Consider the following 54,392-nt stretch of genomic DNA (forward strand, 5'->3'; position numbering starts at 1 on the left):
CTCCAGCAGTGCCGCACTGGGATCGCGCGCGGCCATGATCGCCGCCGCCTTGGCCGGACTGTCTTCGCGGATCACGCCGACCATGATGTGGCGCAACTGCACCTTTCCTGCGTCCACCCAGGGCCGTGCCGCCTCCCAGAACTTGTGGCAGTAAGGACAGTTGGCATCACTGAAGGTGTACACCACGCGCGGCGCATCGGCCTTGCCATCGCGTACCCAGGCACTGGCCTCCAGCTTGCTCCACATCTTGGCCGACATCGGCGCGGCAACCAGCTTCTCCAGCGTCTCGGCTGCAACTTCGTTGCCCTCGGCGTCGAACAGGCTACCCACCAGCACATGCTTGCCATCGGCGGTCACGTAAGCCGCCGCCGGCTGCTGGCCACCAACCATGCCGGCAAAGCCGCGCAGGCCGCCCGGCGCGTCGAATTCGGAGACCACCTCGAAGCCATGCTTCTCGATGCCCTTCAGGACAGCTGGCAACTCACCCTTCCTGGCGGCTGCCGTTGCCGAAGCCGTTGCCGGTGCAGCGGCACCCTTGCCCGGTGGGGTCTGTGCCTGGCTGCAGGCAGCCAGCGCCAGCATGGCCGGCAGCATCAGCGTATGCGCGATGCGCGGGGAAATCGACAACATGGAAACTCCGTAGTGGGATGCCAGCGCAGGCTACCGCAGCCGGCGCAGTTTGTGTTCAAGACCGGCCTGGGTCAGTTCGCCGAGATGCAGTTCCTGCAACCGCCCCTGCGCGTCGAAGAAGAGCGTGGAGGGGAAAGCCCGGACGTCCAGCGAGGTAGAGGCAGCCGATGACTCATCCAGCAGGACGTTGCCCAGCGAGATGTGTTCAGCGGCTAGAAAGGTCTGGACCTCGGCAAGGGTCTCGCCCTGGTTGAGGAAGACGAACTGGATATCGGCATGCTTCTGCTGGGCCGTCGCCAGTACCGGCATCTCCCGGCGACACGGGCCGCACCAGCTGGCCCACAGGTTCAGCACGAGCGGCCTGCCGTGAAACTGCTGCAGGTCAATCGCCCTGCCCTGCAGGTCGACTACCTGCAGTGTCGGCAGCGGCATCTGCTTTGCCTGCCAGTACGCGAGCCCCTGGCTTGCACCGCCCCACAGCAGCAGTCCGGCCAGCGCACCTGCCAGCACCGGCGCCCTCAACGCGCGATGCCTGCGCAGTCGCCACAGCGCCCAGGCAAATCCAGCGCCGATCACAACGGGCAGGTGATACCCACCATCGGCAATCTGCAGCACGCTCCAGGGAGCTTCACGATAAAGGCTGAAATGCGCGGCAACAAAGGACAGCCGGCCACACAGCAGGCCAACCAGCAGCATGTCCAGCACCATCCCGGCTGCAGGTGGCCGAGCCTGGCCAGGCTCAGCACGCGACCAGAACCGCGCAATGGCCATCGCCAGCAACAGGAAGATCAGGATCAACACCACCGGCATCGGCACCGGCCCAACACTCGACATCAGCTCACCCGCTCTCGCCTGCACAGACCCGCATGGTCAAAGCGTCGTGCCTGCGATGCAAGCACGACGCATCCAACAGCATTCATCAAGCGGCGTTGCGCCCCAGCTGCGTGCCTGGCGAGGCGCGCAGCCCTCGCAGACTGCCGGCCACGGCAGGCGTCAGCGGACGGTCGCGGCGTTTATTGCTGACGTGGCGACGATAGTTGGCGGGCGTCATGCCGACGATGCGCAGGAACAGCCGGCGGAATGCGCTCTGATCAGCGTAGCCCACCCCCCAGGCAACTTCGTCGATGCTGGCGCCCTGCTGCAGCAACGTCTGCGCCTTGGCCACGCGCAGTCGCTGGCAGTACTCGATGGGCCGCAGCCCGGTCGCCTTCAGGAAACGGCGTTGCAGGGTCCGCGGTTCCAGGCCGGAGATCTCACAGATTGCCCCCAGCGTCGCCCCACGTGCAGCCGTGGTATGCAGCCAGCGCTGCGCCTTCAGCACGTCACGGTCACCATGGGCGAAGTTGGCACTGAATCGCTCGAGATCCTGCTGGATCCCCACTGGCACCACTATCCCCAACTGCTGTGCCACCGCGCTGGCCACGCCCTGGCCGTGCAGCCGGTACAGCAGGCGCAGACCGAGGAAGCGCCAGGCCTGGGCCCCGCCCACGGTGAGCAGATCGCCATCATCGACGAGTGCACGCTCACTGGGTGCCCAGCTGCCGACCTGCACCTGCAGCGCCGGATGGCGGTTGAGGTCAGGGCCTGACACCGTGCGCCCCGTCAACAGACCCGCCCGTGCCAGCACACTGACCCCGTCACCTGCGGCGGCCAGCAGGCTGCCGCCGTCGTAGTGGGCCCGCAACCAGTCCAGCAGGACATCCTCGGCGCGCAGCGACGCACCGGAACTGACCTGGCCCGGCAAGGCGATCACTGCGGGAATTGCCGCGTCCAGCATTTCGGCACCGGCAATGCGATGCACGCCGGTATTGCTGGCAGGCACAATCCAGCGGGTGACCAGCACCCGCTTGCAGGGCCGTCGCTGCTGCTGCGCCAGACGATTGGCGACGTGCGCCATTTCGGCAAGCACCGATGCAGCCGACGGGTCGCCTCCGGGGTATTCAACCACCGCAACCTCGACGAATCCTTCGTTGCTGATTCCCTCCACTCCCCACCTCCTCTTCCGGTTCAGGCCGTCGAGCGGCCGGTTCAGGTTGAGGGTAGGAACTGCTTTGCCCCGGGGGCTATGAAGAAAGTTGCAAAGTGTGCTGAATGGGTGACGCAGGCAAAGCCTTGACTCTTGACCAGAGTCCAGGGATGACTATGCACGGCAGGTCCAGAGGAGTCCGCCGTGAACATTGGTCAGTTGGCACGCCAGGCCGGCGTCCCCATCGACACCGTCCGCTACTACGAACGTCAGCAGCTTCTGCCCACCGCGGCACGTACGGCAGGTGGCTATCGCATCTTCGGCGAGCAGGATCTGCGACGCCTGCGCTTCATCCGCCGGGCAAAGACTCTGGGCTTCAGCCTGGACGAGATCGGTGAACTGCTTTCCCTCAGCGATCATCCTCCGCAGGACATGGGCAGCGTGCGTGACACCGCGCGGATTCGACTGCAGGACATCGAACTGCGGATGGCCGAACTGCAGCGCATGCATGGCGCCCTCTCGCAACTGGTCGATGCCTGCCCCGGACATGGCGCGCTCGACCAGTGCCCGATCCTGGCCGCGCTGACCGGGGAAGACCGCTGAGCGCCTGACGTCTGCGTCGACACATGTGCTGCCTGGCAGGCGGAAATCGCCTCCGCGCCATCGCGCGCCATGTGTAGAAAAGTGCAACAAAGCGCTTGCCAACCCCCGGGGGCACAGCTATTATTTCGCTCCTCAGCGACGTGGGGCCATAGCTCAGCTGGGAGAGCGCCTGCATGGCATGCAGGAGGTCAGCGGTTCGATCCCGCTTGGCTCCACCATACTTTCGGCATTAGGCCGTCGAAAGGTCGCAAAGAACATTGATGAGATCTGCGTCCCCATCGTCTAGAGGCCTAGGACATCACCCTTTCACGGTGGCGACCGGGGTTCGAATCCCCGTGGGGACGCCACTCATCATGAACAACGAGGACCCGGCCGATAACCGGGTCTTTTTTGTTCACCGCCCACCGGCATTCAGGTTGTGGCGTCGGAACGCTCCTGCCCTTGTGGCAATGAACGATTCGATGAAAAAGCTTCAAAAAAAGCTTCCACAAATGTGAACAGGCAGGTATGATAGGCGGCTCGGTAACACGGGGCCATAGCTCAGCTGGGAGAGCGCCTGCATGGCATGCAGGAGGTCAGCGGTTCGATCCCGCTTGGCTCCACCACTTTCGACATTAGGCCGTCGAGAGTTCTACAACTTGAAGTTTTTCGTGCGTCCCCATCGTCTAGAGGCCTAGGACATCACCCTTTCACGGTGGCGACCGGGGTTCGAATCCCCGTGGGGACGCCAGTTTCAAAGAGGACCCTGCTCCCAGCAGGAATCCTGGTTTCATGGGGCCATAGCTCAGCTGGGAGAGCGCCTGCATGGCATGCAGGAGGTCAGCGGTTCGATCCCGCTTGGCTCCACCACTTTCGGCATTAGGCCGTCGAGAGTTCTACAACTTGAAGTTTTTCGTGCGTCCCCATCGTCTAGAGGCCTAGGACATCACCCTTTCACGGTGGCGACCGGGGTTCGAATCCCCGTGGGGACGCCAATCTTTGAAACCCCGGCTTCGGCCGGGGTTTTTCTTTGCCTGCGATTCCCTGGTGACCGCGTTTCAGAACCGGCGATACATGCCGATCGAGGCTGGCGCGGTCGCCTCAAAGCCAAACTGCGCATACAGCCGATGTGCCTCGCCATCGGCCAACAGACTCACATACGCCGACGGCGGCAGGTTGCCCTGCATCCAGTCGCTCAGACGCTGCATCACCGCCTTGCCCAGACCCTGCCCCTGCAGGCGCGGCAGCACGGCGATATCGCAGACCTGCAGGTGGCAACCACCATCGCCGATGATCCGGCCCATCGCTACCAGCTCGCTGCCCTGGTAGGCACAGACACCGAAAACGGTATTGGGCAATGCCCGCGTCGCCGCCTCATGGGTCTTTGCACTGAGCCCGGCCAGCGCACGCAGCTGGCAGTAGTCTTCAACCGTCGGCACCGCCTGACGGAACTGGATCGTCTCTGGATCATTCATGCAACGTCTCCTGGAAGGTCGAGCTATCCTGCCGCATCCATGTCGCAGCCGCTGCGACCCATCTTCCGGCAGAGTCCAATGTGCTATTCCGCCCTGATCCGCGCCGACTACGCCAAGCTGGTGCGCGAGTTCGGCGCCGTCCTCTCCCTGGAGGAGTTCGCCGAACTCTATGCGCATGATCCCGGCAAGAAACGACCGAAAACGCCGAAAGCGATGGACGACGGATTTGCCGGTGCGCGCACCGAACTGGGCCGCGACATCGTGGCGAAGATCCAGCAATGGCATGCACAGGAGCGGCAACAGCTGCAGGCTGAGCTGGAGCGGCAGCTTGAGCGTCGCGACATCGCCAATGCAACCCTGGCCACCCGTCCCACGCAGAAAGCGCGCAATGACCTGCGCGTTGCCGGCAACCGCATCGACCGCGCGCAGGCACGGCTGGACGACCTGCATCGGGAACAGCTGCTGCCACGCGACAACCGTATTTTTCCTGGCACCTACGCGCCGGTGATGGTCAGCGAGAATGGCCGGCGCGTGATCAAGCCGATGCGCTATCAATGCCGGCTTCCGGACAAGCCCGCGCGCAACGATGTCCTCTATCCCGGCACCTACAATGCGCGGCGGGACAGCCTGGAAGGCTATTGGCGCGGGGCCTTCGGACTGCGCCACGGCGTGGTGGTGGTACAGGCCTTCTACGAGCACGTTCCTCGCCACACCATTGCCGGCCGCACCCTGCACAACGACGAGAAGGAACAGGACGTGGTGCTGGAGTTCCGCCCTGATCCGCCGCGCGACTTGTTGCTGGCCTGCCTGTGGGCGGAATGGGAGGGCCCGGAAGGACGCCTGTTGTCGTTCGCCACCATCACCGATGGACCGTCAATCGATGTTGCCGCTGCCGGCCATGACCGGGGCGTACTGCCGATCCGCGCCGAGCATCTGGACGCATGGCTCAACCCGGACCCGGACAACCTGCCGGCGCAGTACGCCATCCTCGACGACCGCGAGGAGATCCGTTATGTCTACGAAGAAGCCGCCTGAGCGGTTGGATCAGGCGTTGGCGCTGGAACGTCCCACTGCGCGGACCAATGCCTTGGACAGTTCCGCCGACAGATAGGGCTTGATCAACAGTACCCCCGATCGCATCGCGACCGGCAGTTGTTCGGCGGCCATGCCGGTGGCGAGCACGAACGGCACCCCGCGCGCGGCCAGCGCCGCAGCGACTGGTTCACTGGTCTCGTTGTGGGCCAACCGGTAATCCAGCAGGGCCACGTCAGGGTTGGCCTCTTCCAGCAGGCGCAGTGCCTCGGCAACGGACGCGGCAAGACCAACGACCAGAGCACCGGAATGCACCAGCTGCATCTGCAGCAGCGCCGCACTCATCTCGTCGTTCTCCACTACCAGCACCCGCAGGTCCTGCAACGCTGACATAGGCTATCGCTCCGTGCCTGTTAAGCGTTGCCAGTATAGCCAGCAGTCGGCCGATACCGACAATTTGAAGCCATTTCGGCCCTGTTCGCCCGCACCTCTATGAACGCCCGCCCGGCTCGGGTACACTAGCCCGCTGCTGCCGGTGTGGCGGAATGGTATACGCAGCTGACTCAAAATCAGCCGGGGGCGACCCCATGAAGGTTCGAGTCCTTTCACCGGCACCACAAGCCTTGCAACGCGAGGCTTCCAGAAGGAATGGCGGAATGGAGTCGTGAATCAGCCGACTCCGGCCAATTCTCCTCCCCACTTCCCCTCTCGATCGTCCTGTCACCGCCGCAGTTGCTGCAGCACCGCCCTCCCGTTGGGACGCAGATAGACGTCGCCGGTCTTGGTGTCCAGCAGGATGTTGAAATTCCGAAGAACTTCACTTCCGATCGTGCCATCGCCACTGGAGCCGTCTTCGTCGATGGTGAAAGACACCTTGGGCTGGTCCAGACGAATCCCCTGAATATCCGCCGAGGGAACGCGAACGTCGACCGCGCGGATCTTCCTGCCTGCGCTCCCACTGAACTGTGACGTTCCGATCTTCTTCGTAAGAACATCCTGGAGGTTGTGTCGGGAACTGTAGGAATACCCCAGGTCGATGGTCCCGTTGCTGCCGGTATCCAAAGAGAGCCACGCCTGGAGTGATGCGTTCTCCGCATGCAACGTCACTTCGACAGCGGGAATGTTGTCGATCCATCGCGTGTTCATCCTGGTGTATCCCGCCGTGCTGGGCAAAGTGCCATGCACGAACAGGGTCTTCTTGTCGTAGTCGATCTCGACAACGCTCCCCTCGAAGAATTTCCAGCCGAGAACTGCATCGAAGGGCCGATTCTGGTAGTCGATTACTGCGGCGCCCAACATTCTGCTGGCACCGCCGAGAGCGACCGTGTTGTTCGTACTGTAGTCAACCAACGTCGTGCCGTCCGCGCCGGTGTTTTCGGATTGATCGTCGATTTTCATACCAGCCAGTTCGCTTGTAGCGACCGACACGGCCATACCGTCCGCCCCCGTGTCCACCAGGAAACGGAGGGGGCGCGAATGATTGATCGTGCCTTCGGCATATATTCGATGGTCCTTGCCCAGCTCGAACGGGATCGCGATGGTCTCCGCGGAGACGGCAGGAGCCCCACAAAGGGCAGTCACCGCGAGAAGGGCAAGAAACCGGATACGGCAGATCCTGGACATTGGCAGTTTCCGTTGGGCAAGGCATGAGTCCATGCTCTGCCTTGGATGCGCCACCGGGCCAAATGGCTTAATGCGAAGCCTGGCTTGGCCGCGATCGCGAGCCGGCGTATAACGCAAAACTCCGGCATCAAGGAAGTTGTAGACTTCGGCTCCATGGAAAACGGGCGTTAAGGATTCGAGCATGGCCGACACCGGATTGTTCCTCCTCAGCGATGTTTTCGGGCAGGAAGACGACAGCGGCCGTCTGCTGCAGGTAACCCAGGTGGTGTGTCGTTGTCTGGAATGCTCGTGCCGGTTCACCGGGCGGCCCAACGAAGGCCTGATCGATCTCCCCGGTGGCGCAATTCTCAGTTGCCCCAAGTGCCCCAATCGGCAGGCTATCAGCCTGGCCAGATTCGCAGACTTTCTGCAGAAGAACGTTTGACGCTCGGGCGTCCAGCGCTTTGGCCGGTCCTGGTTGATCAAGCGGCGATTGCACAAGGGTCGACCAGCGTCCTCAGCCTGTCCGTTTAGGCAGAATCCATAGCGCTTCAGCTCCAAAACTCTTGCTGAATCCGCACTCTCGTCACAAGATCAACCCGCTCCACCCTGCAGCATGCATTGACTCTTCGGTACACGGCCATGCCAGACACAGGTCTTTTCTACGTTCTCAACATCGACCCGATGCGCGATCAGCAGGGGAACATCCAAAGCGTCATCGCAATCAGCGTCCGGTGTAACAGTTGCCAGCACGTCACTCACTCGACAGGCCCCGACCTCCAATCCATACCGGGCGGTACGCTGCTCGCTTGTGCCCAATGCGGAGGGCGCCAAGCCGTCAGCAACGCCCGCTTGGTCGAGTGCGATCACACCTTGGCCGCCAGAGCGGACTCATCAATCAGTCCGATGCCTGGGTAGGCCCTTCCCAGCCATCAAGGTACCTGGCTAAATCGTCGAGAACGTCGACCACGCGCTGCCGATAGGGACACGGTGACTGAGCAGTGACGGGCGAGCCCGGAGTTTACTGCCGTTCCAGAGCAAGCCACCGTTGCGTTGGCCGGGGCGGCCCGCGCCGCCTCATAAGCCAGCGCGCGCCGGCGCCCTACACCACCCGCAGCGCCGGGGAATGCACGCCATGACCATGCCCTGCCCCCGCGTGCACACGGAACCCTGCCACCGTCTGCAGCAGCTGCGAAGACTGCTCTTCCATGCTGCGCGCGGCCGCTGAGGCCTCTTCCACCAGCGCTGCATTCTGCTGCGTGCCCTGATCGATCAGATCCACCGCGTGGTTCATCTGCTGGATGTCATCGCTCTGCTGTTGCGCAGCCGCACTGATCTCGGTCATCAGGTCGCTGACACGCCGCACGTCGACCACGATCTCGTCCATGGTCCGGCCGGCGCTCTCGACCTGCGCCGTTCCGGCACCGACGTTGGCAACAGACGCATCGATCAGCTGCTTGATTTCCTTTGCCGCACCCGCCGAGCGATGCGAGAGCTCGCGGATCTCGGTGGCAACCACGGCGAAACCACGACCATGCTCACCGGCACGCGCCGCTTCCACCGCCGCGTTCAATGCCAGGATGTTGGTCTGGAAGGCAATGCCATCGATCACACCGATGATGTCGACGATGCGACGCGAGGAAGCATTGATCACCTCCATCGTCGAGACCACGTCATGCACCACCTGGCCACCCCGTGCGGCCACATCGGCGGCGCCGCCGGCCAGTTGGCTGGCCTGGCGCGCGTTGATCGCGGTGCGCTGCACGGTCTCGGCCAGCCCCTTCATCGACACGGCGGTTTCTTCCAGAGAGGCAGCCTGCTGTTCGGTACGCTGGGAAAGGTCGTTGTTGCCTTCGGCGATCTCGCTCGCACCGACCGCAATGGTGTCTGCGGCGAACTTGATCTGACCGATGATGGCCGCCATCGCCTCGACCAGCGCGTTGACGCCACCGCATAGCTCGGCGATCGGGCCCGTCTTGTCGGCCATGCCGATGCTCCGGGTCAGGTCGCCCTCCTTTGCCGACGCCACCACTTCGCGCGTCTGCGCGACGGCGTGCTGCATTGCCTGGCTCTCATGCACCTGTGCGGTGATGTCGGTGGCGTACTTGACGACCTTGAACGGCCGGCCACCGGCATCGAGGATCGGGTTGTACGACGCCTGGATCCACACTTCACGACCGCCTTTGCCCAGCCGCCGGTACTGGCCTGCGTCGTACTCGCCGGAGCCGAGTTTTTCCCAGAACCGCCGATACTCGACACTGGCCCGGTAGTCGGGCTCGACGAACAGCGAATGATGCTGGCCACGCACCTCTTCCAGCGTATAGCCGGTGGCGGCCAGGAAGTTCGCATTGGCCGCCAGGATGCGGCCATCCATGCTGAACTCGATGACCGCCTGCGATTTGTCGATGGCGGCCAGCTGCCCCGCCGATTCGGCTGCCTGCTGCTTCTGCGCGGTGATGTCGGTGGCGAACTTGACCACCTTGTACGGCCGACCGTGCTGGTCAAGCACCGGGTTGTAGGAGGCCTGGATCCAGATTTCGCGCCCGCCCTTGCCGAAGCGCCGGTACTGACCTGCATCGAACTCACCGCGGCCCAGCCGCGCCCAGAAGTCGCGGTATCCGGTGCTGCGCGCGTCCTCGGGATCGACGAACAGGGAATGATGCCTGCCCTGGATCTCATCCAGGCGATATCCCACTGCCTGCAGGAAGTTGTCATTGGCCTGCAGGATGGTGCCGTCGAGGGCGAACTCGATGACCGCCTGCACCCGGTGCAATGCGGCCACCTGGGCCTCAAGCTCGACGTGCCGCCGATGCTGCTCGGCCACCTCCGTGGCGCGGCGCTGCCTGCCCAACACTCCCTGCAGCGCGCGCAGGGGAGACCAACGGGTGAGCACTTCGACCGGCGCCTGAGCACCTTCCATGGAGCCTGAAATAAGCATCGTCTGATCCTCGGTGTCCGGGTAGCGGTTGCGACCCGCCGGGCGGGATGCCCGGCGGCAACTTCGATTGCCTGGGACTGCAGACGCCGGAAGGCGTCACTCGAGCGACTGGCAGGAACAGTACGGCAGCTGCGATCGTCATCAAACAGCGGCGGAGCACACGGCACGGGCCGCCCATCGGAGGCAGCCTCGGGTCCGGCGGCGGGAGCCTGCAGCGGGCTCCAGAGAAGGTAACGGCGCGACGGCCAGCAACTTTAGGGGGCCAGCCCCTGGTCGGCAGCGCGCCGCAGAACCCAGCGCAGCAGTATCGTTGCCAGCACCGCCGGCAGGTAGCCCAGACTGCCGCAGACGACCAGCAGGGACGGCCCCGCCAGCGGCCCGCCGCCGCCCAGGATCCAGCTGCGGGTAGCGAGGATGTACAGCGCGAACGGCACCAGCAGCAACGGTGCCAGCCGCAACAGCTGCCACCGCCACCTCCCCGGCCCGATCCAGCCGGCCAGTGCACCCAGCACGGCACCTGCAGCTGCGATGGTGGCGATTTCATCCATGACGCGCTTCCGGAAGTCTTCCAGCCACCATTCTGGACCAGCGCCGACGGAAAGGGGATGCGGCAGGCACACAGAAGGTTGCAATGACCATCGGGACATCCCTTGCCTGCGCGCTGCCGGCAGCATGCGCCCACTGAATGGATTTTTCCTGGGAGGCAGCATGCTTCGACGCTTGAACGCCATCATCTTCCTCAGCCTGTGCAGTGCCGGCGCATTGGCCAGCGACGCGGGCTTCCGCCCCAGCTTCCATCCCGACCAGCTGAAGGGGCCACCCGCCGGTCGCCACAACGAAGTACTGGTGCTTGGGACAGCACATCTGTCGGAACTGCCAAAGACCTTCGAGCCGGCCATGCTGGAGCCGTTGTTGCAGCGCTTGGCACGTTGGCGCCCGGAGGCGATTGCCACCGAAAACCTGTCCGGCCTGCAGTGCGACTTCATGCGTCGCAATCCCAGCCGCTATGCCGAAAGCGTCGAAACCTACTGCTTCGACACCGACGCGGCCCGCGTCGCCACCGGCTTCGACGTGCCCAGCGCGAACGCCGAAATGGGACGCCTGCTGTCGGCATGGCCGGCAAGCCCGACAGCCGCGCAGCGTCGGCACTTGGCCGCGGTGTTCCTGGCCGCTGGCGAGCGCGGATCGGCGCAGGTGCAATGGCTGCGCCTGCCTGTGCAGGAGCGCGTCGCCGGCGACGGGCTGGATGCTGCGCTGGTCGAGATTCTCGACAAGAGCCTGACCCGTCGCAATGAAACCAACCTGGTGGCCGCAGTCCTCGCTGCCCGGCTGGGACTGGAGCGCCTGTGGGCAGTGGACGATCACACCGCCGATTCGGCAACCCCGCCCAAGGACCAGAAAGCAGCACGCGAAGCGATCATGTCGGCCTGGGACAATCCGCACGCAAACGCACGGCGGGACGCCGACGAGCCGCTGTATGCCAACATCGGCAAGGTCGATGGCGTGCTGGACCTGTATCGCGCCTACAACCGCCCCGGCGTCGGCCTGCAGGCCTACCAGGCCGATTTCGGTGCTGCGCTGGTCGAACCCTCACCCCAGGGCTTTGGCCGCAACTACGTGGGCTACTGGGAAACCCGCAACCTGCGCATGGTCGCCAACATCCGCGAAGTGCTGGGCCAGCGCCCGGGAACGCGCCTGCTGGCCATCGTTGGCGCCTCGCACAAAGGCTACTACGAGGCCTACCTCAACATGATGCACGACGTGCAGCTGGTGGATGCCGAAGAGGTGCTGCGCTGAGGCCCGCACCTGATCAACGCAGCAGATCCGCTACCCACGTTGCTGCGCATCGCGACGCCCGGCGCGCCAGATCATCACGCTGGCAGCGACGATGCAGCCCAGGGTGACCAGCAGCATCAGCGCCACGCCCCACTGCACCACGGGGACCAGCATCCGGGCCTGCTGGTCGTTGCGCAGCTGCTCCAGCCGGAGCCAGCCGGAGAGAGCCAGGGACCAGCCGACAACGGCCGGCGCATAAGCACGGACTGCACTCAGGTTCCAGGACGTCATGTTGTTTTCCTGCCAAGGTGGGGCGTTGGCGCAGTATTCGCCGCGCCCCTCTCACAGGCTGAGATCAGCCGTCGCTGAGGTCGCCGCCGTCCGCCGGCGAGCTACCGGGCAGTTCGCCGGTTTCGCCCTGCACCTGCACATTGTTGCGCCCCATCGCCTTGGCCCGGTAGCACTGGGCATCGGCGGCGGCGACGGCCTGGTCCACGCTCATGCCGGCGGCAAGCGGTGCGATGCCGATGCTGGCGCCGATCCGCAGCTGGTGCTGGTCCCACGGAATGGACAGGTTGGCCAGGGTATGCAGCAACTCGCCGCCGATGCGCGCCGCTCGCCGCGGGCTGCACCCGGACAGGATCACCGCGAATTCGTCACCGCCCAGGCGCGCCACCACATCCGAGTCGCGCACACCATGGCGCAATGCGCTGGCCACGGCCCACAGCACGGCGTCGCCGGCCAGATGACCAAAGGTATCGTTGACCGGCTTGAACCGGTCCAGATCGATGTACATCAATGACGCCGCCTGCCCGGTCCGCTCGACCCGGGTGATCGCCTGCTGCAGATGCACTTCGAAGCCGCGGCGATTACCCAGTTCGGTCAGTGGGTCCATCTCCGCCAGGTGCCGTGCCTCGCGCTCGCGTGCACGCTGCTGGGTGTCATCGCGCAGGACCCACACCGCACCACGCACCTGGCCCTCGTCGTCGCGAAGCCAGGCCCGGGTCAGGTCAACCGGCACCACGGCGGTACCCAACTGCAGCAGCAGATCGGCATGCAGATCCACGGCGTTGCTTTCCGGATCCAGCAGCACGCTGACGTCGAGCTGCGATTGCGGCGCGTATTCGGTGGTCAACGACAGCACGTCCTGCACGAGATGCCCGGCCAGCGACAGCGCTCCATCGCCGGCAAGCATTCGCACGGCGGCCGCGTTGGCATATTCGATGTGGCCATCCAGGGCCACGCTGAGTACCAGGTCGGCAACCGCATCCAGGGTGATGCGGCTGCGCTGCTCGCTTTCGAACAGGCGCTGCTCGCTGCTGCGCTGGGCGCTGACATCCTGGATCTGCGACACGAAATGCAACGGTTCACCGCGCTCATTGCGTACCAGCGATACCGACAGCCGTGCCCAGATGGTGTTGCCCTCACGGCCCAGGTAGCGCTTTTCAAGGTGATAGTGCGTGCGTCGCCCCGCCAGCAGGTCCTGCACCAGGGCCAGGTCGGTCTGCAGATCGGCCGGATGGGTCAACCGCTGGAAATCGACCTGCAGCAGTTCCTCGCGCGTGTAGCCGAGAATGCGGCACAGCGCATCGTTGACATCCAGCCAGCGCCCTTCCAGCGATACCAGCGCCATGCCCAGTGCCGCCGAAGTGAACGCTCCGGCGAACTTTTCCGCCGCAAGACGAGCCTCGGCGCGCGCCTGCAGGATCTCGGTGATGTCGATGGCCATGCCGACATAGCCGATGCGCTCGCCATTGGCGCCATCCATGCGGCTGATTGACAGGCGTACCTGGCGACGCTGACCGTCCTTGCGCAGCAGTGTCCACTGCCGCGAATACGTCTGGCCCTCGGCACGTGCACTGAGTGCCTCGAACACACCCGGAACCTGTCCATCAGCGGTCGCCAGCGGTCGCAACCACGCCTGCAGTTCAACCGGGTCGTGGAAGGCATCCAGGCGGCGCGTACCCACTACTTCAGCGGCGGTGTAGCCGAGCAGGCGCTGCGCGCCGGTATTGAAAATGGTGATGATGCCATCGGTGTCGGTCGCGATCACCGCGACTTCGTCTGAAGCATCCACCATCGCCTGCAGGCGCTGCCGCATTTCGGCCGCGTCCTGGCGCGCCTGCTGCAGTTCGGTGACGTCGGCATGGGCGCCGGCCATCCACAGTGGCCTGCCCTGCCCGTCCCATTCGAATACCCGTCCGCGATCGTGGATCCAGATCCATTCGCCATTCCTGTGGCGCATCCGCAACAGGCAGACATAGTGGTCGGTGCGGCCATCGAAGTGGTCCTGCAGGGCCGCATCGGACAGCGCCAGATCATCCGGATGGACCAGCGCGATGAAGGTCTTCTGGCAGATCGGTTCAAGTTCGTCCAACCGGTAGCCGACGATCTCGGCCCACCGTTCGTTGACCCGCATCTGCCCGCTCTGGACGTTCCATTCCCAGGTGCCGGCCGCGGTGCCCTCGATGATCATCGCCAGGCGGCGGCGCTCTTCGGCCAGTTCCTGCAGCCGGCGCTCCAGCAGTGCGTTGCCGCTGTTGCCCTGATCGGCCATCAGCCGCCTCCCCTGCCGACGCAGCTGCCCGCAGGCCGTGGCGAGCCACAGCGGTCACGGAACAGGGCGGATGGTGCTGACGGCATGGCCTCCCCAGCGACAGCAGGGGCCCAGGCGCCCCTTCCGGCGCAAGTGTGCGCATTGCCGGGGAACATCGACAAGTCCCCCACCCGGCAGCGCCGGGAGGGGGACGGCGGACTCAGCTGCGCTTGGCCCGGGCGAACGCCTCGGCCAGGGCATTGTTGGCTGGCGGCGCGGCCTGTGCCGGGCGTCCGCCATTGCCCGGGTTGCGCCCCTGGCCACGTCCCTGCCCGGGGTTGGCAGCGTCGCGGCGCGGCGCCTGCCCCTGGCTGCGTTCGTCACGGCTGCCCGGGCGGCTGGTGGCCTGGCCGGGCGTGTCGTCCAGACGACGGGTCAGGGCGATGCGCTTGCGCGGCACGTCCACCTCCAGCACCTTCACCTTGACGATGTCGCCGGCCTTGACCACGTCACGCGGATCCTTCACGTAGGTATCGGACAGCGCCGAGATGTGGATCAGGCCGTCCTGGTGCACGCCGATATCGACGAACGCACCGAACGCGGCCACGTTGCTGACCACGCCTTCCAGCACCATGCCCTCGCGCAGGTCCTTGATGTCCTCGACGCCATCAGCGAAACGGGCCGCCTTGAATTCCGGGCGCGGATCACGGCCCGGCTTTTCCAGTTCCTTGAGGATGTCGCGCACCGTCGGCACACCGAATGTCTCGTCGGTGAACTGCTCGGCCTTCAAGCCGCGCAGGAAACTGCCGTCGCCGATCAGCGCCTTAATCGGGCGCGCGGTGCTGGCGACGATGCGCTCGACCACTGGATAGGCTTCCGGATGCACCGACGATGCATCCAACGGCTCATCGCCATCGGCGATACGCAGGAAACCTGCACATTGCTCGAACGTCTTCTCGCCCAGGCGCGACACCTTCAGCAGGTCCTTGCGACGCTTGAACGGACCGTTGTCATCGCGGTGGCGCACGATGTTCTCGGCTACCGTCGACGACAGGCCCGAGACGCGCGACAGCAGTGCAGCCGACGCCGTGTTGACGTACACGCCGACGGCATTCACGCAGTCCTCCACGCGCGCATCCAGTGCGCGCGCCAGGCGGTACTGATCCACGTCGTGCTGGTACTGCCCCACGCCGATCGCCTTCGGCTCGATCTTCACCAGTTCGGCAAGCGGGTCCTGCAGGCGACGCGCGATCGATACCGCACCACGGATCGACACGTCCAGGTCCGGGAATTCCCTGGCCGCCGTTTCCGACGCCGAATACACCGACGCCCCGGCTTCACTGACCACGATCTTCTGCGGCGCGTTGTCACCCAGCGCCTTGATGGCTTCACCGGCCAGCTTGTCGGTCTCGCGGCTGGCGGTGCCGTTGCCGATCGCGATCAGCTGCACGTTGTGCTTGGCACACAGCTGCTTGATCGTCTGCAGCGACTGCTCCCACTGCCGGCGGGGCTCGTGCGGGTAGATGGTGTCGGTGGCGACCAGCTTGCCTGTGGCGTCGACCACGGCAATCTTGCAGCCGGTGCGGATGCCCGGGTCCAGGCCCAGCACGCTTTTCGGGCCGGCCGGTGCGGCCAGCAGCAGATCCTTGAGGTTGTCACCGAACACCGCGATGGCTTCGGCCTCGGCTTTCTCGCGGGCCTGGTTGAACAGGTCCAGCAGCAGGTGCATGTGCAGCTTGGCCCGCCAGGTCAGGCGGCAGGCGTCCAGCAGCCAGCGATCAGCGGGGCGCCCCGCATCGCGGATACCGGCGTTGTGCGCCACGCGCCCTTCGGCGTACTGATGTCCGGCCTCGGCATCCTTGCCTGGGTCCAGCTCCAGGAACAGGATCTCCTCGCGGCGCGCACGGAACAACGCCAACAACCGGTGCGAGGGAATCTTCGCCAATGACTCGGCGTGCTCGAAATAATCGCGGTACTTGGCGCCCTCGGTTTCCTTGCCCTCGGCAACGCGGGCACGGATCACGCCCTGCTCGCTCAACCAGCTGCGCAGCTCGCCAACCAGCGTGGCGTCCTCGCCCCAGCGCTCCATCAGGATCGCGCGGGCACCTTCCAGCGCGGCCTTGGTATCGGCTACGCCCTTGTCGGCATCCACGAACGTGGCGGCAAAGACCTGCGGGTCCTGTGTCGGATCGCCCAACAGGCCGTCGGCCAACGGCTCCAGTCCTGCTTCGCGGGCGATCTGCGCGCGGGTGCGACGCTTGGGCTTGTACGGCAGGTACAGATCTTCCAACCGGCTCTTGGTGTCGGCGGCGAGGATCTCGTTGCGCAGCTCATCGCTGAGCTTGCCCTGCTCACCGATGCTGGCCAGCACCGCCGCACGGCGGTCTTCCAGTTCGCGCAGGTAGGTCAGGCGGGTTTCCAGGTTGCGCAGCTGGGTGTCGTCCAGGCCGCCGGTGACTTCCTTGCGGTAGCGGGCGATGAACGGAACGCTGGCGCCTTCATCGAGCAGGCCGACAGCGGCGCTGACCTGGGCGGTCTGGGCACCGATTTCATCGGCGATGGTCTGGGCGATCTGCTGGGCGAGCTGGCGCTGGGCGTGCTTGGCGTCGTGCATTGTTTCCGGCCTGGGCCGCATTGCGGGAAAGGCCCATTCTTGCAATGCGCGGGCGGCAGGGACAAGGCGTTGACAGAGCGGCGGTTCAGGCGGTGGGTCCGGATGGGACGCCGGCATCCTGGCAAAAGGGGCTCGGACTGGCCCCGGGGCTGGGATGCCGGCGCGGACGCGCGATGGTGGAGCGCGTCCTGCCGCGTACTGCGAAGGTCAGCGGTAGTGGCGGGCGGCACGCTGCATGACGATGTCGTCACGCAGGCTCTCCAGCGCCATCAGGCGGACCTTGCCGACACCCTGCAGTTCCATGAACCGCTCCGTGTAGAACTCCGGCCCCAGCGCGGTATCGGCGCGGGATTTGCTGAAGCCGTAGGGCACCACGCCCTTCTCGCCATCCTTGCTACCACCGACATAAAGAACGATTGCCATGTGATGTCTTCCTCCAAATTGCTACTGCGTACTGCACACGATGAGCGGTACTTGTTGGCTCATCGGGATAGAGCTTACCGCGGCCAAGCTGACTGGAACGTCACGAAGACTAATGACGATCCGTTGCATGCAGATGACTGCGGGATAGCAGCAGAACGCTTACGGATCTTTAACTTCCGGCTAACGAATCCGCGGGTTTCAGCCAACGGCGCAGCCCCTCGTGGGTGGGTGTGGTTGGTCGCGGAATGCAAAAGCCGCAGGTGGGTCGGCCGGGTTGGGTTCGCGGGGGACGCCGTGAATCCGTCCCTGGAGGCTTGGCCGCGGCATCCATGCCGCGGACACCCCCGCGAACCCAACCCGACCGCCCTCTGACAGATTTCTGCGGTCTGCCACCCACGGAAAAGAAAAAGAAGATCAAAAGCAAAAACGGCCCGGCCGGCCGTTTCCTGTAGAGCCGAGCCCATGCTCGGCTCTATACGAGCAAGCGCAGCGCGCGACCCGCTGTTGCTGTTCTTTTTCTTCTCCGTGGCTGGACGCGCGCGGAAACTGTCACGGGCCGGGCAGGTGGGTTGCGCAGGGGCGTGAGCCGCATGGATGCGGCGACCGAGCTTACAGGGACGTACTTGCAGCGGCCCCTGCGCAACCCACCCCGCCCGGCCCAATCACATGAATCGCATTTCGCGACCCACCCACGAGGGGCTGCGCCGTTGGCTGGAATCTACGGCCACCAGCCGTGCCCGAACCGCGCGTAATGATCGGCCGCACGCTCGAACGGATTGCGCGCACTGACACCACCACACAGCAGATACACCGGCAGGTACAGCGGCCCCAGCACCAGATACTGGTACACGTGCGCACGCTCATGGTCATCCAGCCGGATCAACGGCTCCACGCCCCACCCCGCCTGATGCGCGTAGGTACGACAGCACATGCCCAGATCGTGGCCGGTGTGCAGGATCACGTTGCCCAGGGTGATCGCTCCGCCCGGGCCCCAGGGCCAGTGATCGAAAACCACCGCGCAATCACGACCGCTCCAGCGCATCTTCGCACCACCCAGCAACCCGGCCAGACCGCCAAGCAGGCCGATCAGGGTATTGGGCACGGTCCACAGCGCGCCCAGCACCTGCAGCGCGCGCAGCCAGATCGGCCAGGGCCGGGACGCGGTGTTCAATCCGCCTCGTTGGGGATCAGCAGCCACAGCAGCAGGTAGACCAGGATGCCGGGGAAGGCGGCCGACGCCAGCGAGACCACCACGTACAGCACCCGTACCAGGGTCGGGTTCCAGCCGAAACGATGGGCGATGCCGCCCATCACCCCGGCAATCATGCGGTCGTTCAGCGAGCGCGACAGGGTGCGCGGCACAGCGTTCATGGCGAGGTCTCCCGGCTGACTGGCTGTTGCCACTGTAGCGCCTGCAATGTCTACGGCGTGCGTTGGCGCAAGGCCTGCAGGCGGGCGCCGAACCACGCCGCGGAGGTCTGTTCGGGCTGGCCGGGGCAGCGGATCCGATACGCCTTGCCACTCATGCTGCTCTGACTCGCGGCACGCTCGATGAACTGCTCGGCGGTGTCGACCATGTCTTTCTTCAGCAGGTAGTCGTACTTGCGCTGCAGGTGGGAACGCGCATCGGCGGGACCGTACCAGCTGCCATTGCGCTGGAACTGGCACTGGGAGCCATCCAGGCTTCCGATCAACTGCGCGATCTCGCGGCGCGCATCGGCGCTCGGCGCAGCGCTGGCGACGCCGGGCGCAAGGGCCAGGGCAAGCGCAAACAGAGGGGAATGTTTCATGGCGTGCGTTCCTTCAGCCAGTTGTCGATGGTCGCCGGCACTTCGCGCTGTGCGCGGCCGGAGACGTAGATGCCGATATGCCCACCGCGGAAACTGGATTCGGTGTAGTCCTGTGTGCCCAACCGGCCACGCATCGCGCGCGATGCATCCGGTGGCACCAGATGATCCTGTTCGGCGTAGATGTTCAGCACCGGCAGGGTCACCTGCGACAGATCCACCGCCTCTTCGCCGATGCGCACGGTGCCATTGACTAGGCCGTTGCCCTGGTAGAACTGCTTGATGAACTCGCGGAAGGCTTCACCCGCGAGGTCCGGCGAGTCGAAGATCCACTTTTCCATGCGCAGGAAATCCTCCAGCGCGGCCTTGTCATCGAGGATGTCGAGCAGGCCCACGTACTTCTGCACGTTCAGGCGGAATGGCTTGAGCATCAAGTAGCTGGCATTCATCAGATCGGCCGGGATGTTGCCCAGCGTATCCACCAGCAGATCCACATCCACCTGCTGGGCCCAGTGCGACAGCATGTTGTCGGCGGTCTGGAAGTCGACCGGGGTGACCATGGTGATCAGGTTGCCCAGCTTCTGCCGCCGCAGTGCGGCGTAGCACAGGGCGAACACGCCGCCCTGGCAGATTCCCAGCATGTCGACGGGGCCTCCAATGCGTGCGCGCAGCGCATCCACCGCGCCATCGATGTAGCGCAGCAGATAGTCCTCAAGCGTCTGGTAGCGTTCGGAACGGTCCGGATAACCCCAGTCCAGCACATAGACGTCCTGGCCCAATGCCAGCAGCTTCTGCACCAGCGACCGATCGGCCTGCAGGTCCACCATGTACGGGCGGTTGACCAGTGCGTACACGATCAGCAGCGGTGTGCGCCGCACCGGAGCGTTCTCGCCGACGAAGCGATACAGCACCACTTTGCCATCGCGCCAGACTTCCTCGCGGGCGGTGGCGCCATAGTCGACGTCCTCCACCTGCGGCAGCAGCTTCAACCCCTCCATCAGCTTGCGCTGCATGGCCAGGGTCTCCTGCATCAGGTCATCGGCATTGAAGCCCAGCGGTCCTTTCATGGCTTACGACTTCCGCGTGGTCGCGCGGGTGGTGGCCTTCTTCGCTGGCGCTTTCTTCGCAGCAGCTTTCTTCGCAGCAGGCTTCTTCGCTGCAGCCTTCTTCGCTGCAGGCTTGCGCGCGACGGGCTTGACCCTGGCAGGCGCTGGCTGGGCAACCGGATCGACGGCATCGGTACCGGCAAGCGCCGCCACCTGTGCCTGCACCCGGCGCAGGCTGCGCTCGAGCTCGGCAATGCGACGGTGGGCGGCATCCATCTCGCTGCGGGTGGGCAGGCCGATACGTTCACTCATCTGTTCAACCTCGCGCTGCAGGCCTGCGCGCAGGCGCATCTGTGCGTTACCCAGCGAGGCATACACCTGCTGGAACGGCTCGGACATGGCGACCTTGGCGTAGGCCTCCTCGGCCACTTCAATCCACAGATCGAACATCGCCCGGGCGCTGGTCAGCTGGCTGCCGGGCTGCTCGTGTTCGGCCAAGCGCTGTTCGAACAGGTCGAACGCCTCTTCCAGTGCCTGCTTGATCTGCTCGACATAGGCCTGCGAATGCTGCTGGTACTCCTCCTGCGCGCGCAGCAGGGCCTGCCACCGCGCCTGGTGCTCGCGGCCGGGCCCGAACGCCGGGCTCTGCAGCCAAGGGCCAGCCAGCGTCTGCAACTGCTGGAACCACGCCGTGAACTCGGGCGGAGCAGCGTCCACACGGGTGCTGCCGCGGGCCCCCTGCAGCATCCACTGCAGCATGCCGTCGCCCTGCCCCTTCACCGCTTCACGCCAGGCCTGGGCAACCTCGGCACTGCTGGCATCGCGGCCCGCAAAGCGTGCAGCGACTTCCTGCATGGTGCCGTACCAGCTGCCAGCTTGATCGCGGAACCGCCGCACTGCCTCTTCGGGCGCGGCAGCACCGGTCCCGGGCAGCAGTTGGCCCCACCAGTCGAACAGGCGCTTCCAGCTGCCCGGGTCGTCGCCAGCCGGGGTTCCCGGCACGGCTGCATGGCGCAAGGCATCACCCCAGGCGCCGAAGTACTGGCGGGCCAGATTCTCGAAATCGCTGCTGCCGGCGTCGTTGGCCGAGCTGGTCATCGCGCTCCTCCGCAGGGCTGGGTCATGGCTTGGGAATGCGCAGGGTCTTGCTGATCATCAGCGACCCGGACAACGCGAACAGCAGCACCAACGGATGCAGCTGCCAAGGGCCAATCTGCCACTGGCCCAGCCACAGGTCGTGGCCGATGGCATCGGTGCCGGCGGCGATCGCCAGCACGATCACCAGCGCCAGGCTGGTGGGAATCGGCGTTCCCTCGAAGTACTTCACCTTGCCTTCGTCACCGCTCATCGCCTCGGCGGTTACGTTGTAGCGAGCCAAGCGGCTGACGCCGCAGCAGACGAAGTAGCTCAGCACCAGCCAGTCCCAGCCCCCCTGCATGCCACAGGCATAGGCCAGCGCTGCGGGCGCGACCCCGAAGGAAATGACGTCCGACAGCGAGTCGAGCTCGCGGCCCAGGGTCGAACTGGATTTGCGCCAGCGCGCGATGCGGCCGTCCAATGCGTCGAAAATGAAAGCCAGCGGGATCAGCGCCATGCCGAACAGCAGGTAGCCGCGCTCGCCATCCTGCAGGAAACGCATTGCGGCAAACACCGCGCCGGTGCCGCAGAAAGCGTTGGCGAGGGTGAACCAGTCCGCCAGATGGAACTCGCGCAGCATCGAGAAGTGACGTTTCATGAAGTCTCACGGGGCATCAAGGCCCACAGGGTACCGCGAGCGCCGCCACCGGCAACAGCGTGGGCTGCCCCTGTCCTTCACCCGTCACTCACCGATCCTCACCAGCGGTGAATTTTTCGCCACCCATCTTGACAGCCTAGGGGGGTGGCGCCTGTCAGCGCTTATCCACAAAGTTGCCCACGCGTAATCCACACCCCCTGTGGACAACTGGTTCTCACCGACTGCGACGTTGGACATTTCCTCATCACCACAAGCCGGGGTTTCCCTACTTCCCAAGCCGATCCGCCAGCGCTATGGTCTGCGGCGGACCCGCCGCCGCCACGTCCGACTCCTTACCGACGGACGATGTTGATGCTGGATGCACGCACCCTGGTCGCGCAGTTGCGGCAGCCCCATGGCGAGGCCGCGCTGGCCGTGGGCGAATCGATGAACCGCAGCAACGGCGCCCTCAACCAGGCGGCGATCGCACTGCTGGCCGTCGCTGCCGGAGAGCAGGTGCTGGAAATCGGTCCTGGCAACGCCGCCTTTGCGCCGCTGCTGCTGCAGGCCAGTGGCAGTCGCTACGTGGGTGTCGAGCTGTCCAGTGCCATGGTCGACGCCGGCAACCAGCACCTTGCCGCCAGCGGCCTGGCTGGCCGTGCCGCGCTGCGCGAGGGTGATGCCCATGCCCTGCCCCTGGCTGATGCCAGCGTCGATGCTGCGCTGGCGGTCAACACCCTGTACTTCTGGCCGGACCTGGCCCCGGTACTGGATGAACTGGCACGGGTGCTGCATCGCAGCGGCCGGCTATGCCTGGCCTTCGGCGATGCCGGATTCATGCGCAGCCTGCCCTTTGCCGCCGACTTTGAGCTGCATGAGCTGGACGCAGTGGAGCTGGCGCTGCGGGTGTCCGGCTTCACCGTCACGGCATGGCGCTCGCATCGCGAATGCACGGCCGGCAATGACAGCCAGCAGCGGGAAAAGCACTTCCACCTGCTGCTGGCGCGCCGGCGCTGAAGCTCTCCCCGCCGGGCATGGCCCGGCGCTACCGAGGCTGCGCCGGATGGTAGCGCCGGACCATGTCCGGCGAGCGCAGCGGCCTCCGGAATGCCTCAAAGCCGGCTGAAGGACCAGCTCTGCATGCGTCCATCCCGGTATGGCATCACTCCGTGGAACGGGCGCGGATCGGCATCGAACACCAGCGGCAGGAAGTTGCGGTCACCCTCCCACATCGGCAACTGGTCGAGCTTGTCCACGTCCACCCACTCCAGGGTGCCCTCGTGATTGCCGCCGTGCGGGGCACCCTCAAAGCTGTCGATGACGAACACGAAACCGAACCAGTCTTCACCGTGCTTGCCGAAACCCGGCCAGCTGATGGTGCCGCGCAGGCGCATGGCCGTGCAGTCGATACCGGCTTCCTCGGCGATTTCGCGGCGCATGCCGGCGGCGATGTCCTCGGTCGGCTCGACCTTGCCGCCCAGGCCGTTGTACTTGCCCAGGTGGTGGTCGCCCGGCCGGGTATTGCGGTGGATCATCAGCACCTGGCGGCGATCGGGCGAGAGCACATAGCCCAGGGTGGCGACGATCGGGGTATACGGCATGTGCGGGTCCGGCGGCGGGTCAGCCGTGGATTATGGCCGATCAACGCACCAGCGACAGGCGGCGGTCGCCGGCACCCACGGTGTTGCCGTCTGGATCACGGCGCAGGGTGGCCACGCCATGGCCGCGTTCGGCCAGGTATTCCAGCCATTTGCCGAGGAAGGTGTTCATCCGCATGCGATGGCTGATCAGCTCGGCCGGCGGTGGGTACAGGCCCATCGTGTCCTGCCAGCGGCGGCCGACGTAGCAGTGGGTGGTCTCGGCCTGGCGCGCGTCCCGGTACAGGCGGACGAAGGCCGATGGGTCCGGTTCACCGGTCACCGGGTCGGCCAGGTCATAGGTCAGGCGCAGCTCGACCGTGTAGCGGTGGCACTCGATCACGTCCAGGCGCACGTCCAGGCCATCGCCCACCGAAGAGACATAGCTTCCCGCCACCAGCTCGGCCGGCGCGAACAGGCGCACCAGGTGACGGTAGTTCTCTGCGTACAGCCCCATGAGCCAGCTCAGCCGGCTCAGGCGGGGAATGCGCTCGGTACGGGGCAATGCTCGGGCCATGGGTTGATCCTACACGTTGGCCCTTCAACGTGGGGACTGATCGGCCCCGGCCAAAGGGGCCCTGTATCGACCAACGGTCGATACCCACCGCGCAGGTAGACCACGACCGTTGGTCGTGGCGCCCCCGTCAATACAGCTCGCGCTGCAGCCCCAGCGTGCCGAGCACCTTGCTGGAGATCTCCTCGATCGAGGTATGGGTGGTGCTGAGGGTCGGGATGCGTTCCATCTGGAACATGACCTCCGCCGCAGCCACCTCGCGCTTGCAGGTGTCCAGGTTGGCGTAGCGCGAATTGGGCCGGCGCTCCTGGCGGATCTGCTGCAGGCGGTCGGGGTCGATGGTCAGGCCGAACAGCTTGCGCCGGTAGTTGCGCAGGCGGGGCGGCAGGCGGTCGCTCTCCAGATCCTCGTCGGTCAACGGGTAGTTGGCCGCGCGCACTCCGTAATGCAGGGCCAGGTAGATGCAGGTAGGCGTCTTGCCCGCCCGCGACACCGCCACCAGGATCACGTCGGCGTCGTCGTAGTTCACCGCGATGCCATCGTCGTGGGTCAGCGCGAAGTTCATCGCGTTGATGCGCCGGTGGTAGGTGTCGAAGTCGACCATGCCGTGGGCCTGGCCGACCCGGTTCAGGCGCGAGCTGGACAGTTCGCGCTCCAGCGGCTCGATGAACGGGGCGAACACATCCAGCATCAGCGCCCCGCTTTCGGCCAGGATCAGGCTCAGGCTCTGGTCCACGCAGGAGTTCACCACGATCGGCCGGACCTGGTAGCGCTCCCCCGCCGCCTGGATCCGGGCACAGGCTTCGCGGGCTTTTTCGGGGTCATCGACAAATGACATCCGGTCGGTAATGAAGCTGAACCCGGAGAACTGGGTCAACAGGCTATGCCCAATGGTTTCAGCGGTGATACCGGTTCCATCGGAAACGTAGAACACCGGACGGATGGTCGACATGCGCGCATTTACCCCCTACGAAGCCTAAAAGGGCCGCCAACACAAGCTTGTGCCGACGGTGGTCTGCCCGGCATCATATCGGCTTCTTCCTACGGACGCGGCCATCAAAGCCCGCCTCGGGCGATGGCCAAACGGAGCATCGCGCTTGAACGAGAACATCCTGTGGTTGCACGAACTGCGTCTGGCCGACCTGGCCCGCGTAGGCGGCAAGAATTCCTCGCTGGGCGAGATGATCGGCAACCTTGCCGGTCTGGGCGTCTCCGTTCCTGGAGGTTATGCGACCACGTCTGAAGCCTTCAAGGACTTCATCGCGCACAACGACCTGTCCAAGCGCATCTTCGACAAGCTGGCCACGCTGGACGTCGAGGACGTCAACGCACTGACCGCAGCCGGCAAGGAAATCCGCGGCTGGGTGATCGATGCACCGCTGCAGCCGCAGCTGGACCAGGACATCCGCACCGCCTACGCCAAGCTGAGCGCCGACAACGGCGGCGGCGACGTGGCCGTGGCCGTGCGCTCCTCGGCCACCGCCGAAGATCTGCCCGATGCCTCCTTCGCCGGCCAGCAGGAAACCTTCCTCAACGTCACCGGTGCCGACGATGTCGTGCACAAGGTCAAGGAAGTGTTCGCCTCGCTGTACAACGACCGTGCCATCGCTTACCGCGTGCACCACGGCTTCAAGCACGAGGACGTGTTCCTGTCCGCAGGCGTGCAGCTGATGGTGCGTTCGGGCGTGGGCGCGTCCGGCGTGCTGTTCACCCTGGACACCGAGTCCGGCTTCCGCGACGTGGTGTTCGTCACCTCCTCGTTCGGCCTGGGCGAAATGGTCGTGCAGGGCGCGGTCAACCCCGACGAGTTCTACGTCTACAAGCCCACCCTGCAGGCCGGCAAGCCGGCGATCCTGCGCCGCTCGCTCGGCAGCAAGGCGATCCGCATGGTGTACTCGGATGTCCCCGGCGAGCGCGTCAGGATCGAGGACACCCCGGCCGAACTGCGCACCACCTTCTCGATCAACGATGAAGACGTGGCCGAACTGTCGCGCCAGGCGCTGACCATCGAAAAGCACTACGGCCGCCCGATGGACATCGAGTGGGCCAAGGACGGTGTCAGCGGCAAGCTGTTCATCGTGCAGGCGCGCCCGGAGACCGTGAAGTCGCGCAGCCATGCCACCCAGATCGAGCGTTTCGCGCTGACCGAGAAGGGCGGCAACGTTCTGGCCGAAGGCCGCGCCGTGGGCGCCAAGATCGGTGCCGGCGTGGCGCGCGTGGTGAAGACGCTGGAAGACATGAACCGCGTGCAGCCGGGCGACGTGCTGATCGCCGACATGACCGATCCCGATTGGGAGCCGGTGATGAAGCGTGCCTCGGCGATCGTCACCAACCGCGGCGGCCGTACCTGCCACGCGGCGATCATCGCGCGCGAGCTTGGCGTGCCGGCCGTGGTCGGTTCGGGCAACGCCACCAAGGTCATCGAGGATGGCCAGCTGGTCACCGTCAGCTGCGCTGAAGGCGATACCGGCTTCATCTACGAAGGCAAGCTCGGCTTCGAGCGCACCACCACCGATCTGGGCAACATGCCGCCGGCACCGTTGAAGATCATGATGAACGTGGCCAACCCGGAACGTGCCTTCGACTTCGGCCAGCTGCCGAACGCGGGCATCGGCCTGGCGCGTCTGGAAATGATCATCGCCAGCCACATCGGCATCCACCCCAACGCGCTGCTGGAATACGACCGCCAGGATGCGGCGACGAAGAAGAAGATCGACGAGAAGATCGCCGGTTATTCCGACCCGGTCGGCTTCTACGTGGACCGTCTGGCCGAAGGCATCGCCACCCTGACCGCCTCGGTCGCGCCAAACCCGGTGATCGTGCGACTGTCGGACTTCAAGTCCAACGAGTACGCCAACCTGATCGGCGGCAGCAACTACGAGCCGCACGAAGAGAATCCGATGATCGGCTTCCGCGGCGCCAGCCGTTACGTCGATCCGAGCTTCTCGGCCGCCTTCGCGCTGGAGTGCAAGGCCGTGCTGCGCGTGCGCAACGAGATGGGCCTGGACAACCTGTGGGTCATGATCCCGTTCGTGCGCACCCTGGAAGAAGGCCGCAAGGTCGTCGAGGTGCTGGCCCAGAACGGCCTGAAGCAGGGCGAGAACGGCCTGAAGATCATCATGATGTGCGAAGTGCCGTCCAACGCACTGCTCGCCGATGAGTTCCTGGAGATCTTCGACGGCTTCTCGATCGGTTCCAACGACCTGACCCAGCTGACCCTCGGCCTGGACCGCGATTCGTCGATCGTGGCGCACCTGTTCGATGAGCGGAACCCGGCGGTGAAGAAGTTGCTGTCGATGGCGATCAAGTCGGCACGTGCCAAGGGCAAGTACGTCGGCATCTGCGGCCAGGGCCCGTCCGATCATCCGGATCTGGCCGAATGGCTGATGCAGGAAGGCATCGAGTCGGTGTCGTTGAATCCGGACACCGTGGTCGATACCTGGTTGCGCTTGGCCAAGTTGAAGGCCAAAGGTTGACCTGTTGACGTGTGATGGCTGACGTCGCTTTCATCGACGCCTGCCCATACTGAAGCTGCACGCAAGCCCCGCCTCTGCGGGGCTTGCTGTTTCTGGCGTCCGCGTACGCCATGTTTCCGTCGCACCTGTTCCCGTTGCAAAGGAGTCCGCATGATCGCCGCTGCCCCACCCTCCCCCGCCACGACCTCCTGGTTCCGCTCACTCGACTRGGAACGCCTGCTGGAGACCTACGGCGTGCCGTTGCTGGCCGCGATCGTGGTGCTGCTGGTCGGCATGTGGCTGGCACGACGGCTGTCCAATGCCATGCCGCGCGCCACCTCGCGCATGGGCGTGGACCCGATGCTGGGCAGCTTCCTGCGCAACGTGGTCTACGCGGCCTCGCTGGTGATCGTGGTTATCCTGGCCATCGGCACGCTGGGCGTGCAGATCACTCCGCTGCTGGCCGTGCTCGGTACCGCCGGCCTCGCCGTTGGCCTGGCGCTGAAGGATTCGCTGTCCAACATCGCCTCCGGCGTGATGCTGGTGACCCTGCGTCCGTTCCGCGTAGGCGACGTGGTGACCATCGCCGGGCAGACCGGCACGGTTCGCGAGGTACGCATTTTCCAGACCGTGATCACCGGCGCGGACAACCAGCACACCACCATTCCGAACACGCTGATCACCGCCGCACCGATCATCAACCTCACCGCAGAGCCCACCCGCCGCGTCGAGCTGGTGGTGGGCATCGGTTACGAAGACAACATCCAGTTGGCGCGTGATACCGCACTGGCCCTGATGAAGGCCGACCCGCGCGTGCTGCAGACGCCGGCACCGGACGTGGTGGTGTACGAGCTGGGTGCGCACGCGATCAACCTGGGCATCCGCTGCTACGTGAAGTCGGCCGATCACTTCGGCACCAAGGTCACCCTGCTCGAACAGATCAAGCTGGGCTACGACAAGGCCGGCATCAACATCCCGTATCCGCAGCAGGACATGCACCTGTACCTGCATGGCAAGGATGGCGGCGTGGTCGAGGCAGACGCACTGGTGCGCGACAAGCCCTGATCGGCAGTGCCGACCACCGGTCGGCACCCATCCGCCGTCATCGGTAGCGCCGGGCCATGCCCGGCGGACGCTGCTTCAGGCCTCGACTGCCTCTTCCAGCACCGGATAGTCGGTGAATCCCGCCGCRCCACCACCGAAGTACGTCGCGCGATCGGGCGAATTCAACACCGCGCCGCTGCGCAGGCGCTCGGGCAGATCGGGATTGGCGATGAACGGCCGACCGAAGCCGATCAGGTCGGCCCATCCCTCCGCAAGCGCCTGCGCGGCACGCTCGGCGGTGTACTTGCCGGCGTAGATCAACGTGCCCGGATAGATCATCCGCAGCGCCTGCTTGAACGCGACCGGCATCAACGGGGCATCCTCCCAGTCGGCCTCGGCGATGTGCAGGTATCCCACACCCAGCTCGCCCAGCAGATGCGCGGCAGCCAGATAGGTCGCCTGCGGCGTGTCATCCACCGCCCCCTGCAGCGTGGTCAGCGGTGCCAGACGCACGCCGACTCGCTCGCCGCCAGCGACATCGACCACCGCCTGCACCACCTCGCGCAGGAAGCGCAGGCGATTGCGCAGCGCGCCGCCATAGCCGTCGGTACGCTGGTTGGCCTGCGAGTCGATGAACTGGTTGATCAGGTAGCCGTTCGCGCCGTGCAGCTCGACGCCATCGAATCCGGCAGCCAGTGCATTGCGGGTGGCCTGCGCATAGTCGGCCACGATGCCCGGAATCTCGTCCTCGCCCAGCGCGCGCGGCATCGAGTGCTGGATCATTTCGCCCACGCCGGATTCCGGACCGGCGCCGGTCGGGTCGACGAAGACCTTCACCCCTTCGGCCTGCAGTGCCGAGGAAGAGACCGGCGCCGCGCCGTCCGGTTGCAGGGCCACATGGGAGACACGGCCGACATGCCAGAGCTGGGCGTAGATGCGCCCACCCGCCGCGTGCACGGCATCGGTGACCCTGCGCCAGCCCTGCACCTGTTCGTCGCTGTGGATGCCCGGGGTCCAGGCATAGCCCTGGCCCTGCGGGCTGATCTGGGTGCCTTCGCTGACGATCAGCCCGGCACCAGCGCGCTGGGCGTAGTACTCGGCCATCTGCGCGGTGGCGACATTGCCGGCCGCCGCACGCGAGCGGGTCATCGGTGGCATCACGATACGGTTGGGCAGCGTCAGCGCGCCCAGGCGGTGGGGGGTGAACAACATGGCGGCACTCTCTTGCGGGGGATTGCCGGCAAGGATGGGGATGGCGCTGCGCGCGCAACAGGCGCGTCCGCGCAAAACAGTTGTGCCTGGCAGGCAAGGGTCACAGCCCTTCCCTGCGGCGGTCGGGGTCGGATCCCTTTCCGCAGGAAAGGGCTCCGACCCCATCGTTACAACGTCGGCTCGATCAACGCCCCGCCGTGTGCGATGCGGTCGTAGCAGGCGCGCACGACCTCTTCGCCGTACTTCAGCTCCAGCCGGCGCACGATGAAATGGCCGCGGGCCAAGTCCTGGTAGTAGTCGGTGAACATGGTGTTGAGCGTCGCGCCGGCCGCCGCACCGACGATTGGTACCGCCTGCGCGGCAAACTTCTCGGTGACCACCACGCCGAAACGGGCGGCGACCTTTTCCACCAGCTTGGCCAGCAGCTTGCCGGCTTCCTTCGGCGCCACGCCCAGGGTCAGGTCGCGCCCGGTCACCACGCGCCCGGCCAGTTCGGCCGAGAGGTGGCGCATGACATCGGTGGTGAAACCACGGGCGAGGTAGTAGCCGGTCTCGCTGGCATCGTCGCGCGGCGAATTGCCACCCAGTGCGAACACCTCCAGGCAGGCCTGGCGGGTGCTGAACTGCGATAGATCGAAGCCTTCGCTGCGGGCGACGTCGGCTACCGCGCGCATCATGATCGTGGTCGATACCGGCAGCTCGATGAACAGCGCAGCGAAACCGAACGCCCCACCCACCGCACCGGACGTCGCCGCCGCCAGCTTGTGCCAACGTGTCGAGGCGCCCTTGCCAGGGGTGTTGTCCATGCTCCACAGCGCGGCCTGCACGGATTTGGACAGCGCCGCCTGCACCGCACCGTGGATGCGGTTGGACACCGAGGTGGGAAGCGCCTTCACCGCGAACTCCAGCGGCGTTCCGACCAGGTTGGCCATGCGCGCGGTGATCGTGGGTGCTTCCAACAGTGCTACCGACCGCTGCAGGTCAGACCAGTCACCAGCGTCGTGGGCGATATCGCGGGGCAGCAGGATGGGCTCGTTCATGCGGCCGATCTTAGCGCCAGGGAGTTGAACGCAGGGTGGTGCCGGCCGCTGGACGACAACCCTGCGCCGCCGGCTGGGATCAGGCCATTGCCGGCCAGCGGCCGGCACCAACCCTCACGGGCTCGGCAGCCCCGACAGCGCGCCCATGAACTGGCGGTAGTGGCGCAGCTCGTTGATCGAATCGTGCACATCGCTCAGTGCGGTGTGGTTGCTGTTCTTGCCCACGCCCGCAGCCACGCTTGGCGCCCAGCGCTTGGCCAGTTCCTTCACCGTGGACACGTCCAGGTTGCGGTAGTGGAAGTACTTTTCCAGCCGCGGCATCTGCCGGTGCAGGAAGCGGCGGTCCTGGCAGATGGAGTTGCCCGACATCGGTGACACGCCGGCCGGAATCCACTGCGCCAGGAAGGCCACGGTCTGCGCTTCGGCCTGGCCAAGCGTGGTGGTGCTGTCGATGACGCGCTGCCACAGGCCCGAACGACGATGCTGGTTGCGGTTCCACTCGTCCATCGCTTCCAGCGTTTCCAGCGGATGATGGATGGCGAACTCCGGGCCCTCGGCCAGCACGTTGAGCTGGGCATCGGTGACCACGGTGGCGATCTCGATGATCGAATCGTTGTCGGTATCCAACCCGGTCATTTCCAGGTCGATCCAGATCAGCCGCTCGTTGGCCGCGCCGTTCTCTGCCATCGTGTCGCCTCGTTGCTGGGCAGGCACGAGGCCGGCCGGTAATGGAAAGTGGCGGCCATCATACCCTTTCGCCACTCAGCCCTCGCCAGCGTGGTCCTCCAGCAGCAGCGGCGGCTTGCCACGCTTGGCCCTGAAGTAGTTGGTCAGCCGGTTGCCCGCTTCCTTGGCCAGCACGCCGGCATGGACCTCCACCCGGTGATTGTGGCGGGCATCAGCGACCAGATCGAACACGCTGCCGCAGGCGCCGGTCTTGGGGTCGCTGGCACCGTAGACCAGGCGCGCCACGCGTGCGTGCACGATAGCCATCGCACACATCGCGCACGGCTCCAGGGTGACATACAGGGTGCTGCCGATCAGGCGGTGATTGGCCAGCATCCGCCCGCCCTCGCGCATGGCCACGATCTCGGCATGCGCGCTGGGATCGTGCGAGGCAATGTTGAGGTTCCAGCCCTCGCCCAGCAGCTGACCGTCGGCACCCACCAGCACCGCACCGACCGGGATCTCGTCAAACTCGCGTTGCGCACGTTCGGCCAATGCCAATGCGTGGCGCATCCAGTGTTCGTCGGCGTCGTGCACGGGCACGCCCAGGGTGTCGGTCATGGTGGTTCTCGAATTCGAACAGTACGGCGCGACCGCAGTGTAGCGCAGGCCTCTGCGACCACGTCGACCGCGCCTCGCAGGCCGCCTCCAAACGGCATTTCCCCTCCAATTCCGGCCGCTATACTTGGGTGCACTTGCGAAGCACCTTGGACATGCCCATGACCACCCTGCGCCCCTCCCGCGCCACCGATGGCGACGCTCTCGTCGATCTCTGGCGCCGCGCCGTCGACGCCACCCATGATTTCCTCAGTACCGAAGACCGTCGGGCTATCGATGCTGAAGTTGCCGGCTTCCTGCCACAGGCCCCGATGGTCGTGGCCGTCGGCGACCAGGACCAGCCGCAGGGTTTCATGCTGATCGACGGCTCGCACATGGAAGCGTTGTTCATCGATCCCGACGTGCGCGGAACCGGTATCGGCCGCCAGCTGCTGCAGCATGCGCTGGCACTGCAGCCGCAACTGACCACCGACGTCAATGCGCAGAATGCGCAGGCCGTGGGCTTCTATCGGCGCATGGGTTTCATCGAAACCGGACGCTCGCCGGTGGATTCGCAGGGTCGTCCGTATCCCCTCATCCACCTGCGCCATCCAGGCTGATCGGCGGTTGGAACGCCGGCCGTTCCCCGGTCAGGCAACCACGTCGAACGCCGGCGAGTAACGCACCTCCCCCTGTGCCATCGGTGGCTGCAGGCACAGGGCCTGGAAATACGCCGCCGGCACGCCGGGTAGTACCAGATCCGGCACGGCACGGAAGCCGAAGCGCCCGTAGTAGGCCGGCTCGCCCAACAGCACGCAGCCGCGCGCGCCCCTCTTGCGCAGAGCCTCGATCGCGGCCCGCATCAATGCCGTGCCCACGCCGCGCCCCTGCTGCTGCGGCAGCACCGAAATCGGCCCGAGCCCGAACCAGCCCTGGCTGTCGTCCTGCACGCTGACCGGGGACAGCGCGACATGACCCACCAGTTGGCCCGCATCCTCTGCCACCAGCGAGATGCTCAGCTCGCCACGCTCACGCAATGCGTCGACGATGTGGTGTTCGGTGTGGCTGCTGTGCAGCGCGTTACGGAAGGCCGCCTCGGTCAGGAAGTGGATTCCAGCAGCGTCTGCGGGCAGTTCAGGGCGGATGGAGAGCATCGTCGGCACGTCGTCGGAACGGAGTAAGCACCTTGATCATGCCGCATCGAGGAAGCAACGGCCCGCGCCTGATGCCCGTACCCCACCTGTGAAATCCGGATACGAATCACAGTTCGCTGCATCCAATCCAGTTTGATAGCGTCAAAATTTCGACTATTTCACTTTTCCGCCGCGAGAATCGCGCAATCTAGCCTTCCCGGGTCCGGGATCGTGGTCACCAAGGAAAGGAGACATGCCGTGATTGCCCGTCTTTCCTCGCCAGCGCGGCGCGCACTTTCGTCGCCCGCAGCGTGCCCCGTCGCGAACGCGCTCACTCCTCCGACCGGAGGCTGACGGTGCGCCGCACATCCCCCCCGTGTCTTGCCTTGCTTCTACTGATTGCCTGCAGCCCGGAGACCGCCATGAACCAGGAACTTGCTTCCGCCGAGTCCGACGTCGCCCAGGGAGGACGTGGCCTGGCCAAGCTCAACCCCTCACCGCGCAAAGCCTATGAACTGGTACTGCGCCTGCACAACCCGCCGGGCAGCTTTGCCGTGGTCGAAGGCGTTGCCCAGTACGATGTCAGCAACGAAGCGCAGTGCGGGTACATCGAGCCCGCCACCGGCGCTCCCGCCCGCATCACCAGCCAGGAGCCGGTGACGCTGCGCAGGGTCACCGACAACGAGTACCGCGGCACCGTCTACCTGGACCGCATGCTCGACGAGGACTACTACGGCCGCGGCGTCTGCCATTGGGCCTTCAGTGGCGCCGGCGCGATGTTGAAGGCGACCGGCGCCGATGGCGAGACGCGCTTCCTGTCCTTCATCGAGGCCGATCCGTTCGTCAAAGGCCAGGCTGAGACGCGCCATTATCCGCAGGGCGACTACCCACGCGTGGCGGACCTGCCCGACTATGGCGCTACCGGCCAGAAGGACGCCAGCCGGTTCCGCCCGGAACTGCAGGACACGCTGTTCTCTGCCACCTTGACGGCCGATGAGGTGCAGCCGTGACCCTCGGCAGCCAGGACTACGCCGCGCTGTCCAACGATGCCTATCGCGACCTGAAAGTCGGTCGCCGCGCCCCCGGACAGGAAGAGCATGTCTCCCTCAACGGGCATGACTACAAGGTGCTCGAGCACGTCAGCAACCGCTTCAATGGCTATCAAGGCACGATCTACCAGCGCGTGGACACGCAGGAGATCGTGGTGTCACATCGCGGCACCGAGCAGATCGCCCGCGATGGCCTCCTCGCCGATGGCGGCATGGTGGTCGCCCGCTACAACGTGCAGGCCGCCGATGCGCTGGCACTGACCCAGCGCGCCCTCGCGTACGCTGCAAAGGAAGGACGCGACCTCGGCCAGGCACCTGAGGTCACCGTCACCGGGCATTCGCTCGGCGGCGCGCTGGCCCAGATCAGCGCACACCACTACAACCTGAAGGGCGAGACCTTCAACGCTTATGGCGCGGCCAGTCTTGGCTACCGCATTCCCGAAGGCGGCACCAGCGTTGTCAACCACGTCATGGCAGCCGACCCGGTCAGCGCCGCTTCGCCGCACTTCGGCCAGGTGCGCGTATACGCCACGCCCCAGGAGATCGACACGCTGGGCGACTGGGGCTTCAGCAACAGCCGTCTGCGCATCCTGATTCCCGACAGTGCACTGGGCGCGGCCGCCAACTCCCTCGGTTCGCACAAGCTGGTCAATTTCCTCGGCGAAGACTCGGTGCTGGGCAGGCCGGAGACGCAGGCCTTGGCACGCGACAACGTCAAGATGATCGACGAGTACCGGGACAAGATGGAGCTGCTGCGCAGTGGCGTCACCACCGGTACGCGCGGCCTGCCGGGCGGCGTCAAGGATCTCTTCGACCATCTGCGTGGCCCCCTGGAACCGGGCGAACCCGCGCGCCGTGAAGCCGAAAGGCAGGGCCGCCCGATCGGCATGCTGCGCATCGACGACGCCGGCCACGTCGGCAACCCCTTGTTCAATGATGCCCTGCGCGGCGTGCACGCACAGGACGCCCGCGTCGGCCGCACACCCGATGGCATGAGCGCGCAACTGGCAGGCTCGCTGGCTGCGGAAATGCATGCCGCCGGCGGACAGCGGATCGACGAGGTACTGATGAGTGCCGACGCGTCACGCAGCTTCGCCCTGCAGGGTGAGGGCGGCGACCCCGGCCATCTGCGCGTGTCCGTCGACACCACCCGCGCGATGAACACGCCGCTGGAGCAGAGCAGCCAGCGCATCGAGCAGCAGGCTGCCGGCCAAGCCCTGGCACGCGAGCAGCAGCTGGAACAGACCCAGGCGACCCAGCGCAGCCTGCACGCCTGAGACGCTTGCTGGAATGAAAACGGGAGCCGGCACTGCCGGCTCCCGTCATTTCCGAGGTCGATCAGGGGCTGGAAACCGCCGGGTTTGCCGCCGGCCCTGCCAGCACGTACGCATCCGGGCCCGAGTCCGGGAAGCCGCCGCAGGCCTTGTCGCCCGGCGCCACCGGATCACACGGCCACTGCGCGCGCGTTACGGTGTCGCGCAGCTCGAAGCGGGTGCCGTTCCAGACCACGAAGGCCAGGTGTTCGCGGTTCCAGTCACTGAAGCTGTGCGGACCGGTCTTCTGCGGTGATTCCGGGTACTGCACGAACCAGCGCATGGCCGGCCCGTACTGCAACTTGCTGTGGTCCAGGCTGATCCTGCCTTCGCGGGTGCGGTGGCGGGCACGATCGGCCTCGGCGATCGACGGTGCCGCCGGCATTGCCATTGCAGTGATGTCCTGCGGGACGCCATCGCTGCCCACCTGGTACACGCGCTGGCGGACGTAGGCCTGCCCGCAACTGCCGGCTGCGAGTCGGACGGGCTCTGCGGTGTTCTCGTTTGGCAGTGCGCCATCGGCACAGTCGAACGGCGCCGAGACCAGGTAGGTGGTCGTCGACGCATCCGCGCCTTCAAACGAACGCACCCAGATGTCTCCCAGGCGGGCGATGAAGTCCGGGCGCTGGCCCACGCCGGCCACGGCCTTGAACCACGCCTTCTGGCGCACTTCACGCTCGCGCCAGCTGCGCGGCAGGTGGATGTCCTGCTCAGGCAAGGCCACCAGCAGCGCCGCCAGGTGCGGCGGCAACGCGCCCTGGCAGGCGCCGATCATCAGATCGCCCTGCGGTGCCAGGCGACCGGCCAGATCGACCGGGCAGCGCGCACCGAGCTGGCGCTCCGCGGCCTGGTCTGGTGCCAACGGGATGATCGGTGCCAACGGGATGATCGGCGGTGCGACGGGGGCCGGCGCAGAGGCTGGCGCGGTGTCGGGCGCCTGTGCGACCGCGGGTGCCGGGGCCGACACCTGCGCGGGAGCCGGTGGAGGAGCTGCGACAGGAGCCGTTGCGACAGGCGCAGCATTGGTGGAGGCAACGTCGGTCGGCGGTGCCATCGTTGCTGCCGCAGGTGCCGGTGCACTCGCGGGTTCGGCAGAGACGGCTTCCGGAGCGACGCCCGTCGCCGGTTGCGGCTGCGGTGCGGGTTCGGGCGCCGGGGGCATGGACGGCACAGGTGCAGCTACCAGGGCAGGCACCGGCTCAGCCGCGGCGACGGGAGCCAGTGCAGCTACGGCATCAGTTGCGGCGTTAGCGGGCGTCTGCGCGTCCGCCGCGGCCACTACCGGTGCTGGCACCGCCTCCTCGACGGCGGGAGCCGCCGGGGCGTCGGGTGCCTGCTGTGCGTGGGCCATGGCGGCAGCCAGTCCCAGCGGCAGCAGCCACAGTGCCGGAGCGCGGCCACGCTGGGCCGCTTGGGAACGCAGGAAAGTGTTTCGCATGTTGTGTCCTTACAAAGAGATCCATGTAGGCACCCGAGGGTGCTCGGTGTCGTGCGATGGGCCCGCCGGTCTCCGACCTGCCGGGCGGTGCCCAGATTACAGCGATCGCGGGCGATTCTGATCCTGCTCGCGGATGACCGAAGCGGTCTGTTCCTGGCGGGAAGAGGCTTCGGCCGCCAACTGCTGGCTGCTCTGCTCGAGCGGCAGCTGGGCAGCGGCCTCACGCTGCACCATCGAGCGCTGCATCGCCGGGTCCCCCATGACGCCCTGCACCGCAAACAGCGCCCTGCCGTCGGTACCGGCCACCACGTGATCGATACGGCTCATCCCTGCCTTCTGTGCGCTCAACGCCAAGGCCGCGGCCGTATTGTCCAGTTCCTGCTGGCTGCGCAGGCCACTCTGCGGCCCCATCTGCTGCAGATGACCCCGCGCCTCGGTAAACAACCGGTTGCCGGCATGGGCCGGATCGGACATATCGCGCGCGCGCTCAGGCAACTGTGCAGGTTCGCCCACTTCGCCGCGGGCAAGCCGGTCCATCACGTCCGGGGTCAGCTTCTGCTGCCACGCCTCGAAACGCTTGAGCCGGTCCTCCACCCCGTTGACGGCACCGTTGATGGCATACGTAGCCTCGCGCACGTCCTCGCGCGCGTGTTCCGGCACACGGTTCTGCCATTGCCACACCGCGATGCGACCTGCGTGTTCCGGCTCCGATGCCAACTCGGGCTGGTTGACCAGATCCAGATCCAGCGCACTGCCGGCGCGCTCGTAGCTTTCCTTGCCGGTCAGCGGCAGATAACCGCGCCCGTGGTACTTGAGCGCATCTCCGGGCGCGTCATTGCCCATCCGGCCGCCATACATCAGCTCAGCCAGATCATCCGGACGCCCTCGCAGGGCTTCCTGGCGCGCGGACTCCAGCGCCTCGGTGCCATTGCGCCACGCCGCTTCGACCGGGATCTGCGAGATGCCCCGGGTATAGTTGAAACTCTCGTTGAGCCGGCTCAGGCCGCGCGACTCGTGCCCTGCCTGGGCCATGAAATTGGCCAGTTCAAGGGGGGAGTCGATGCCGGCTTTCGTCGCCTGCCGCAGCAGTTGCGACTCTCTATCGGTCGACACAGTGCAACTCCTGGATGTTCATCAGCGCGGATTCCTTTCCGCCGGTTGGAGCTTGGCTCATGGAAGCGACACCTCGGCGACACTGGACGGATCGAAGTCCTCGAACCGCACCCTGCCCAGTTCCGCCACCGAGAAATCCCGGATGTTGGTCGCCTCGGTCTCGATATCCACGACCTTGCGTCTCACCCCATCCACCCAGCACGCCTTGTCCGCCGATGCGTAACGGAACCGGTACGTGCTGCTCCAGCGCTCGCGGCTGCCGCCGTTGGTGATCACGCTGAAGGTGTCTTCCTCAACCATTGCATACGCAAAAGGGTCGCCAGCCAGGCCACCGCGGGTGGAACATGGCACCAGCTTGTCGTTGCGCGCGGCCAGCTGCCAGCGCCCGCGCCCGTCACCGCGCAGCAACAGCAGCACCCGGTTTGGTCCGTGCTGGCCGGGCACCAGCCCTTCCGGCGTCGGCTGGTCGATGACCAGCAGCTGGTACTCGATGCCATCGCCGTTGAGCTCGCCCCTGACGGCTTCCAGCAGGTTCGCACCGGACGGAACGAATGCCAAGGCATCGTCCATGTGTGCGCCAAACCTGTCGTCCATCCCCTCCCACTCCTTCAATGTCGTCTTGCCGATGCCCGCCTCCCTGGCCGGTCGGAACGCGGTGTCCCGGCTCGCCCGCGCCTGCGCAGATGCGGATCATAGCCCCGCGCACGGCGTGGCCGCGATAGTGGCAAGCGTCACCCGTCGGACGGGCGGACAGAGTCCTCATTGGACGGAAAAGCTCCTGCGTTCGGTGGCACTGGCGCGTCATTTTTATGACGCGCGGGGAGCTTACCGCGAGGAGCTTTGCCGCGTCGAAGGTCGGGAGAAGCGAAAAGCGGAATTGATCACATAAAAACTGGGCTTAACGTGAATGGTGCCCTACCTGATGAACAGATCCGCCGTGCAGGCCGTGTTGGAGATCCTGCATTGATCCTGTGGCATCTGCCTCCATGCGGCCTTCGCGCTGCATTGCTGCATCGCGACAATGACCGCACCCTGTTCGGACATGGCTGCGACGACGCTCGTGGTTTCAGTCCCCAGCCCCGCGTGGGCGACCGCCACGCACTGCGCCTGGAACAGGGTCGCCAACGTGCATTCGCCCTTGCCGAATTCCCTGCACTCCTTCATGGACGCGCGCTTGGCCTTGCCCCGCGAACGCATCGAATTGCTGATGAACGTGTCGCCGCGAGCATCCATCGCCACGCCGCGCACGGTCTGCGCCCAGTTGGGGCGATTGTTGTACGGCGAACCTGTACTGCTCACGGGGATGGGCGCGCAACCCTGTACACCTTGGCCACCTATCGGATACATGCCCGCGGGGCAATTGCCTTCAGCCAATGCACTGAACGGCAGCAGGCCTGCCATCAGCAGGCACAGGAGGAAAGCATGGTGGATACGTTTCATGGTGACACCCATTGCTTTGCTGCCCAGTTCGAGGGGTGGTACGACCTGAGCAGACGATCGCTATCCACACATGCCACCCGGATCGGGAAGGCGTTGCAGAGGCCCAAGCCCGCCGAGTGCCTGATCATTGGAGAGCTCGGCGATCGCAAGCGGAACGCACGGCAAGGGCTATGTTCTCGAAGTGACACTGAAGACTCAAGGTCAATCGCGTCAAAATGTGCATCAGCGCAGGCTTGATCGGATTAAATCACTCAATTGACAGGCGACCTGATCACAACACACTACGGACAATCAGATAGACGCCTTTCCCGCCAATATCAACTACACGTCGGCAGCGCCAAGCCTGCTCTTGTCGTGAGGAGTCAACACGTTCTGGAGCACTGCTGGTTGCGGGCGTTGTCGCTACAACGCCTCATAGACCGGCTCAGAACCCGCTGAGTAGGCGATCTTGCATTGCGTCCCTGCAGGATCGATGCAGATCTTCTGCGCCTGCACGATGGCTTCCTTCATGTCGTGCCCGCTCGCAGCGCCACTACGCGCGCCATTGCTTTTGTTGTGAGGAACCACCCAGGCTGCGCACTGGTTTCTGTATGCGATGAGTATTCTGCAATCGCGAGCAGCGTGCATGCCGCATCCCTCCAGAGCAACACGCTCCGCGTCCTCTTTCGTCGCCTTCCCTGTCGCAACACCTGCTTCAGACGTACTCGGCGAGGAAGCAATGGCGCCCCACGTCTTTATGCCACTGCGCAGCGGGTTCCGGCTCACGGGCGGCTCCCCCGGCCCCGGGAATCGGAGCACATCCGCCGACTCCTTGATCGCCGATGGGGTACTGGCCGGCTGGGCATCGGCCCTCGGCATTCGCATTACCGGTAACGACGAGAACGGCAAACGCCAGCGTCAAGGCCAAAGAAATTGCAGTACCGCTCAAAGGCGTGAAGTCGGCCATTGCCAAGACTCTCCCAACATCGCTTTTGATCACCCTTTAACCTGATGCTCCGCGCCCGCAATTCTTCTTGAAGCCCTCCGCAGTACTTCGAGCGAATTTCAAAGAACCGGAGGCAGCAAAATTCGCCCGTTCAGCCCTCCTGAAAGAAAGGCTTGGTGCAGTCCGAGTGGAAAACAGAGCATTCCTGACTTCCCAAGCCCTTGCAATCCTTCACTGCCCGCTCCTGCGCCTGTTCTTTCGTGGCGCCGGTGTTGAACCTCATACCATTCTCCGGTCGTGCAGCCCGGACAACCGCATAGCACTGGTTGTAGTAGGTAAAAACGACTGTGCAGTCCGTAGCTCCGCCTTGCCGGCATCGCTCGACGGCTTGGCGCTCTGCCGAAGCCTTAGCCTGATGCCCAGTAGCTGAACCTGCATCTCCACTAGGGGAGCTGGCGACAGCACCCCATGTCTTGACCCAATGCCCGGGATTCTCCTCAGGGGCGCTTTGTCCTGCGCCTGGTATGGGAGCGCAACCACCAACGCCTTGGTCGCCAATCGGGTACTGACCAGGAGGGCAGCGCCCTTCAGCGAACGCCGAACTTATGTGTACAGAGCCCAGCAGGACCAAGGATAGACACAGATGCTTCAAGGAGGCGGTTAGGTTCATCAGCTGAATCTCTAGTTTCCATGATTCGGATTTGCCGCACCGCGCTGACCGGGAATTGCTGAACCCGGGCCTCCGGTACCATCAAACATCTTACCCATCACCGATTGCTGACCATGGGAGTTTGAGCCAGAAGACGACTCTGGGGCCGTCGGCGGCGGCGCCGACATACCCGGCGGACGACCATCGGCACTCGGCGAGGCACTGGCGCCGCCACCTATCTGCGAATATGCCATGAAGGTGCCCAGCGTGCCCTGGAAGAACATCGCCGCCATTGGGGGTGTAGTCAGGATCAACGCGGTGAGGATCAGACCCATGCCACCCTGCTGCATTGCCTGACTGGTCATGCCGTCGGACATGCTTTCCTTGAGGATGAACTCCTGTACCAATGCGGTCGTCCAGAATGTCGCGGCCACACGCACCACCATGTCCAGCGCAATGGAGACCATGGCAGCAAGTACGGCCATGGAGAACATCGTGCCGATCCCGTAGAAGAGCCAGCGTTGGAACAGTTGTTTGGTCTGATCAAACAGCAGGCAGAGGATGAACAGCGGACCGAAGCCAATGAACAGCGCCATGGCGATTTCATACAGCATCAGCATCGCGCCAGCAGTGATGGCTGGGCCAGCGGTGCCCATGCCGATGAAGAACAGCGCCCGCTTCTTGTCCTCAAGCAGCTCCCCGTCATTCATGATCTGGATAGCATCAATACTGGAAAGGGCAACCTGCATCCATGCCAGACTCTTGTCGATCTGCTCTTCGGGCGACTCGTTGGAGCCAGTAACGACCTGGGTAATCTCTTCCTTGACGTCGTGGGTGAGGAAGCGATGCAGGTTGGTGCCGAACATCCCCATCGTGGTGGCCACACTGACGATCAACGCCGCGCGGGCCATGTTGGTCACCAACACCATCATGGAATCGCGGCTGCGACCGGTCACGATGCGGAATCCTTGCACCAGCACCCAGAGCGTCATGAGTGTGAGGGCGATGCCGCCGACCCACTGCATCATGTGCCCCATCATGTCGATGCCGAACTTGTTTATCTTGCTTCGCAGGAAGTCGAAGATGAACTTGAAGAACACGAAATCCCCGATCGACTGGACACGCGCCACGTGCCCCATCAAATCCTGGAATCCGCCATTGAAGTCAAAATTGGCAATCGACCTGATCATTTCCGCAATCCCTTGATGTATCCCTACCGGACAACTTCATGGAGCAGGTGCATTTTGCACCTGCCCCGAGTGACGTCAGTCGATGCTCAATGCACCCTTCAGTGCAGCGGTCTTGACCAGCTGCGATATCACACCCGGCTTGCCCTTCAAGGCCACTCGCGCCAACACGCGCTGATTTGCTTTCATTGATTCCTCATAGGCGTCGTAGGACCGCATACGGGCCTCCCATTCCTGTTGCAGCTTGGCGATGTCGTTCGCCGTACGCAGCGAGTCGCTGTTCACCGCAGACACGGTGCCTGCCTCATTTCCGCCCGCACCAAAGCGCCATCCCATGATCTCGCCCAGTGTCGAATTGATGCTGGGGATAGTCTTTTCAAGGAACTCGACCGTCTCGTTGCGCTTACGGTTCTCCATCATCTGAATGTTCACGCAGAGCTGCTGCTGCTGCGCATACAGATCGCCAGAGGTGTCGAGGACGAACTTCTTCAGTAGGCTTCCTGCGCTGAAGCTTGCCGAAGTACGGCAGACTTCAGCAACCATGTAGTCATCTGGAACACGCTCGAGTGTTGCCCCGGGCGGCAAACCAAAGTTGTTGATCAGACCTTGAATCTTGACCAACGCATCGCGGTATTCCTGCAAGGTGCGATTCCATCGCGATACCTGCTCGCCGTACTCCACCGCATCTGCGGCGAGTTGCTCCTTGTTCTGCGCGAACTCCTTGAGAGCCTGGAGCAGGCCGCTCAGGTCGAATACCGGCCAGCCACTGGCGCCGGCTGGAGTGCTCGAAAACACCGCCATGCTGCCCAGCAGGATCGCAGCCAAGCGCTTCTGGCGCAGGCTGCGGCCGGATTTGCGGGTGTGGGTCGCGTTGTTCATGTCGTTCTCCACGGGAATGGAAGTCATCATTGTCATCCTTGTTCTTCGACCGTCAGGCAGCATCGGTTTCGGCAGGCAACTTGGCCTTGCCCGAGCCTTTTCGATTCTTGTAGAAATCTTCCAGCCACTGCTCTGGGGTCAACTCGTCCACAGTGACGCGGGCGCGTACCGCTGCTGTCTGCAGCACGCGGTGCATGATGTCGATGTTGTCGGTCGACGCCGAGATCACCGACAGGATGTCATCCATGCCGCGCAGGTTGAGCTGACACACGCTCGAAGCGTGACCCTGCTTGACCAGGAAGCAGCGCGAGCGCTCGTCCAGCGCGGTGACCACCTTGAACTCGGCCTCGGTCAGCTTCAGGCCCTCCATGTAGTCGCTCTTGCTGGCATTCGGGTTCGGCAGCAGGATCAAGGTGGCAGTCTGTTCGATCAGCGCGGCGGAGATATCGCTCTTCAGCGCATCCTCCGGACTCTGTGTCGCAAAGATACCCATACCATTCTGCTTTCGGATGGTCTTCTGCTTGTTCTTGGCGAACTCCTTCAAACCACCCTCACCGTCCAGGATCTTCCAGAACTCGTCCATCACGTAGATCAACGGGCGACCGTCGATCAGCGACTCCAGTCGGTGCAGCAGGTAATTGATGACCGGCACGCGCACTTCAGGGTTGTCGATGATGTCGGTGTAATCGAAACCGATGATGTTGGCCTTGCTCAGATCCACGGTATCGACCGGATTGTCGAACACCCAACCCAGCGAATTGCCCGAGGTCCAGCGGCGCATGCGCGCGTACAGACCATCGTCGCCCATATTGGGCAGGCTCTTCTGGAAATTGGTCATGCTGCGCAGGTGCATCGGCGTGTCGAGCATGCTCTCCACCGCGCGATAGATGTCCTCTTCCTCGCGGGCGCTGTACTCGCGCTTGCCGGCCAGCACCTTGATCAGGTCCGCCAGGAACTGCACGTTGCCTTCGTTGTTCTCACACTGGAACGGGTTGAAGCCGGTCGGCGCACCGTTCTCGAGGGCCAGGTAGTTGCCACCACAGGCGCGCACGAAGATCTCCGCACCTCGGTCCTTGTCGAAGAAGAAGATGGTCGGCGACGGCTCGTACTTCTGCACCTGGCTGAGCAGGAAGTTGATCAGCGCAGTCTTACCGGTACCTGACTTACCGATCACCATTGTGTTGGCGATCGCCTTCTCACCCAGCGAATTTTCCGACGGGTGGGTGGCATGGAAGTTGAAGTAGTACGGCTGGCCGTTGGTCGTCTGCAACGTGGTGACGCAATCGCCCCACGGATTGTTGTGCTGCTTGCCGGTGGCAAAATTGTGCAGCGGCGCCAAGCCCAGAAAGTTCAGCGAGCTCACGTTCGCAAGGCGGGTACGGAAGCGCCAGTTGGCCGGCAACTGTGAATAGAACGAAGAGGTGACCGCAAGGTCTTCCTTGGTGGACACGAAGCCGGCATTGGACAGTTCGGCACGGGTCGTAGCCACGTTCTGCGACAGCTTGGCCTGACTGTCGCCATACACCGCCATGATGAAGTGGTACTCGCCCAGCACGAAGTTGCCCGAAGACAGGTGGTCCATCGCCTGGTCGAGTTCGACGATCTGACTGACCGCCTTGTCACCGGAGGAAATCATCATGCCCTTGGTGCGGTCCAGCACCTTCAGTGCGTCCTGACGCCCCATCGGGCTGAACGAATGAGTGATGACGTACTCGTAATCCAGGTACTTCAGCCCATTGAGAATGCCTGGGTATGTACCCTCGGCATACTCCTTGATATTCAGGATCGCACCGAAGTGGTTGGCACCGTTCGGCGTATTGATGACGAAATCACCGGTTTTGGCTGAGAACATGTGCCGACTGACCGGCAAATAGTCCTTCACCGGCGCAGACAGCACCGGCACCGGCTCGTCGATGCGGTTGATCAGATAGCCGAACAGCTCAAGCGTCTCGGAAAACACCACGCCATTCTTGGCTTCGTACATGCCGAGGCGATACGGTGCGTAGTCGCGGATGACCGCCTCGACGTTGCCCGCCAGTTCCATCAGCTTCTCGACGGCCTGCTCCTGCTCGGCGCGAAGCTTGTCGACGTTCGCTGACTTCTCAACAAAGCGCTTACCCGCGACCACCGGACGATAAATCATCGTCAGGTAGAGCTCGTTCTGCATGATGCGCTGGGAGGAAAGCATGCCCATGTACTGATCGGACACGTCCTGGTTGAACCGTTGCTTGTAGTAGCTCTTGCCCTTCAGGGTGCGACGGCGGCGGATGTCATGCACCCAGAAGGCAACATTGACGAAATCCGGTGCGCGCAGCGTCTGCAGCAACCGATTAAAGGTGTTGTGCCGATGTTCGAGCTCCCATTCCTCCCGCCCCACGAACGGCAACCCTTCCAAGTGCCAGGTCAGCAGGTAATCGCCGCCGGTGGTTTTCACCACGTTCGGGGCTACATGCGACGACAGAGGAATGAACTCGCTGATGGATGTGTCTGGACTGAACATACGACTGCTTCCAAAGGGTACTGCCGACGAAAATTCGGAGTTGACCGCGCGGGCGATGGACGCCCGCGCGGCCGGATCCGGCCCTCAATCCATTCGGGCTGGCTTGTTGCGATAGTGATTCGGGTTGAACACCCACATACCATCGTGTTCCTGCACATTGCGGACCCGTAGCTTGAACATCAGCCGCAGCCCCAGCAACCGGAAGATCATCTCGTCACGCTTGGCCATTTGACGCATGATGAAAACGGCCACAGGGATGGTCAGCAGGAACCAGAAGTTGGTATACATACTGAGGAGCAACAACCCACCTGCCACCATGAAAAATGGCAGGTAAGGCACGCCCAGGAACATCGCTGGGCGCGTGCACCCCCGGAACAGAACGTTCTTATGCACTGTAGTACTGAACGGCGTGTTTGATCATTTCAAACGCCATACCAGCACCCTCTGTGCCACCGCCAACGTTGTCGCAGTTGCCCGCTTCCTTGCCGAGCAGCATGCGCGCAATCTGGCCCGCAGCGCCGATCAACACGCCGCCGATCAGGATCGGGGCGACATCACCAATGCGCTTGTGGGCAAAGGCGATCTGGTAGCCGGCAAAGATAACGGCGATCGTCACGACTGCGATCGAGGCCATGTTCAGCAGGCCATTGATGTTGGTGAAGAAGCCGCAGACCTTGCCGTCGGTACCACCGAAGTCAGGGCCGCCTGCCAAGGCCTGCGGAGCAAATACAGCGCCAGCGAATGCGACGGCCATCAGCATGGTCTTCAGCGTACGCTGGGCCTGGACGAGGTCGAGATTGAATCGCTTCATGGATTGATTTCCTTGTTGATGGACTAACACAGCTGAATCGACCAGCCGGGGGACCGGTCGTACCACGACTTCGTCAGAACACGAAGGCCGCATCCCCTGGGGGAATCTGTTGCGCGGGCATGGGCTGCGCCGGCGCGTTGTACATGTTGTTGGCGGCCGCGGCGGGCGTCTTCTGCTCGCCCCACCGCTGGAGCATGACTGGGCTTTCTCCGCCACCGGCCGTTGCGCCGGGCAGATGCTGTGGCATCTTCTGCGGTTGACCAGCCTGTGCTGCAGCAGTCTGCTGCGGGTAGCCCTGCTGCTGCGGGTAGGCGCTCTCCGGCTGCGCCAGCGGCTGCATCATGCGGTCGACTGAGCCCAGCACGACCCGCGACAATGCCTGGTCGGCAAGATTGACCAGACTCCCGCGCGCCATCGCACCGGTAGACGGATAAACGGTATAGGCGCGCGCCGGGTCGTTGGACGGCACATAGACGGCACCATTGGCCTGGGCGACGATTCTCGCCTGTGCCGGTGATGCGAGCTGTGGATGGTGCTCGACCTTGACGGTACGCCGCTCGCCACGGGTTACGACGTCGATGGGTGCCACGCCATTGGAAGCAACCTGCTGCCCACGACGGATCGAGTCATAGACTTTCTGCACATAGCCGTGGCGGAAGCCGGTTTCGAAGTTGCCCGAGTAATAGCAACTGAAAGATTTGCCCCAATCCTTGCCTGAGCGCTTGTAACACTCAGCGAGGATGCGTGAGCCTGCCTGCAGATTCGGGCATTGCTGGAAGGCTTTTTCGTACGAGTCCAGACCGTACTTGGCCAGATTGTAGCGATTGACCTGGGCCAGGCCGATGGAGAAGTTGTAGCCCTTCTCTTCAAGCATGCGAACGGTAGCCAAGGCCTCGTCGAGGGCCTTGGGCTGACGCACCAAGGCACCACCTACCACGCCGATGGCGTAGGGGTTGCTCGAGGATTCCACGTTGATGACGTGCTGCATCACGTCCATCGAGACGGCCATTTCCGGGCACGCCATCATTTCCAGTCCTGGCAGCATTGTTCAGCCCTCCTGCCCCTGGGCACGCCCAGGATTGAAATCGATACCGGTGATATAGCGCGAGCCTGCGTGCGCCTTGATATGCACGACGATGTCAATGGTCATCATCAGCAGGCGCTTGATGACATTGAATTCCAGACCCGACCCTTCAGTAGATGCTTTCACCATCAGCGCCAGCTGGTCCCAAGTCTGTTCCGGGCTGCCGGCATGGCAACTGGTGATCGAGCCGGGGTGACCTGAGGCGCAGTTTCGGATGAAGTAGAACGCTTCATCACCACGCAACTCAGCAAGGATGATCCGCTCAGGTTTCATGCGCAGACACGCTTCCATGCAGCTCTTAGCACTGACGTTGCTGGTGCTCTGTCCACCCTTGGAGTACAGCAGATGCACCACATTGGGCTGGGTCAGGAACAGTTCGCGCGCGTCCTCGATGGTGACCAAGCGCTCGCTATCGGGAATGTGATTGACCAGCGCCTTCATGAAGGTAGTTTTGCCGCTGCCGGTGGCTCCGGACACAACGATATTTTTGCGATACATCACCGCGCGACGGAAGAACTCGGCGTATTCACGCTGCTGCCGCAATTCAAGCAATTCGCGATCCTGCTCACTGAGGCTTCCATCCTGCTCAAGGATCTGGTTGAAGAAGCCATCCTCGTGGTACTGCGTCAGCGACTTGGTGTGCTTGGATGGCAGGCGGATGGTGATCGACACCTTGCCAGCATCGCACGCCGGCGGGATCACGAACTGAGCACGCTGCCCGGTTGGGAACGTGAGCGACACCACCGGATCGGCATCGGTGATGCGTTGGCCCGTGTTGCTTTCGTTGACCACCGCGGTACAGAACTGCCGCGCGCGTTCGAACGTCAGGCTTGGCACATCCACCCGCTGCCACCCTGCCCGCGTCTCCAGGTACAGCTCACCCGGACGGTTGATGCAGATTTCCGTCACTTCAGGTGAAGTCATGTACTCGGCGATGCCCAGCACTTCGTACTGATAGCGCAGGAAGTCGCTGGAGACGAGGGCGAGAGGTGACACTTCGGCGTCCATGGTCGCTCTTGGATTACCTGCGGGCGTTCAGCACGCTGGTGAAGTCGACGTCTTTTGCGACGTAGACGTTCACGATCGTGCCTTGATTGATAGTGACTGTCGGCGGACGACGGCCGCTGGTGAGCGCCTCGTTGGCCAGACGCTCCATGGTACGTGCGGTAGCGCTTTCATATGGCGACTGGATGGTCATGCCGTTGTTGGCCACGGTGGTCGTTTCCGGACCATGCTCGGCAGCAGCGTATTTGAATGCATCCGCGACCAGACTGATCATCAGTGCCGAAGCGATACGTGCACCCCAGTGCGCGCTGTACTGCCCCGGGTGACCCGCACCACCCAAGCCATCTACGCCCGGGCTGGACATAGCGACGTCCAAACCATTCGGAGTCGTGATCCGATCCCAAATGACTTCCACGCGCTTTCCGGCCGGACCGCCACCATAGGCACCATAGATCTTGGAGCCCTTGGGCAACAGCAGGGTACGGCCGTTGATGGAATAGACCGGCTCGGTGAGCAGGCAGGAGGTATAGCCAGCCAGGTCGGTAATAATGCGGGTCTCAAGCACGCAGCGTAGATAAGTGCCACGCACCAGCAACGCATCGGGGCTGCGGATATAGGAAGCGTTGGAGACGTCTTCCACGTCCGGACCGCGACGCACTTTGGCCGGCGTTGCGTTGCCGTTCTGAGCCTGCAATGCAGCCAACGTTGCCTGCAGATAAGGATCGTCGTTGCCCGCGGCTGCGCCTTGACCCGAAGCGTCACCGGTACCGACGCCTCCACTGCCGGCGATGCGACGGTCCAGCAGGCTGGGACCGCGCTGGATGTCACGTTCGGGTTCGGCACGTGGAATGTAGGTGGGGCCAATGGCTTCCTTCGGCGGCGGTGGAAGCATCGGAATCGGCTCAGCGGTCTCCTGCGCAGCAGAAGGAATGACAGGCGGCGCCATGTTCGGCAGATCCGGAGTGCTTGAGCGTGCCACCTGCGGTGGTGCCTTGGCGTCGGCCTCGTCATCCTGGCCTTTGCGCAGCAGCAGGAAACCCATGGCCAACAACAGCAGCAAGATGCCGCCCAGGAACAACAGTGCCTTACGGTTCAGGCGCTGCTCTTCAGCCGAGCGGAGCTGCGGAGCGCTGGCATCCAGATCGGGCGTGGTTTCGGACTGCGCGGTCCCGTAATAAGGATTCGTCGACGGTTCATGACCCGCAGGGCCCTGACCGTACGGAGACGGATTTGGATCGTTGTCCGGAGTGTTCTGCTGGCTCATTTCTTCACGTTCCTTCGCAGGCCGACGACAAAGTCGCCATGGCGGATGACCAGGTACGGGTAGGTCCCGTGCACGATCAGCGTATTGCCCTCAACTGTGGTGTTGACCACGAAGTCCTCGCCGTACTCTTTCTCGCGACCGAATACGGCCGGGAAGATGCCCGTCTTGTATTCGGGAGAATTCGGCAGTTTCAGGTAGGTGAAACTCCCATCGTCGTACGCGTTGACCGGAATCAACCACCCCATCTTCTTCGCCTTGCTGGTCGAATAGGAGTAGTTGAAGTTGTACTGGCGATCCTTGGCCAGCTCCGTACTGAGCAACGGCTGGGCTTCTTCCTCCACCGCCTCCTGCGCGACGCCGAACACTGTGTCATTCGGGTAGATAAAGGCGATCTTGTACTGCACGCCGGAACGACGCGCCTGCTCCAGCTGGCGCCAGTCAGTGGCCACCACCTTCAGCTCGAAGATGTACGAATGGGTCTCAGTGCGCACCATCATGTTGGTGTCGACGTCGACATTCTTGGGTTTAAGGTAGAACACATTCTCGCGACGGGTGAGTTCCCAACCACTGCTGAAACCGGTGCTGTAGTCGAGGATTTTCTCGTTCGGGCTCAGCTCGATCTGGGTGGTGAGACCCAGGCCGGTGCGCACCGGGTAGATGCGGTCCTTCTCGTACTCGTAATGGTCCACCGCCTGTGCCATCGCCGAGGTGGAAAACACCAGCGACAGCAATGACAGCAGCGCCAATGCGCTCCCTCTGACTTTTCGACTACTCATCGGTTGCTTGCTCCATCAGCATTTCCGGTGGAATTGTTCTGCATCGGCCTCATGGCCGGCTGCGCTGGGATCGCCTGCCCAGGCACTACCTGCCCTTGAGTCGGCTGACCTTGAATGGATTGACCCTGTACCGGCTGCATCTGACCATTGGCCGGTACAGCCACAGGCTGGCCAGTTGCGGGATCGATCATGGTGGCTGCTGCGGGATTGTTCGGGTCGTAAATGCCCTGCGCCTGTTGCGCGGCAAGCTGCGCCTGCTGGGCAGCATCCTGAGCCTGCTGCTGCATTGCACTGTCATCCGGCACCGGCACGCCACGGGCGTAATCGTTATCGACGCGATACTCGGTAACCTGGAAAGCTAGCGGATTGAGTACGCGATCCTGCTCGGACAGCGCAAGATTCTGGTTGTACTGGAAACGCATCGTCACCAGCTGGTTATCCAGATAGGTCGCAGCACCCGTGCGCTTGTCCAGCAGGCTGCGCTGTATGCGTACCGATGCGCCGCGGAAGCCACCATTGGCCTGCTGGGCCAAGGGCGTGATGCTCAGGATCTTGACCCGGATCGCCTTGCCGCGTCCGTACATCACGAACGGGTTCTGCGGATTGTTACCGGCATAGCGCTGCTTCATGCTTGCGCCGACAGGATCACTTGACATCACAAACACCAGCTCCCAGTCGCGCAGGCCCATCACCGCCGAGTCATACGACTCACGCGCCAGCACATACTGGGCGACGTTGCTGCGATTGACCGCTTCATTGGTGGTGATCGTCTCGCCCTGGAACGTGCCGCGCAGGCGCGCAACCGTGGCCGTACCCGTATAGGCATCAGCCATCACCAGGAACGGCACCTTCTCCTTCAACGGCAGCATGTAGTAGTAGCCACCGGCCAGCGCCAGCGACATCAGCAACGAACCGGTGGCGACCCACCAGGCACGGCGCTCGCTGCGCCGGGCCATGTCGGCCACGGTGATCTCGTAGCTGACCGCCTTGGCGACCGACTGCTCGACCTTGGGGCTGTTGCCTGCATCCTTCTTGCGGAACATGGGTTCTTCCGTACTGCTGAAACATCAATGGGCGCGACGCCCCTGCGCCAGGCGCGGGGTGCGGCACGTTCGATGATTTCGACGCGGTCTCAGCTGCCGCTGCTGGCTTCAGGATCCTGGGCCGACGCGGTCGGCGTCGATCCAGCGCTCTGCACGACGATCTGGTTGCCGACGATGGAGACGGAAACGCCCTGCGCCGCATAGGCCGCCGTGAGATCGATCACGGCCTGCTGTGCGTTGGTGGTGTCGATCTCCGACACCGCGCCATACAGGGTGAAATCCGAACTGAGGCGATAGTCCAGCGTACGGCCGGAATCCTTGGCCCAGCGCTCGAGCATGGCCTTCAGCGTGCGATCCATCGGCGACGCCTGATAGACGTAGCTGGAGTACAGCGGAATCTCGGTCGGAGCCGTCGCGAAACGGTTGACCGGCTTCCAACGCCCTCCAAAGTCGGGTGCGGGCTTGGTGGCACAACCTGCCACCATCAACGCCGCCACTGCGGCGATGGACATTTTTGCAATAAACGCCTGATTCATACGGGCTTCACTTTGACGTACGAAAAAGCAGTCCCGATGTTGGTCCCTTGGTCGTCCGGCACTGCGCGATGCACGCCGGAAACGTAACGAATGCACTGCTTAACAGCACATGGGCACGGTTCCCCTGCAGCTCGAAAGCTGCCAACCAAGTCGCGTGAAGCAACCTCATCCGAGGCCCCTCTCACGCACCCTCACCAACGTCGGAACCATCCCTGTTCCCATGGCTGAAACTCCTGGCCACTCTGAAAGCATGACGAATCACACAGATCCGCAAGCCACGCATAGAGTCGCACAACTACGCGTCAATTCGATGTCAGACAAATCTGAATTTTGACCAACGTATGGCGTTTCTTTGACGCGCTTCACTAATTCACCTCAATGAATGCGTGCATGCGTCACACTTTCAAGTCTGCAACTTAGACATCAAGCATCGGCACGTCAACCTTTGGCAGTAGACGTGACGTGAAATAGCGGTCCTTGTAATAGCGAATCTTGTCGCACTTGACCGGATGCGGGATGCCTTCGTACAGGAACACCTCCTTGTCCGGCCCCATCGCCTTGAGCTCCTGCGGCAGCATCAGCGCGCGACGCTCCTCGGTGAAGCTGTGGGTCTTTTCGCGCGCGTGGGTGACGTTCTTCTTGCGGATGGTGGTGTAACCCAGCATGTCCGAATAGTCGTTGGCGTCCTGCTGCTCGCGTGGTGCGTACAGGATCTGCAGCGCATGGTTGGTGATGATCGTGCGCGAGACCTCGCGGCCATAGGTGGCATCCAGCTGCGACATGCTCTGGATGATCGGCAGCAGGCGCACGTTGTAACCGGCCATGTAGGACACCGCCGAGGCGATGATTTCGACCTTGCCGATCGAGGTGAATTCGTCCATCAACAGCAGGCACTGGTACTTCAGGTCCGGATTGGACTTGGGCAGTTCCTTGGTGTTGAGGTTGATCAGCTGACTGAAGAACAGGTTGATGATCAATCGGCTTTCGGCCAGCTTGTTGGGCTGGATGCCGATGTAGATGGTCATCTTCTTCTTGCGCACGTCGGTGAGCAGGAAGTCGTTGGTGCTGGTGGCCTTGTCCAGGACCGGGTTGATCCAGGGGTTCAGCGGTTCCTTGAAGGTACCCAGGATCGAGGCGAAGGTCTCGTCGGCCTGGGACAGCATGTTGGCAAACGCCGAGCGCGCGTTGCTGCTGAGGAATGGGCGCTCGGACAGGCCCTTGAGGAACTTCTTCAGGTCACTGCCATCGCCGGAGGACAGGCGGTACACCGCACCCAGGGTCGGCGTGCCCTGCCCGCCTGGGAAGCCGCTGCTGCGCTCGTCATCCCAGTTCTCGAACAGGTACAGGGTGAAGGCGATGAAGGCATTGCGCGCCTGGCTGATCCAGAACTTCTGGTCTTCCGAGCCATCCGGATACAGCATCGCACCGATGCTCATCAGGTCCGAGACACGGAACGCCGGGTCGTCGGAGACATAGCTGAGCGGGTTCCAGCGATGGGTGCGGCGATCTTCGGCGAAGGGGTTGAACAGGTAGATCTCCTGCCCCTGGCTGGCGCGCCAACCACTGGTCAGGTCGAAGTTTTCCTGCTTGATGTCCAGCACCACCAGCGATTCGCCGTACTCCAGCAGGTTCGGGATGACCACGCCGACGCCCTTGCCCGAACGGGTCGGGGCCGCCAGGATCACGAATTGCTGGCCGTCCAGCCGCACCAGCTTGCCGCCATGGCTGCCGACCACGATGCTCTGGCCGCTCTTCTTGAACATGCCATGCTTGGCCAGATCGGCGCCGGTGGCAAAGCGCGCGTCACCGTGCAGCGAACGCTTGTCCTTCTTCAGCAGCACGACCAGGCCGACGATGGCCAACACCAGCAGCGGCAGGCCGAAGCCGAGGTAGCCGGCCCACTTGATCTTGCCCACGAACGGGGCAACCTGCGGCTGGCCGAGGGCGTGGAAATACTGGTA

General features: G+C 64.0%; 54 protein-coding genes and 7 tRNA genes (2 of these 61 only partly in view). 17 read left to right on the forward strand and 44 right to left on the reverse strand.

The window, feature by feature from the left end; translation table 11 throughout:
• From dsbG to AC1DCU_RS00260, 3 genes are all read right to left on the reverse strand, one after another.
• Positions 1–630, reverse strand: the 5' portion of a protein-coding gene (gene dsbG / locus AC1DCU_RS00250; protein WP_032975238.1) for a thiol:disulfide interchange protein DsbG. It extends 213 nt beyond the left edge of the window; the window shows 630 of its 843 coding nt (coding positions 1–630); the start codon lies at positions 628–630; its stop codon lies off the left edge, out of view.
• Between the two features lie 30 nt (positions 631–660).
• Entirely contained in the window at positions 661–1,464 is an 804-nt protein-coding gene (locus tag AC1DCU_RS00255; RefSeq protein ID WP_032975237.1) for a TlpA family protein disulfide reductase, read from the reverse strand.
• 85 nt (positions 1,465–1,549) lie between these two features.
• A complete protein-coding gene (locus AC1DCU_RS00260; RefSeq protein ID WP_032975236.1) occupies positions 1,550–2,617 on the reverse strand; it encodes a GlxA family transcriptional regulator in 1,068 nt (355 codons plus the stop codon).
• A 183-nt stretch (positions 2,618–2,800) separates the two neighbouring features.
• On the opposite strand from AC1DCU_RS00260, the gene AC1DCU_RS00265 reads away from it, so the two are divergent.
• The 7 genes from AC1DCU_RS00265 (at position 2,801) to AC1DCU_RS00295 (ending at position 4,173) form a co-directional block, all read left to right on the forward strand.
• A complete protein-coding gene (locus AC1DCU_RS00265; RefSeq protein ID WP_025879240.1) occupies positions 2,801–3,199 on the forward strand; it encodes a heavy metal-responsive transcriptional regulator in 399 nt (132 codons plus the stop codon).
• A gap of 142 nt (positions 3,200–3,341) precedes the next feature.
• Positions 3,342–3,417: transfer RNA gene (locus AC1DCU_RS00270), tRNA-Ala, on the forward strand.
• A gap of 53 nt (positions 3,418–3,470) precedes the next feature.
• Positions 3,471–3,546: transfer RNA gene (locus AC1DCU_RS00275), tRNA-Glu, on the forward strand.
• Between the two features lie 182 nt (positions 3,547–3,728).
• A tRNA-Ala gene (locus tag AC1DCU_RS00280) sits at positions 3,729–3,804 on the forward strand.
• 49 nt (positions 3,805–3,853) lie between these two features.
• Positions 3,854–3,929 (forward strand) — tRNA-Glu (locus AC1DCU_RS00285).
• Between the two features lie 43 nt (positions 3,930–3,972).
• Positions 3,973–4,048: transfer RNA gene (locus AC1DCU_RS00290), tRNA-Ala, on the forward strand.
• A 49-nt stretch (positions 4,049–4,097) separates the two neighbouring features.
• Positions 4,098–4,173: transfer RNA gene (locus AC1DCU_RS00295), tRNA-Glu, on the forward strand.
• Between the two features lie 63 nt (positions 4,174–4,236).
• Here the strand turns inward: AC1DCU_RS00295 and AC1DCU_RS00300 are convergent.
• Positions 4,237–4,653, reverse strand: coding sequence for a GNAT family N-acetyltransferase (locus AC1DCU_RS00300; protein ID WP_032976173.1), 417 nt, complete (start codon positions 4,651–4,653; stop codon positions 4,237–4,239).
• 78 nt (positions 4,654–4,731) lie between these two features.
• Between AC1DCU_RS00300 and AC1DCU_RS00305 the strand changes: the two genes are divergently transcribed.
• Positions 4,732–5,688 carry an SOS response-associated peptidase family protein gene (locus AC1DCU_RS00305; protein WP_032976174.1) on the forward strand — a complete coding sequence of 319 codons (957 nt, stop codon included), beginning with the start codon at positions 4,732–4,734 and terminating at the stop codon, positions 5,686–5,688.
• A 9-nt stretch (positions 5,689–5,697) separates the two neighbouring features.
• Here the strand turns inward: AC1DCU_RS00305 and AC1DCU_RS00310 are convergent, their stop codons facing one another.
• Positions 5,698–6,078: a response regulator gene (locus AC1DCU_RS00310; RefSeq protein WP_032976175.1), complete on the reverse strand. Its 381-nt coding sequence runs from the start codon at positions 6,076–6,078 to the stop codon at positions 5,698–5,700.
• A gap of 138 nt (positions 6,079–6,216) precedes the next feature.
• On the opposite strand from AC1DCU_RS00310, the gene AC1DCU_RS00315 reads away from it, so the two are divergent.
• Positions 6,217–6,302: transfer RNA gene (locus AC1DCU_RS00315), tRNA-Leu, on the forward strand.
• Between the two features lie 103 nt (positions 6,303–6,405).
• Here AC1DCU_RS00315 and AC1DCU_RS00320 read toward each other — a convergent pair.
• Entirely contained in the window at positions 6,406–7,491 is a 1,086-nt protein-coding gene (locus tag AC1DCU_RS00320) for a retropepsin-like aspartic protease (protein WP_235189951.1), read from the reverse strand.
• Between AC1DCU_RS00320 and AC1DCU_RS00325 the strand changes: the two genes are divergently transcribed.
• The gene (locus tag AC1DCU_RS00325) at positions 7,490–7,732 is read left to right on the forward strand and encodes a hypothetical protein (RefSeq protein WP_032976177.1); all 243 of its coding nucleotides are present in this window, start codon (positions 7,490–7,492) and stop codon (positions 7,730–7,732) included. The genes AC1DCU_RS00320 and AC1DCU_RS00325 overlap by 2 nt on opposite strands.
• A gap of 657 nt (positions 7,733–8,389) precedes the next feature.
• Here AC1DCU_RS00325 and AC1DCU_RS00330 read toward each other — a convergent pair.
• Together AC1DCU_RS00330 and AC1DCU_RS00335 are read right to left on the reverse strand one after the other, a co-directional pair.
• On the reverse strand, positions 8,390–10,225 hold the full coding sequence (locus tag AC1DCU_RS00330; protein WP_032976178.1) for a methyl-accepting chemotaxis protein: 1,836 nt from the start codon (positions 10,223–10,225) through the stop codon (positions 8,390–8,392).
• Positions 10,226–10,479: 254 nt separating this feature from the next.
• Positions 10,480–10,773 (reverse strand): hypothetical protein, encoded by a 294-nt coding sequence (locus AC1DCU_RS00335; RefSeq protein ID WP_032976180.1) that lies wholly within the window; start codon positions 10,771–10,773, stop codon positions 10,480–10,482.
• 160 nt (positions 10,774–10,933) lie between these two features.
• Between AC1DCU_RS00335 and AC1DCU_RS00340 the strand changes: the two genes are divergently transcribed.
• Positions 10,934–12,022, forward strand: a complete 1,089-nt coding sequence (locus AC1DCU_RS00340; RefSeq protein ID WP_442251194.1) for a DUF5694 domain-containing protein — start codon at positions 10,934–10,936, stop codon at positions 12,020–12,022.
• A gap of 30 nt (positions 12,023–12,052) precedes the next feature.
• Here the strand turns inward: AC1DCU_RS00340 and AC1DCU_RS00345 are convergent, their stop codons facing one another.
• The 10 genes from AC1DCU_RS00345 to AC1DCU_RS00390 form a co-directional block, all read right to left on the reverse strand.
• Positions 12,053–12,292 (reverse strand): hypothetical protein, encoded by a 240-nt coding sequence (locus tag AC1DCU_RS00345; protein ID WP_025879248.1) that lies wholly within the window; start codon positions 12,290–12,292, stop codon positions 12,053–12,055.
• A 64-nt stretch (positions 12,293–12,356) separates the two neighbouring features.
• Entirely contained in the window at positions 12,357–14,558 is a 2,202-nt protein-coding gene (locus AC1DCU_RS00350) for a PAS domain S-box protein (RefSeq protein ID WP_442251193.1), read from the reverse strand.
• Between the two features lie 199 nt (positions 14,559–14,757).
• Positions 14,758–17,151 (reverse strand): Tex family protein, encoded by a 2,394-nt coding sequence (locus AC1DCU_RS00355; RefSeq protein WP_032976184.1) that lies wholly within the window; start codon positions 17,149–17,151, stop codon positions 14,758–14,760.
• Positions 17,152–17,358: 207 nt separating this feature from the next.
• A complete protein-coding gene (locus tag AC1DCU_RS00360; RefSeq protein WP_025879252.1) occupies positions 17,359–17,574 on the reverse strand; it encodes a hypothetical protein in 216 nt (71 codons plus the stop codon).
• Positions 17,575–18,292: 718 nt separating this feature from the next.
• On the reverse strand, positions 18,293–18,745 hold the full coding sequence (locus AC1DCU_RS00365) for a hypothetical protein (RefSeq protein ID WP_025879253.1): 453 nt from the start codon (positions 18,743–18,745) through the stop codon (positions 18,293–18,295).
• Positions 18,742–18,945, reverse strand: coding sequence for a PspC domain-containing protein (locus tag AC1DCU_RS00370; protein ID WP_025879254.1), 204 nt, complete (start codon positions 18,943–18,945; stop codon positions 18,742–18,744). Before AC1DCU_RS00370 ends, AC1DCU_RS00365 begins: the two co-directional genes overlap by 4 nt.
• Positions 18,946–18,995: 50 nt before the next feature.
• Positions 18,996–19,364 (reverse strand): YfeK family protein, encoded by a 369-nt coding sequence (locus tag AC1DCU_RS00375; protein WP_032976185.1) that lies wholly within the window; start codon positions 19,362–19,364, stop codon positions 18,996–18,998.
• A complete protein-coding gene (locus AC1DCU_RS00380) occupies positions 19,361–20,428 on the reverse strand; it encodes a class III poly(R)-hydroxyalkanoic acid synthase subunit PhaC (RefSeq protein WP_032976186.1) in 1,068 nt (355 codons plus the stop codon). Before AC1DCU_RS00380 ends, AC1DCU_RS00375 begins: the two co-directional genes overlap by 4 nt.
• Before the next feature lie 3 nt (positions 20,429–20,431).
• The gene (phaE, locus tag AC1DCU_RS00385) at positions 20,432–21,505 is read right to left on the reverse strand and encodes a class III poly(R)-hydroxyalkanoic acid synthase subunit PhaE (protein ID WP_032976188.1); all 1,074 of its coding nucleotides are present in this window, start codon (positions 21,503–21,505) and stop codon (positions 20,432–20,434) included.
• 22 nt (positions 21,506–21,527) lie between these two features.
• Positions 21,528–22,142 carry a CDP-alcohol phosphatidyltransferase family protein gene (locus AC1DCU_RS00390; RefSeq protein ID WP_025879258.1) on the reverse strand — a complete coding sequence of 205 codons (615 nt, stop codon included), beginning with the start codon at positions 22,140–22,142 and terminating at the stop codon, positions 21,528–21,530.
• A 345-nt stretch (positions 22,143–22,487) separates the two neighbouring features.
• On the opposite strand from AC1DCU_RS00390, the gene AC1DCU_RS00395 reads away from it, so the two are divergent.
• Positions 22,488–23,138 carry a class I SAM-dependent methyltransferase gene (locus tag AC1DCU_RS00395; RefSeq protein ID WP_282280515.1) on the forward strand — a complete coding sequence of 217 codons (651 nt, stop codon included), beginning with the start codon at positions 22,488–22,490 and terminating at the stop codon, positions 23,136–23,138.
• Positions 23,139–23,233: 95 nt separating this feature from the next.
• Here AC1DCU_RS00395 and AC1DCU_RS00400 read toward each other — a convergent pair whose 3' ends face one another.
• The 3 genes from AC1DCU_RS00400 to ppsR all read right to left on the reverse strand — a co-directional run bounded on the left by AC1DCU_RS00400 (position 23,234) and on the right by ppsR (position 25,224).
• Positions 23,234–23,722 (reverse strand): NUDIX hydrolase, encoded by a 489-nt coding sequence (locus AC1DCU_RS00400; protein WP_080148528.1) that lies wholly within the window; start codon positions 23,720–23,722, stop codon positions 23,234–23,236.
• A gap of 40 nt (positions 23,723–23,762) precedes the next feature.
• Positions 23,763–24,275, reverse strand: coding sequence for a DUF1249 domain-containing protein (locus tag AC1DCU_RS00405; protein ID WP_025879261.1), 513 nt, complete (start codon positions 24,273–24,275; stop codon positions 23,763–23,765).
• Between the two features lie 127 nt (positions 24,276–24,402).
• Positions 24,403–25,224 carry a posphoenolpyruvate synthetase regulatory kinase/phosphorylase PpsR gene (gene ppsR / locus AC1DCU_RS00410; RefSeq protein ID WP_025879262.1) on the reverse strand — a complete coding sequence of 274 codons (822 nt, stop codon included), beginning with the start codon at positions 25,222–25,224 and terminating at the stop codon, positions 24,403–24,405.
• Positions 25,225–25,369: 145 nt separating this feature from the next.
• Between ppsR and ppsA the strand changes: the two genes are divergently transcribed.
• Together ppsA and AC1DCU_RS00420 are read left to right on the forward strand one after the other, a co-directional pair.
• Positions 25,370–27,748 carry a phosphoenolpyruvate synthase gene (gene ppsA, locus AC1DCU_RS00415; protein WP_180830985.1) on the forward strand — a complete coding sequence of 793 codons (2,379 nt, stop codon included), beginning with the start codon at positions 25,370–25,372 and terminating at the stop codon, positions 27,746–27,748.
• A gap of 150 nt (positions 27,749–27,898) precedes the next feature.
• A complete protein-coding gene (locus tag AC1DCU_RS00420) occupies positions 27,899–28,792 on the forward strand; it encodes a mechanosensitive ion channel family protein (RefSeq protein WP_478014087.1) in 894 nt (297 codons plus the stop codon).
• Between the two features lie 75 nt (positions 28,793–28,867).
• Here the strand turns inward: AC1DCU_RS00420 and AC1DCU_RS00425 are convergent, their stop codons facing one another.
• From AC1DCU_RS00425 to tadA, 4 genes are all read right to left on the reverse strand, one after another.
• The gene (locus tag AC1DCU_RS00425) at positions 28,868–29,983 is read right to left on the reverse strand and encodes an alkene reductase (RefSeq protein ID WP_032976196.1); all 1,116 of its coding nucleotides are present in this window, start codon (positions 29,981–29,983) and stop codon (positions 28,868–28,870) included.
• A 167-nt stretch (positions 29,984–30,150) separates the two neighbouring features.
• Positions 30,151–31,023, reverse strand: a complete 873-nt coding sequence (locus AC1DCU_RS00430) for an EcsC family protein (RefSeq protein ID WP_442251190.1) — start codon at positions 31,021–31,023, stop codon at positions 30,151–30,153.
• A gap of 114 nt (positions 31,024–31,137) precedes the next feature.
• Complete coding sequence (gene orn, locus AC1DCU_RS00435) at positions 31,138–31,710, reverse strand: oligoribonuclease (RefSeq protein WP_025879267.1); 573 nt, start codon at positions 31,708–31,710, stop codon at positions 31,138–31,140.
• A gap of 75 nt (positions 31,711–31,785) precedes the next feature.
• Complete coding sequence (tadA, locus tag AC1DCU_RS00440; RefSeq protein ID WP_032976199.1) at positions 31,786–32,310, reverse strand: tRNA adenosine(34) deaminase TadA; 525 nt, start codon at positions 32,308–32,310, stop codon at positions 31,786–31,788.
• 158 nt (positions 32,311–32,468) lie between these two features.
• Here tadA and AC1DCU_RS00445 point away from each other — a divergent pair, with 158 nt between their 5' ends.
• Complete coding sequence (locus tag AC1DCU_RS00445; RefSeq protein ID WP_032976321.1) at positions 32,469–32,906, forward strand: acetyltransferase; 438 nt, start codon at positions 32,469–32,471, stop codon at positions 32,904–32,906.
• Between the two features lie 30 nt (positions 32,907–32,936).
• Here the strand turns inward: AC1DCU_RS00445 and AC1DCU_RS00450 are convergent, their stop codons facing one another.
• On the reverse strand, positions 32,937–33,440 hold the full coding sequence (locus AC1DCU_RS00450; RefSeq protein WP_032976200.1) for a GNAT family N-acetyltransferase: 504 nt from the start codon (positions 33,438–33,440) through the stop codon (positions 32,937–32,939).
• A gap of 335 nt (positions 33,441–33,775) precedes the next feature.
• On the opposite strand from AC1DCU_RS00450, the gene AC1DCU_RS00455 reads away from it, so the two are divergent.
• Both AC1DCU_RS00455 and AC1DCU_RS00460 read left to right on the forward strand, forming a co-directional pair.
• Positions 33,776–34,429 (forward strand): hypothetical protein, encoded by a 654-nt coding sequence (locus AC1DCU_RS00455; protein WP_442251188.1) that lies wholly within the window; start codon positions 33,776–33,778, stop codon positions 34,427–34,429.
• Entirely contained in the window at positions 34,426–35,745 is a 1,320-nt protein-coding gene (locus tag AC1DCU_RS00460; RefSeq protein ID WP_032976202.1) for an XVIPCD domain-containing protein, read from the forward strand. Before AC1DCU_RS00455 ends, AC1DCU_RS00460 begins: the two co-directional genes overlap by 4 nt.
• Before the next feature lie 61 nt (positions 35,746–35,806).
• On the opposite strand, the gene AC1DCU_RS00465 is transcribed toward AC1DCU_RS00460, so the two are convergent.
• The 18 genes from AC1DCU_RS00465 to AC1DCU_RS00550 form a co-directional block, all read right to left on the reverse strand.
• The gene (locus AC1DCU_RS00465; RefSeq protein WP_235189943.1) at positions 35,807–36,661 is read right to left on the reverse strand and encodes a hypothetical protein; all 855 of its coding nucleotides are present in this window, start codon (positions 36,659–36,661) and stop codon (positions 35,807–35,809) included.
• A 654-nt stretch (positions 36,662–37,315) separates the two neighbouring features.
• Positions 37,316–38,332 carry an XVIPCD domain-containing protein gene (locus AC1DCU_RS00470; protein ID WP_442251187.1) on the reverse strand — a complete coding sequence of 339 codons (1,017 nt, stop codon included), beginning with the start codon at positions 38,330–38,332 and terminating at the stop codon, positions 37,316–37,318.
• Between the two features lie 57 nt (positions 38,333–38,389).
• Complete coding sequence (locus AC1DCU_RS00475; protein ID WP_032952144.1) at positions 38,390–38,926, reverse strand: hypothetical protein; 537 nt, start codon at positions 38,924–38,926, stop codon at positions 38,390–38,392.
• A 321-nt stretch (positions 38,927–39,247) separates the two neighbouring features.
• Positions 39,248–39,772, reverse strand: a complete 525-nt coding sequence (locus AC1DCU_RS00480) for a DUF4189 domain-containing protein (RefSeq protein WP_282280517.1) — start codon at positions 39,770–39,772, stop codon at positions 39,248–39,250.
• A gap of 402 nt (positions 39,773–40,174) precedes the next feature.
• Positions 40,175–40,636 carry a DUF4189 domain-containing protein gene (locus AC1DCU_RS00485; protein WP_081794558.1) on the reverse strand — a complete coding sequence of 154 codons (462 nt, stop codon included), beginning with the start codon at positions 40,634–40,636 and terminating at the stop codon, positions 40,175–40,177.
• 212 nt (positions 40,637–40,848) lie between these two features.
• The gene (locus AC1DCU_RS00490; protein ID WP_442251186.1) at positions 40,849–41,367 is read right to left on the reverse strand and encodes a DUF4189 domain-containing protein; all 519 of its coding nucleotides are present in this window, start codon (positions 41,365–41,367) and stop codon (positions 40,849–40,851) included.
• Positions 41,368–41,378: 11 nt separating this feature from the next.
• Complete coding sequence (locus tag AC1DCU_RS00495) at positions 41,379–42,536, reverse strand: TrbL/VirB6 family protein (RefSeq protein WP_032976206.1); 1,158 nt, start codon at positions 42,534–42,536, stop codon at positions 41,379–41,381.
• A gap of 75 nt (positions 42,537–42,611) precedes the next feature.
• The gene (locus AC1DCU_RS00500; protein ID WP_051584992.1) at positions 42,612–43,439 is read right to left on the reverse strand and encodes a hypothetical protein; all 828 of its coding nucleotides are present in this window, start codon (positions 43,437–43,439) and stop codon (positions 42,612–42,614) included.
• Positions 43,440–43,464: 25 nt separating this feature from the next.
• A complete protein-coding gene (locus tag AC1DCU_RS00505; protein WP_032976207.1) occupies positions 43,465–45,912 on the reverse strand; it encodes a VirB4 family type IV secretion/conjugal transfer ATPase in 2,448 nt (815 codons plus the stop codon).
• A gap of 84 nt (positions 45,913–45,996) precedes the next feature.
• Positions 45,997–46,305, reverse strand: coding sequence for a VirB3 family type IV secretion system protein (locus AC1DCU_RS00510; protein WP_032976209.1), 309 nt, complete (start codon positions 46,303–46,305; stop codon positions 45,997–45,999).
• A complete protein-coding gene (locus AC1DCU_RS00515; protein ID WP_032976210.1) occupies positions 46,298–46,723 on the reverse strand; it encodes a TrbC/VirB2 family protein in 426 nt (141 codons plus the stop codon). The genes AC1DCU_RS00510 and AC1DCU_RS00515 overlap by 8 nt, the downstream gene beginning before the upstream one ends.
• Positions 46,724–46,796: 73 nt before the next feature.
• Entirely contained in the window at positions 46,797–47,768 is a 972-nt protein-coding gene (locus tag AC1DCU_RS00520) for a lytic transglycosylase domain-containing protein (protein WP_099784621.1), read from the reverse strand.
• A gap of 3 nt (positions 47,769–47,771) precedes the next feature.
• Complete coding sequence (gene virB11 / locus AC1DCU_RS00525) at positions 47,772–48,815, reverse strand: P-type DNA transfer ATPase VirB11 (RefSeq protein ID WP_032976212.1); 1,044 nt, start codon at positions 48,813–48,815, stop codon at positions 47,772–47,774.
• Between the two features lie 13 nt (positions 48,816–48,828).
• Positions 48,829–50,076 (reverse strand): TrbI/VirB10 family protein, encoded by a 1,248-nt coding sequence (locus AC1DCU_RS00530; protein WP_032976213.1) that lies wholly within the window; start codon positions 50,074–50,076, stop codon positions 48,829–48,831.
• Entirely contained in the window at positions 50,073–50,852 is a 780-nt protein-coding gene (locus tag AC1DCU_RS00535; protein ID WP_032976214.1) for a TrbG/VirB9 family P-type conjugative transfer protein, read from the reverse strand. The genes AC1DCU_RS00530 and AC1DCU_RS00535 overlap by 4 nt, the downstream gene beginning before the upstream one ends.
• On the reverse strand, positions 50,849–51,895 hold the full coding sequence (locus tag AC1DCU_RS00540; protein ID WP_032976216.1) for a VirB8 family type IV secretion system protein: 1,047 nt from the start codon (positions 51,893–51,895) through the stop codon (positions 50,849–50,851). The genes AC1DCU_RS00535 and AC1DCU_RS00540 overlap by 4 nt, the downstream gene beginning before the upstream one ends.
• An 89-nt stretch (positions 51,896–51,984) precedes the next feature.
• On the reverse strand, positions 51,985–52,431 hold the full coding sequence (locus AC1DCU_RS00545; protein WP_025878721.1) for a hypothetical protein: 447 nt from the start codon (positions 52,429–52,431) through the stop codon (positions 51,985–51,987).
• Positions 52,432–52,847: 416 nt separating this feature from the next.
• Positions 52,848–54,392, reverse strand: the 3' portion of a protein-coding gene (locus AC1DCU_RS00550) for a type IV secretory system conjugative DNA transfer family protein (protein WP_032976218.1). Its footprint extends 135 nt past the window's final position; the window shows 1,545 of its 1,680 coding nt (coding positions 136–1,680); its start codon lies beyond the right edge, outside the window; the stop codon is at positions 52,848–52,850.

This window comes from Stenotrophomonas sp. 10L48 (assembly GCF_056395105.1).

What these genes read in the sequence shown, in the direction of transcription:
- AC1DCU_RS00450 (WP_032976200.1), bottom strand. Translation starts at nt 33,440, where the DNA reads ATGCTCTCCATCCGCCCTGAACTGCCCGCAGACGCTGCTGGAATCCAC.
- AC1DCU_RS00390 (WP_025879258.1), bottom strand. Translation starts at nt 22,142, where the DNA reads ATGAAACGTCACTTCTCGATGCTGCGCGAGTTCCATCTGGCGGACTGG.
- AC1DCU_RS00380 (WP_032976186.1), bottom strand. Translation starts at nt 20,428, where the DNA reads ATGAAAGGACCGCTGGGCTTCAATGCCGATGACCTGATGCAGGAGACC.
- AC1DCU_RS00480 (WP_282280517.1), bottom strand. Translation starts at nt 39,772, where the DNA reads ATGAAACGTATCCACCATGCTTTCCTCCTGTGCCTGCTGATGGCAGGC.
- orn (WP_025879267.1), bottom strand. Translation starts at nt 31,710, where the DNA reads ATGGCAGAGAACGGCGCGGCCAACGAGCGGCTGATCTGGATCGACCTG.
- AC1DCU_RS00540 (WP_032976216.1), bottom strand. Translation starts at nt 51,895, where the DNA reads ATGTTCCGCAAGAAGGATGCAGGCAACAGCCCCAAGGTCGAGCAGTCG.
- AC1DCU_RS00520 (WP_099784621.1), bottom strand. Translation starts at nt 47,768, where the DNA reads ATGCTGCCAGGACTGGAAATGATGGCGTGCCCGGAAATGGCCGTCTCG.
- AC1DCU_RS00430 (WP_442251190.1), bottom strand. Translation starts at nt 31,023, where the DNA reads ATGAACGAGCCCATCCTGCTGCCCCGCGATATCGCCCACGACGCTGGT.
- AC1DCU_RS00395 (WP_282280515.1), top strand. Translation starts at nt 22,488, where the DNA reads ATGTTGATGCTGGATGCACGCACCCTGGTCGCGCAGTTGCGGCAGCCC.
- AC1DCU_RS00335 (WP_032976180.1), bottom strand. Translation starts at nt 10,773, where the DNA reads ATGGATGAAATCGCCACCATCGCAGCTGCAGGTGCCGTGCTGGGTGCA.
- AC1DCU_RS00545 (WP_025878721.1), bottom strand. Translation starts at nt 52,431, where the DNA reads ATGAATCAGGCGTTTATTGCAAAAATGTCCATCGCCGCAGTGGCGGCG.
- AC1DCU_RS00360 (WP_025879252.1), bottom strand. Translation starts at nt 17,574, where the DNA reads ATGGCAATCGTTCTTTATGTCGGTGGTAGCAAGGATGGCGAGAAGGGC.
- AC1DCU_RS00530 (WP_032976213.1), bottom strand. Translation starts at nt 50,076, where the DNA reads ATGAGCCAGCAGAACACTCCGGACAACGATCCAAATCCGTCTCCGTAC.
- AC1DCU_RS00405 (WP_025879261.1), bottom strand. Translation starts at nt 24,275, where the DNA reads ATGGCCCGAGCATTGCCCCGTACCGAGCGCATTCCCCGCCTGAGCCGG.
- AC1DCU_RS00485 (WP_081794558.1), bottom strand. Translation starts at nt 40,636, where the DNA reads ATGCGAATGCCGAGGGCCGATGCCCAGCCGGCCAGTACCCCATCGGCG.
- AC1DCU_RS00310 (WP_032976175.1), bottom strand. Translation starts at nt 6,078, where the DNA reads ATGTCAGCGTTGCAGGACCTGCGGGTGCTGGTAGTGGAGAACGACGAG.
- AC1DCU_RS00350 (WP_442251193.1), bottom strand. Translation starts at nt 14,558, where the DNA reads ATGGCCGATCAGGGCAACAGCGGCAACGCACTGCTGGAGCGCCGGCTG.
- AC1DCU_RS00535 (WP_032976214.1), bottom strand. Translation starts at nt 50,852, where the DNA reads ATGAGTAGTCGAAAAGTCAGAGGGAGCGCATTGGCGCTGCTGTCATTG.
- AC1DCU_RS00330 (WP_032976178.1), bottom strand. Translation starts at nt 10,225, where the DNA reads ATGCTTATTTCAGGCTCCATGGAAGGTGCTCAGGCGCCGGTCGAAGTG.
- AC1DCU_RS00515 (WP_032976210.1), bottom strand. Translation starts at nt 46,723, where the DNA reads ATGAAGCGATTCAATCTCGACCTCGTCCAGGCCCAGCGTACGCTGAAG.
- AC1DCU_RS00345 (WP_025879248.1), bottom strand. Translation starts at nt 12,292, where the DNA reads ATGACGTCCTGGAACCTGAGTGCAGTCCGTGCTTATGCGCCGGCCGTT.
- AC1DCU_RS00400 (WP_080148528.1), bottom strand. Translation starts at nt 23,722, where the DNA reads ATGCCGTATACCCCGATCGTCGCCACCCTGGGCTATGTGCTCTCGCCC.
- tadA (WP_032976199.1), bottom strand. Translation starts at nt 32,310, where the DNA reads ATGACCGACACCCTGGGCGTGCCCGTGCACGACGCCGACGAACACTGG.
- AC1DCU_RS00325 (WP_032976177.1), top strand. Translation starts at nt 7,490, where the DNA reads ATGGCCGACACCGGATTGTTCCTCCTCAGCGATGTTTTCGGGCAGGAA.
- AC1DCU_RS00375 (WP_032976185.1), bottom strand. Translation starts at nt 19,364, where the DNA reads ATGAAACATTCCCCTCTGTTTGCGCTTGCCCTGGCCCTTGCGCCCGGC.
- phaE (WP_032976188.1), bottom strand. Translation starts at nt 21,505, where the DNA reads ATGACCAGCTCGGCCAACGACGCCGGCAGCAGCGATTTCGAGAATCTG.
- AC1DCU_RS00475 (WP_032952144.1), bottom strand. Translation starts at nt 38,926, where the DNA reads ATGGACGACAGGTTTGGCGCACACATGGACGATGCCTTGGCATTCGTT.
- AC1DCU_RS00300 (WP_032976173.1), bottom strand. Translation starts at nt 4,653, where the DNA reads ATGAATGATCCAGAGACGATCCAGTTCCGTCAGGCGGTGCCGACGGTT.
- AC1DCU_RS00305 (WP_032976174.1), top strand. Translation starts at nt 4,732, where the DNA reads ATGTGCTATTCCGCCCTGATCCGCGCCGACTACGCCAAGCTGGTGCGC.
- AC1DCU_RS00490 (WP_442251186.1), bottom strand. Translation starts at nt 41,367, where the DNA reads ATGAACCTAACCGCCTCCTTGAAGCATCTGTGTCTATCCTTGGTCCTG.
- AC1DCU_RS00340 (WP_442251194.1), top strand. Translation starts at nt 10,934, where the DNA reads ATGCTTCGACGCTTGAACGCCATCATCTTCCTCAGCCTGTGCAGTGCC.
- AC1DCU_RS00255 (WP_032975237.1), bottom strand. Translation starts at nt 1,464, where the DNA reads ATGTCGAGTGTTGGGCCGGTGCCGATGCCGGTGGTGTTGATCCTGATC.
- AC1DCU_RS00495 (WP_032976206.1), bottom strand. Translation starts at nt 42,536, where the DNA reads ATGATCAGGTCGATTGCCAATTTTGACTTCAATGGCGGATTCCAGGAT.
- AC1DCU_RS00505 (WP_032976207.1), bottom strand. Translation starts at nt 45,912, where the DNA reads ATGTTCAGTCCAGACACATCCATCAGCGAGTTCATTCCTCTGTCGTCG.
- virB11 (WP_032976212.1), bottom strand. Translation starts at nt 48,815, where the DNA reads ATGGACGCCGAAGTGTCACCTCTCGCCCTCGTCTCCAGCGACTTCCTG.
- AC1DCU_RS00445 (WP_032976321.1), top strand. Translation starts at nt 32,469, where the DNA reads ATGACCACCCTGCGCCCCTCCCGCGCCACCGATGGCGACGCTCTCGTC.
- AC1DCU_RS00500 (WP_051584992.1), bottom strand. Translation starts at nt 43,439, where the DNA reads ATGACTTCCATTCCCGTGGAGAACGACATGAACAACGCGACCCACACC.
- AC1DCU_RS00320 (WP_235189951.1), bottom strand. Translation starts at nt 7,491, where the DNA reads ATGCTCGAATCCTTAACGCCCGTTTTCCATGGAGCCGAAGTCTACAAC.
- AC1DCU_RS00370 (WP_025879254.1), bottom strand. Translation starts at nt 18,945, where the DNA reads ATGAACGCTGTGCCGCGCACCCTGTCGCGCTCGCTGAACGACCGCATG.
- AC1DCU_RS00355 (WP_032976184.1), bottom strand. Translation starts at nt 17,151, where the DNA reads ATGCACGACGCCAAGCACGCCCAGCGCCAGCTCGCCCAGCAGATCGCC.
- ppsR (WP_025879262.1), bottom strand. Translation starts at nt 25,224, where the DNA reads ATGTCGACCATCCGTCCGGTGTTCTACGTTTCCGATGGAACCGGTATC.